The 55,574-nt window shown below is 73.6% G+C and carries 57 protein-coding genes, 2 tRNA genes and 1 pseudogene (2 of these 60 only partly in view); 34 read left to right on the forward strand and 26 right to left on the reverse strand.

What is annotated here, in order from left to right:
- Positions 1-1,185: the 5' portion of a DISARM system SNF2-like helicase DrmD gene (gene drmD, locus BJP25_RS28795; protein WP_075978137.1), read on the reverse strand. The gene continues 1,995 nt to the left of window position 1, outside the view; 1,185 of the gene's 3,180 nt are visible here — the first part of the coding sequence; it begins with the start codon at positions 1,183-1,185; the stop codon falls past the left edge of the window.
- Positions 1,186-1,287: 102 nt separating this feature from the next.
- Between drmD and BJP25_RS28800 the strand changes: the two genes are divergently transcribed.
- Together BJP25_RS28800 and BJP25_RS28805 are read left to right on the forward strand one after the other, a co-directional pair.
- Positions 1,288-2,367: an XRE family transcriptional regulator gene (locus BJP25_RS28800; RefSeq protein WP_075978513.1), complete on the forward strand. Its 1,080-nt coding sequence runs from the start codon at positions 1,288-1,290 to the stop codon at positions 2,365-2,367.
- Entirely contained in the window at positions 2,364-2,573 is a 210-nt protein-coding gene (locus tag BJP25_RS28805; RefSeq protein ID WP_075978138.1) for a hypothetical protein, read from the forward strand. Before BJP25_RS28800 ends, BJP25_RS28805 begins: the two co-directional genes overlap by 4 nt.
- 611 nt (positions 2,574-3,184) lie before the next feature.
- Here BJP25_RS28805 and BJP25_RS28810 read toward each other — a convergent pair.
- Positions 3,185-3,260 (reverse strand) — tRNA-Arg (locus BJP25_RS28810).
- 268 nt (positions 3,261-3,528) lie between these two features.
- Between BJP25_RS28810 and BJP25_RS28815 the strand changes: the two genes are divergently transcribed.
- The 3 genes from BJP25_RS28815 to BJP25_RS28825 all read left to right on the forward strand — a co-directional run bounded on the left by BJP25_RS28815 (position 3,529) and on the right by BJP25_RS28825 (position 6,515).
- The gene (locus BJP25_RS28815; RefSeq protein WP_084794664.1) at positions 3,529-4,371 is read left to right on the forward strand and encodes an ABC transporter ATP-binding protein; all 843 of its coding nucleotides are present in this window, start codon (positions 3,529-3,531) and stop codon (positions 4,369-4,371) included.
- 17 nt (positions 4,372-4,388) lie between these two features.
- Entirely contained in the window at positions 4,389-5,573 is a 1,185-nt protein-coding gene (locus BJP25_RS28820; RefSeq protein ID WP_075978514.1) for an ABC transporter permease, read from the forward strand.
- Between the two features lie 294 nt (positions 5,574-5,867).
- Positions 5,868-6,515 (forward strand): response regulator, encoded by a 648-nt coding sequence (locus BJP25_RS28825; protein WP_075978140.1) that lies wholly within the window; start codon positions 5,868-5,870, stop codon positions 6,513-6,515.
- 169 nt (positions 6,516-6,684) lie between these two features.
- On the opposite strand, the gene BJP25_RS28830 is transcribed toward BJP25_RS28825, so the two are convergent.
- The 6 genes from BJP25_RS28830 to BJP25_RS28855 form a co-directional block, all read right to left on the reverse strand.
- On the reverse strand, positions 6,685-8,217 hold the full coding sequence (locus BJP25_RS28830; protein WP_075978141.1) for a S1C family serine protease: 1,533 nt from the start codon (positions 8,215-8,217) through the stop codon (positions 6,685-6,687).
- Between the two features lie 64 nt (positions 8,218-8,281).
- A complete protein-coding gene (gene galT / locus BJP25_RS28835; protein WP_075978142.1) occupies positions 8,282-9,370 on the reverse strand; it encodes a galactose-1-phosphate uridylyltransferase in 1,089 nt (362 codons plus the stop codon).
- Positions 9,371-9,389: 19 nt separating this feature from the next.
- Positions 9,390-10,805, reverse strand: a complete 1,416-nt coding sequence (locus BJP25_RS28840; RefSeq protein WP_075978143.1) for a sensor histidine kinase — start codon at positions 10,803-10,805, stop codon at positions 9,390-9,392.
- Positions 10,802-11,497, reverse strand: coding sequence for a response regulator transcription factor (locus BJP25_RS28845; RefSeq protein WP_075978144.1), 696 nt, complete (start codon positions 11,495-11,497; stop codon positions 10,802-10,804). Before BJP25_RS28845 ends, BJP25_RS28840 begins: the two co-directional genes overlap by 4 nt.
- Positions 11,498-11,603: 106 nt before the next feature.
- Positions 11,604-12,776: a GNAT family N-acetyltransferase gene (locus BJP25_RS28850; protein WP_233158319.1), complete on the reverse strand. Its 1,173-nt coding sequence runs from the start codon at positions 12,774-12,776 to the stop codon at positions 11,604-11,606.
- Positions 12,770-13,618, reverse strand: a complete 849-nt coding sequence (locus BJP25_RS28855; RefSeq protein ID WP_075978145.1) for a 3-hydroxyacyl-CoA dehydrogenase family protein — start codon at positions 13,616-13,618, stop codon at positions 12,770-12,772. The genes BJP25_RS28850 and BJP25_RS28855 overlap by 7 nt, the downstream gene beginning before the upstream one ends.
- A gap of 73 nt (positions 13,619-13,691) precedes the next feature.
- On the opposite strand from BJP25_RS28855, the gene BJP25_RS28860 reads away from it, so the two are divergent.
- The gene (locus BJP25_RS28860) at positions 13,692-14,333 is read left to right on the forward strand and encodes a histidine phosphatase family protein (RefSeq protein ID WP_075978146.1); all 642 of its coding nucleotides are present in this window, start codon (positions 13,692-13,694) and stop codon (positions 14,331-14,333) included.
- A 190-nt stretch (positions 14,334-14,523) separates the two neighbouring features.
- Here the strand turns inward: BJP25_RS28860 and rpmF are convergent, their stop codons facing one another.
- The 3 genes from rpmF to BJP25_RS28875 are packed head-to-tail and all read right to left on the reverse strand — an operon-like array spanning position 14,524 to position 15,880.
- Positions 14,524-14,685, reverse strand: a complete 162-nt coding sequence (gene rpmF / locus BJP25_RS28865) for a 50S ribosomal protein L32 (protein ID WP_075978147.1) — start codon at positions 14,683-14,685, stop codon at positions 14,524-14,526.
- Positions 14,685-14,930, reverse strand: coding sequence for a type B 50S ribosomal protein L31 (locus tag BJP25_RS28870; RefSeq protein WP_075978148.1), 246 nt, complete (start codon positions 14,928-14,930; stop codon positions 14,685-14,687). The genes rpmF and BJP25_RS28870 overlap by 1 nt, the downstream gene beginning before the upstream one ends.
- A complete protein-coding gene (locus BJP25_RS28875; RefSeq protein ID WP_143219363.1) occupies positions 14,927-15,880 on the reverse strand; it encodes a GTP-binding protein in 954 nt (317 codons plus the stop codon). The genes BJP25_RS28870 and BJP25_RS28875 overlap by 4 nt, the downstream gene beginning before the upstream one ends.
- A gap of 96 nt (positions 15,881-15,976) precedes the next feature.
- Here BJP25_RS28875 and rpmB point away from each other — a divergent pair, with 96 nt between their 5' ends.
- From rpmB to BJP25_RS28890, 3 genes are all read left to right on the forward strand, one after another.
- On the forward strand, positions 15,977-16,213 hold the full coding sequence (rpmB, locus tag BJP25_RS28880; RefSeq protein WP_075978150.1) for a 50S ribosomal protein L28: 237 nt from the start codon (positions 15,977-15,979) through the stop codon (positions 16,211-16,213).
- Positions 16,213-16,377: a 50S ribosomal protein L33 gene (rpmG, locus tag BJP25_RS28885; RefSeq protein ID WP_075978151.1), complete on the forward strand. Its 165-nt coding sequence runs from the start codon at positions 16,213-16,215 to the stop codon at positions 16,375-16,377. Before rpmB ends, rpmG begins: the two co-directional genes overlap by 1 nt.
- A gap of 196 nt (positions 16,378-16,573) precedes the next feature.
- Complete coding sequence (locus BJP25_RS28890; RefSeq protein WP_233158320.1) at positions 16,574-18,079, forward strand: GGDEF domain-containing protein; 1,506 nt, start codon at positions 16,574-16,576, stop codon at positions 18,077-18,079.
- Here BJP25_RS28890 and BJP25_RS28895 read toward each other — a convergent pair.
- From BJP25_RS28895 to BJP25_RS28915, 5 genes are read right to left on the reverse strand one after another with little or no spacing between them, the layout of a single operon-like run.
- A complete protein-coding gene (locus BJP25_RS28895; RefSeq protein WP_233158321.1) occupies positions 18,052-18,480 on the reverse strand; it encodes a hypothetical protein in 429 nt (142 codons plus the stop codon). The genes BJP25_RS28890 and BJP25_RS28895 overlap by 28 nt on opposite strands.
- Complete coding sequence (locus BJP25_RS33825; protein WP_233158322.1) at positions 18,477-19,538, reverse strand: molybdopterin-dependent oxidoreductase; 1,062 nt, start codon at positions 19,536-19,538, stop codon at positions 18,477-18,479. Before BJP25_RS33825 ends, BJP25_RS28895 begins: the two co-directional genes overlap by 4 nt.
- Positions 19,532-20,155 (reverse strand): methyltransferase domain-containing protein, encoded by a 624-nt coding sequence (locus BJP25_RS33830; protein WP_075978153.1) that lies wholly within the window; start codon positions 20,153-20,155, stop codon positions 19,532-19,534. Before BJP25_RS33830 ends, BJP25_RS33825 begins: the two co-directional genes overlap by 7 nt.
- Positions 20,152-20,814, reverse strand: coding sequence for a TIGR04282 family arsenosugar biosynthesis glycosyltransferase (locus tag BJP25_RS28910; protein ID WP_075978154.1), 663 nt, complete (start codon positions 20,812-20,814; stop codon positions 20,152-20,154). The genes BJP25_RS33830 and BJP25_RS28910 overlap by 4 nt, the downstream gene beginning before the upstream one ends.
- Entirely contained in the window at positions 20,811-21,470 is a 660-nt protein-coding gene (locus BJP25_RS28915) for a glycosyltransferase family 2 protein (protein ID WP_075978155.1), read from the reverse strand. Before BJP25_RS28915 ends, BJP25_RS28910 begins: the two co-directional genes overlap by 4 nt.
- Before the next feature lie 158 nt (positions 21,471-21,628).
- Between BJP25_RS28915 and BJP25_RS28920 the strand changes: the two genes are divergently transcribed.
- The 5 genes from BJP25_RS28920 to BJP25_RS28940 all read left to right on the forward strand — a co-directional run bounded on the left by BJP25_RS28920 (position 21,629) and on the right by BJP25_RS28940 (position 26,676).
- On the forward strand, positions 21,629-22,984 hold the full coding sequence (locus BJP25_RS28920) for a hypothetical protein (RefSeq protein ID WP_075978156.1): 1,356 nt from the start codon (positions 21,629-21,631) through the stop codon (positions 22,982-22,984).
- A 56-nt stretch (positions 22,985-23,040) separates the two neighbouring features.
- Complete coding sequence (locus tag BJP25_RS28925; protein WP_233158323.1) at positions 23,041-23,739, forward strand: response regulator transcription factor; 699 nt, start codon at positions 23,041-23,043, stop codon at positions 23,737-23,739.
- Between the two features lie 55 nt (positions 23,740-23,794).
- The gene (locus tag BJP25_RS28930) at positions 23,795-24,835 is read left to right on the forward strand and encodes a sensor histidine kinase (protein WP_075978157.1); all 1,041 of its coding nucleotides are present in this window, start codon (positions 23,795-23,797) and stop codon (positions 24,833-24,835) included.
- A 215-nt stretch (positions 24,836-25,050) separates the two neighbouring features.
- Entirely contained in the window at positions 25,051-26,112 is a 1,062-nt protein-coding gene (locus BJP25_RS28935; protein ID WP_075978158.1) for an NAD-dependent epimerase/dehydratase family protein, read from the forward strand.
- Positions 26,113-26,184: 72 nt separating this feature from the next.
- Entirely contained in the window at positions 26,185-26,676 is a 492-nt protein-coding gene (locus BJP25_RS28940; protein ID WP_075978159.1) for a MogA/MoaB family molybdenum cofactor biosynthesis protein, read from the forward strand.
- 123 nt (positions 26,677-26,799) lie between these two features.
- On the opposite strand, the gene BJP25_RS28945 is transcribed toward BJP25_RS28940, so the two are convergent.
- The 3 genes from BJP25_RS28945 to BJP25_RS28955 all read right to left on the reverse strand — a co-directional run bounded on the left by BJP25_RS28945 (position 26,800) and on the right by BJP25_RS28955 (position 28,232).
- Entirely contained in the window at positions 26,800-26,994 is a 195-nt protein-coding gene (locus BJP25_RS28945) for a hypothetical protein (RefSeq protein WP_075978160.1), read from the reverse strand.
- Positions 26,995-27,172: 178 nt separating this feature from the next.
- Entirely contained in the window at positions 27,173-27,604 is a 432-nt protein-coding gene (mscL, locus tag BJP25_RS28950) for a large conductance mechanosensitive channel protein MscL (RefSeq protein ID WP_075978161.1), read from the reverse strand.
- 31 nt (positions 27,605-27,635) lie between these two features.
- Positions 27,636-28,232, reverse strand: coding sequence for an SAF domain-containing protein (locus tag BJP25_RS28955; RefSeq protein ID WP_233158324.1), 597 nt, complete (start codon positions 28,230-28,232; stop codon positions 27,636-27,638).
- Positions 28,233-28,413: 181 nt separating this feature from the next.
- Here BJP25_RS28955 and BJP25_RS36630 point away from each other — a divergent pair, with 181 nt between their 5' ends.
- On the forward strand, positions 28,414-28,596 hold the full coding sequence (locus tag BJP25_RS36630; protein ID WP_456318650.1) for a hypothetical protein: 183 nt from the start codon (positions 28,414-28,416) through the stop codon (positions 28,594-28,596).
- Between the two features lie 14 nt (positions 28,597-28,610).
- On the opposite strand, the pseudogene BJP25_RS36635 reads toward BJP25_RS36630, so the two are convergent.
- Together BJP25_RS36635 and BJP25_RS28965 are read right to left on the reverse strand one after the other, a co-directional pair.
- Positions 28,611-28,811, reverse strand: a pseudogene (locus BJP25_RS36635) (FmdB family zinc ribbon protein); the annotation flags it as partial.
- Positions 28,812-28,850: 39 nt separating this feature from the next.
- Positions 28,851-29,459: a 5-formyltetrahydrofolate cyclo-ligase gene (locus tag BJP25_RS28965; protein ID WP_075978163.1), complete on the reverse strand. Its 609-nt coding sequence runs from the start codon at positions 29,457-29,459 to the stop codon at positions 28,851-28,853.
- Positions 29,460-29,484: 25 nt separating this feature from the next.
- On the opposite strand from BJP25_RS28965, the gene BJP25_RS28970 reads away from it, so the two are divergent.
- The 5 genes from BJP25_RS28970 (at position 29,485) to BJP25_RS28990 (ending at position 33,339) form a co-directional block, all read left to right on the forward strand.
- The gene (locus BJP25_RS28970) at positions 29,485-30,372 is read left to right on the forward strand and encodes a UTP--glucose-1-phosphate uridylyltransferase (RefSeq protein ID WP_075978164.1); all 888 of its coding nucleotides are present in this window, start codon (positions 29,485-29,487) and stop codon (positions 30,370-30,372) included.
- Positions 30,373-30,402: 30 nt separating this feature from the next.
- Positions 30,403-31,629, forward strand: coding sequence for a molybdotransferase-like divisome protein Glp (gene glp, locus BJP25_RS28975; protein WP_075978165.1), 1,227 nt, complete (start codon positions 30,403-30,405; stop codon positions 31,627-31,629).
- A complete protein-coding gene (locus tag BJP25_RS28980; protein WP_075978166.1) occupies positions 31,622-32,275 on the forward strand; it encodes a GNAT family N-acetyltransferase in 654 nt (217 codons plus the stop codon). Before glp ends, BJP25_RS28980 begins: the two co-directional genes overlap by 8 nt.
- A 170-nt stretch (positions 32,276-32,445) precedes the next feature.
- Positions 32,446-33,210: a divisome protein SepX/GlpR gene (sepX, locus tag BJP25_RS28985; RefSeq protein WP_075978167.1), complete on the forward strand. Its 765-nt coding sequence runs from the start codon at positions 32,446-32,448 to the stop codon at positions 33,208-33,210.
- 56 nt (positions 33,211-33,266) lie between these two features.
- Positions 33,267-33,339, forward strand: a tRNA-Ala gene (locus tag BJP25_RS28990).
- 470 nt (positions 33,340-33,809) lie between these two features.
- Here BJP25_RS28990 and BJP25_RS28995 read toward each other — a convergent pair.
- Positions 33,810-35,249 (reverse strand): helix-turn-helix domain-containing protein, encoded by a 1,440-nt coding sequence (locus BJP25_RS28995; RefSeq protein ID WP_075978168.1) that lies wholly within the window; start codon positions 35,247-35,249, stop codon positions 33,810-33,812.
- Between the two features lie 122 nt (positions 35,250-35,371).
- On the opposite strand from BJP25_RS28995, the gene exaC reads away from it, so the two are divergent.
- The 6 genes from exaC (at position 35,372) to BJP25_RS29025 (ending at position 41,279) form a co-directional block, all read left to right on the forward strand.
- The gene (exaC, locus tag BJP25_RS29000; RefSeq protein ID WP_075978169.1) at positions 35,372-36,895 is read left to right on the forward strand and encodes an acetaldehyde dehydrogenase ExaC; all 1,524 of its coding nucleotides are present in this window, start codon (positions 35,372-35,374) and stop codon (positions 36,893-36,895) included.
- Positions 36,895-37,272, forward strand: a complete 378-nt coding sequence (locus BJP25_RS29005) for a DUF779 domain-containing protein (protein WP_075978170.1) — start codon at positions 36,895-36,897, stop codon at positions 37,270-37,272. The genes exaC and BJP25_RS29005 overlap by 1 nt, the downstream gene beginning before the upstream one ends.
- Before the next feature lie 154 nt (positions 37,273-37,426).
- Complete coding sequence (trxA, locus tag BJP25_RS29010) at positions 37,427-37,807, forward strand: thioredoxin (protein WP_075978171.1); 381 nt, start codon at positions 37,427-37,429, stop codon at positions 37,805-37,807.
- A gap of 101 nt (positions 37,808-37,908) precedes the next feature.
- Positions 37,909-39,087: a glycosyltransferase 87 family protein gene (locus BJP25_RS29015; protein WP_084794670.1), complete on the forward strand. Its 1,179-nt coding sequence runs from the start codon at positions 37,909-37,911 to the stop codon at positions 39,085-39,087.
- 12 nt (positions 39,088-39,099) lie between these two features.
- Entirely contained in the window at positions 39,100-40,473 is a 1,374-nt protein-coding gene (locus tag BJP25_RS29020) for a dihydrolipoyl dehydrogenase family protein (RefSeq protein WP_075978172.1), read from the forward strand.
- The gene (locus BJP25_RS29025) at positions 40,473-41,279 is read left to right on the forward strand and encodes a putative RNA methyltransferase (RefSeq protein WP_075978173.1); all 807 of its coding nucleotides are present in this window, start codon (positions 40,473-40,475) and stop codon (positions 41,277-41,279) included. Before BJP25_RS29020 ends, BJP25_RS29025 begins: the two co-directional genes overlap by 1 nt.
- 211 nt (positions 41,280-41,490) lie before the next feature.
- On the opposite strand, the gene BJP25_RS29030 is transcribed toward BJP25_RS29025, so the two are convergent.
- The gene (locus tag BJP25_RS29030; RefSeq protein ID WP_198943644.1) at positions 41,491-43,341 is read right to left on the reverse strand and encodes a serine/threonine-protein kinase; all 1,851 of its coding nucleotides are present in this window, start codon (positions 43,339-43,341) and stop codon (positions 41,491-41,493) included.
- Positions 43,342-43,679: 338 nt separating this feature from the next.
- On the opposite strand from BJP25_RS29030, the gene BJP25_RS29035 reads away from it, so the two are divergent.
- The 3 genes from BJP25_RS29035 to BJP25_RS29045 all read left to right on the forward strand — a co-directional run bounded on the left by BJP25_RS29035 (position 43,680) and on the right by BJP25_RS29045 (position 46,930).
- Positions 43,680-45,566 carry a propionyl-CoA synthetase gene (locus BJP25_RS29035; protein WP_075978174.1) on the forward strand — a complete coding sequence of 629 codons (1,887 nt, stop codon included), beginning with the start codon at positions 43,680-43,682 and terminating at the stop codon, positions 45,564-45,566.
- A 24-nt stretch (positions 45,567-45,590) separates the two neighbouring features.
- Entirely contained in the window at positions 45,591-45,803 is a 213-nt protein-coding gene (locus BJP25_RS29040) for a KTSC domain-containing protein (protein WP_075978175.1), read from the forward strand.
- A gap of 104 nt (positions 45,804-45,907) precedes the next feature.
- Positions 45,908-46,930 carry a M48 family metalloprotease gene (locus tag BJP25_RS29045; protein ID WP_233158325.1) on the forward strand — a complete coding sequence of 341 codons (1,023 nt, stop codon included), beginning with the start codon at positions 45,908-45,910 and terminating at the stop codon, positions 46,928-46,930.
- A 313-nt stretch (positions 46,931-47,243) separates the two neighbouring features.
- On the opposite strand, the gene BJP25_RS29050 is transcribed toward BJP25_RS29045, so the two are convergent.
- The gene (locus tag BJP25_RS29050) at positions 47,244-48,194 is read right to left on the reverse strand and encodes a helix-turn-helix domain-containing protein (RefSeq protein WP_075978176.1); all 951 of its coding nucleotides are present in this window, start codon (positions 48,192-48,194) and stop codon (positions 47,244-47,246) included.
- A gap of 86 nt (positions 48,195-48,280) precedes the next feature.
- On the opposite strand from BJP25_RS29050, the gene BJP25_RS29055 reads away from it, so the two are divergent.
- Complete coding sequence (locus BJP25_RS29055; RefSeq protein ID WP_075978177.1) at positions 48,281-48,526, forward strand: hypothetical protein; 246 nt, start codon at positions 48,281-48,283, stop codon at positions 48,524-48,526.
- Here the strand turns inward: BJP25_RS29055 and BJP25_RS29060 are convergent.
- Complete coding sequence (locus tag BJP25_RS29060; protein ID WP_075978178.1) at positions 48,477-50,078, reverse strand: dolichyl-phosphate-mannose--protein mannosyltransferase; 1,602 nt, start codon at positions 50,076-50,078, stop codon at positions 48,477-48,479. The genes BJP25_RS29055 and BJP25_RS29060 overlap by 50 nt on opposite strands.
- 147 nt (positions 50,079-50,225) lie before the next feature.
- Between BJP25_RS29060 and BJP25_RS29065 the strand changes: the two genes are divergently transcribed.
- A complete protein-coding gene (locus BJP25_RS29065) occupies positions 50,226-51,077 on the forward strand; it encodes a helix-turn-helix domain-containing protein (protein WP_075978179.1) in 852 nt (283 codons plus the stop codon).
- A 10-nt stretch (positions 51,078-51,087) separates the two neighbouring features.
- Positions 51,088-52,023 (forward strand): DUF4185 domain-containing protein, encoded by a 936-nt coding sequence (locus BJP25_RS29070; protein ID WP_075978180.1) that lies wholly within the window; start codon positions 51,088-51,090, stop codon positions 52,021-52,023.
- Here the strand turns inward: BJP25_RS29070 and BJP25_RS29075 are convergent.
- Positions 52,020-53,123, reverse strand: coding sequence for a YeiH family protein (locus BJP25_RS29075; protein WP_075978181.1), 1,104 nt, complete (start codon positions 53,121-53,123; stop codon positions 52,020-52,022). The two genes, BJP25_RS29070 and BJP25_RS29075, sit on opposite strands and share 4 nt — an antisense overlap.
- A gap of 338 nt (positions 53,124-53,461) precedes the next feature.
- On the opposite strand from BJP25_RS29075, the gene metG reads away from it, so the two are divergent.
- Positions 53,462-55,258, forward strand: coding sequence for a methionine--tRNA ligase (metG, locus tag BJP25_RS29080; protein ID WP_075978182.1), 1,797 nt, complete (start codon positions 53,462-53,464; stop codon positions 55,256-55,258).
- Positions 55,259-55,265: 7 nt separating this feature from the next.
- A protein-coding gene (locus tag BJP25_RS29085; RefSeq protein WP_075978183.1) for a TatD family hydrolase crosses the window boundary here: on the forward strand, positions 55,266-55,574 show its 5' portion. It continues 552 nt past the right edge of the window; only the first 309 of its 861 coding nucleotides appear in the window; its start codon is at positions 55,266-55,268; the stop codon falls past the right edge of the window.

Here is a 55,574-nt window from a genome sequence, read left to right on the forward strand (position 1 = left end):
GATGCGGTCCAGCAGGGCGAAGTGGCGCTCCTCCTGATCGTCGAGCGTGAAGGGGATCTGCTTCAGCTCCCGAGCGCGGAACCCCTTCTCCGGCAGTTCAGACTTCAACCGGCGCACCGCGACCTCCCGCAGCGCACGCTTGTCCAGCATCGCGCCGCGGGTGAACCGACGGCCGTCGATCATCTCCATGAGCGCGGTGAACGACTCTGAGTAGCCGTTGTGCGGGGTCGCGCTGAGGAAGAGGCGGTGCTCGCACTTCTCAGCGAGAGTCTTCGTCGCAATGGTGCGCTGGCTGTCAACGGCGTAACCCCGCCCTCCTGGGGCTGTCGACGGGCTTGCGGGAGCGACGTGGTGCGCTTCGTCGACCACCAGCACGTCGAACGCGAACCGGCGCGCCGACTTGGTGTCCGACACATCGGCGAACACATCACGCAACAGGCGCTGCGCCCTTAGGGCGGGCAACCACGACATGCTGACGATCACCCTGGGGAACAGCCGGAACGGGTTGGCCGCCAGTCCGTGGCTGCGCCGGACCCGCGCCATCAAGGCGCTGTTGACGATGACGAACTCCAGGCCGAACTTCTCCCGCATTTCGTCCTGCCACTTCAGCGCGAGGCTGGGCGGGCAGACGATGACCACGGATCGGGCGCGGTGCCGAAGCAGCAGCTCCTGGATGACGAGCCCGGCCTCGATGGTCTTGCCCAGGCCGACGTCGTCGGCGAGCAGCAGGTTCGTTCGTGACGACTGGAGAGCGCGTCGCAGCGGTTCGAGCTGGTACGCCTCCACGTTCGCGCCACTGCGGAACGGTGCCTGGTAGGAATCCGCGTCTGCCGAGGTCACGGCACCCCAGCGCACGGCGTCCACGAAGGCTGCCAGCGTGGTCGGGTCGTCGAACCCGTCGGGCGTGATGGTCTCCGGCAGACCCTGGTCGGGCGCGACGGTGTGCCCGACCTCCAGCTCCCACACCACGGTGAGCTCCTGCCCCAGGCGGTCCTCCTCCAACGACTGGAGGTTGACGGCGTGGGTGATGCCTGCGACCCCCTCGTCGGCAGGGCTGCGTGGCAGGCCCTGCCGACGGACCGACGCCACCGCCCACGTCGACCCCCGGACGTTGACGACCTGCCCGGGTTCAGGCACTGGCGGCAAGGCTGCCGACCTGGGCGGGTCGTCGGACACGACGGTCACGTGGTTCCCCTCTCCGAAAGTCACTGCCAGTTATCATCATGCTCTCTTGCGATTTTCGCAAGTCCGGTTAGGGTCGGCCGTGTGACAAGCGTTCCGGACCGCGTGCGCGACCTGATCAAAGCGTCGAACCTGACCCGCCGTGCCTTCGCCGCGCGGATCGGTCTCGACGAGTCCAAGCTGTCCAAGTCGTTGAGCGGTACACGACGCTTCTCCTCGGTCGACCTCGCTCGTATCGCCGAAACCTGCGACGTGACCGTGGACTGGCTGCTTACGGGAGACACGCCCGCGGTGAGCATGGCCGCCAGAGCGAGCGGCGGTAGCGCGCGGTCGGCCCTCGAAGCCGCGACGCGCTTCAGCGCTACCCGTGCCGACCTGGCGACGCTCGGCTACTCCCAGCAGTGGCGAACCCCGCCGTCTCGCCGTGTGGCGAACCGGTACGCGGACGAAGGCCGAGACCTGGCGCACTGGGCAACCGAGGTGTGCGGCGAGTCCGGCCCTCCCGCGACCACCAAGGACCTGAGCAGCCTGGTCGAAGCGGTCTTCGGCGCCGATGTGGCCGTAGTGGACCTCGACAGCGACTTCGACGGTCTGGCTGTCTCCTCGGCCAACGTAAAGCTGATAGTGCTCGCCACCAGCCCGCTCCCGTCGAGGCAACGATTCACGCTCGCCCACGAACTCGGGCACCTGCTCGCCGGTGACGACCAGGACATTCACCTCGACCGGGATGTCTTCGACCGCGCGCAGACCAGAGATCCGGGGGAGGCGCGCGCCAACGCTTTTGCTTCCGCGTTCCTCATGCCCGAGGCTGCGCTGCGTAGTGCTGTGCAGGCGGGCATCACGGAAGCGGCTTTCGCCTCGCTCGCGTGCGACCTGGTCGTCAGTCCATCCGCGCTCGCCTACCGCCTGCTTCACCTGAGATTCATCGACGCGGGGACCTGTGACCGTTACAAGACGATCACCGCCGCCAAGGCCGCACACATGGCGGGTCGAGGCGACGAGTTCGCCCGACAAGTCGCTGCGTCGAGCACGACGCGGCTACCCGGCCTTCTAGTACAAGACGCTTACGCCGCCTATGAGGCAGGGAAGACTACGCTCAGGCCGTACGCGAACCTTCTCGGAGTCAATGTCGACGTCCTCCGCGACTCGATCGAGGCCAACACGGTGGTGGACGGCGCTTCGTGAACACGTTCCTGTTCTCGGACAACACGGTGTTATGCAACTTCGCCGCTGTCGATCGCCTCGACCTGCTCGAATCGGCGCTGAACCAGCGCGGCAGATGGACCGAAGCGGTCGCGTACGAGGCGTCGAGGTCCGCATCCTCCCTCCCCGCCAGGCATAACGACCCGGGAGGCGATCAACATCGTCGCCATCGCGGTGGCCCACGGTGACATCGCCGAGACCCAGCGTTCGACCTTATGCACATGATGGTGCAGGCCGGGAGGTCCCCCGTCTTCCACGCACACCAGCGCAGCTTCGCCACTGACACACAGCAAGCGGACCGGTGGGGTGTCGCAGACCACCGATGTGAAGATCGGGCAGTCACGCTTGGGACCGAGTCCAGATGGACTTGTCGGCGTGGCGAACGCCGACGCCCACGACGGGCAGGATGTTGATAATGGAAGTGAGATCGGCTTCGATCAGCGCGACATCGGCTGCCCGGGTGTTCTCCTCGACGCGGCGGGCATTGCGACCGACGGGACGCGCGCCACGAGTGAGCCACGCCCGGGTCCGGGTGCGAGGCCGCTGAGCAAGCCCACGGTCACCTCGACTGAGCCTGGCCGGGCGCCAGTCGTGGAATCACTGTAAGAAGCCATCGAGTTCAGTGCCGAAATCCAACGTGTGCTCACAACCTCAAGCGACGTCGAATTGAACGTTCAGTCTAGGTCGCGCACCCTGTAGGAGACCAACGAGAACAGCATTCACCTAGGCTTGTGTGCTATTACTCTGCACTGAGGCTTGTGAAGAAGCGGTGCTGGTCAACGGACATTCTTGATCATGTTGGTGCCCCCGGCAGGATTCGAACCTGCGACACACGGTTTAGGAAACCGATGCTCTATCCCCTGAGCTACGAGGGCCTGCGGCCACACCCTACCTGGTCCTCCCGCAGGCGGATGCAGGTGGACCCGTGGGTGGATGCCGGGTGCGCCCCGGGGCTGGTCCACTAGGGGCGTTCCCGGATGCCCCGGGTCGCCGGCAGGTGCAAGGTAGAGCCGCGGTGAGGTGCCGCGGCTCGGGTGGGGCTACCCGGGTCAACCAGGAGGGGGACGCGCTGTGGGTGACGGCGATCGGTTGGAGATCGATCAGGTCTCCAAGCGGTACGGGGACGTCGTGGCTTTGGCTGGGATGTCGTTCGACGTGCGGGCGGGGGAGCTGTTCGGGTTCGTGGGGTCCAACGGGGCGGGGAAGACGACCACGATGCGGATCGCGCTCGGGGTGCTCGCCGCGGATTCCGGGGAGGTGCGGTGGGCGGGTGAGCCCATCACGGCCGAGACCCGGAGGTGGATCGGGTACATGCCCGAGGAGCGGGGGCTCTACCCCAAGATGAAGGTGGGGGAGCAGCTGACCTACCTGGCCCGGTTGCACGGACTCTCGGCCGGGGCGGCGGGGAAGGCCGCGCGGGAGTGGACCGAGCGGCTGGGGGTGGGAAAGCGGTGGGACGACGAGGTGCAGAAGCTGTCTTTGGGCAACCAGCAGCGGGTGCAGCTGGCCGCCGCGCTGGTGCACGACCCCCGGATCCTCGTGCTCGATGAGCCGTTCTCCGGGCTGGACCCGGTGGCGGTGGACGTGATGAGCGGGGTGCTCAAGGACAAGGCCGCCGAGGGGGTGCCGGTGGTGTTCTCCAGCCACCAGCTCGACCTGGTGCAGCGGTTGTGCGACCGGGTGGGCATCGTGCGCAGTGGTCGGATGGTCGCCTGCGACACGGTGGACGCGCTGCGGGACACCGGGTCGGTGCAGCTGGTGGTGGACGTCCCGGACGCCGGGCCCGGGTGGGCCGACGGGTTGCCGGGGGTGGCCGTCAAGGAGCAGGTGGGGTCGCAGACGGTGCTGGAGCTGGGGGAGGGCGCTGACGACCAGGTGGTGCTGCGCGCCGCGCTGGCGACCGGTCGGGTGGCTGAGTTCTCCCGGCGACGCTCGTCGCTGACCGAGTTGTTCCGCAACGTCGTGACCGAGGGGGAGGGCGCGTGAGCACGCCGGACATCCAGATGGGGAAGTGGTCGGCGGTCGGGCTGGTGGCGAGCCGGGAGATCGGCACCAGGTTGCGGTCGAAGGCCTACCAGGTCACCACCGCGGTCACCCTGCTGCTGCTGGTCGGGTTCGCGCTGGTCATGAAGTTCACCAGCGGCGGCACCGACGCGACGATCGGCTTCACCGGGCCCAGCGCCGCGCTGGAGGCGCCGCTGAAGGCCACCGCGTCCGCCGTGGGGGAGGACATCGCCACGACGACCGTGGCTGACGAGGCCGAGGGGCGCAAGCAAGTCGCGGACGGCACGCTCGACGCGCTGCTCGTGGGGGACGGCTCGAAGATCGTCGTGGTGGTCCAGCAGGACATCGACGACCCGCTGCGCAACGCGCTCAACGTGCTGGCCCAGCAGGTGGCGCTCAACCAGGAGATCAGCGACCTCGGCGGTGACCCGGCGGCGGTGAACGCGGGCGTGGCCTCGGCCAAGGCGGAGGTGCAGCCGCTGGAGCCGCCGCGCTCCTACGACCCGCAGCAGCTCACGCTGGGCATCATCGCGGGCATCCTGATCTACATGTCGCTGCTGATCAACGGGCAGGCCGTGGCGCAGGGCGTGGTCGAGGAGAAGTCGAGCCGGGTCGTGGAGCTGCTGCTGGCCACCATCCGGCCGTGGCAGCTGATGGCGGGCAAGGTGCTCGGCATCGGGGTGGTCGGGCTCGTGCAGATGGTGATCATCGGCGGCGGTGGTGCCGCGGTCGCGGTGGGGACGGGCGTGCTGACCATCCCGCTGTCGGCGGCGGTGGGCACGGTCGTGTGGCTGGTCGTGTGGTTCCTGCTGGGCTTCCTGGCGTACTCGCTGGTGTTCGCGGCCCTGGGCGCGCTGGTGTCGCGGCAGGAGGACGTCGGCGGGGTGATCACGCCGCCGTTGATGTTCGTGGTCCTCGGCTACGTGCTGGGCATCTCGATCCTGCCCGGCGACCCGGGCAACAAGCTGGTCGAGGTGCTGTCGGTGATCCCGCTGTTCGCCCCGACGCTGATGCCGATGCGCCTGGCGATGGGCGGCGTGCCCGCCTGGGAGGCGGGGCTCGCGGTCGTGCTGATGGTCGCGGTCATCCCGCTGCTGGTGTGGCTGGCGGGGCGCATCTACGGCAACGCGGTCATGCGCAGCGGCGTCAAGGTCAAGCTGGGCGACGCGCTGCGCGCTGCCTGACCCCGGACCGGGGGTCCCACCCGCGGGTGGGACCCCCGGTCCGCTCTGGCAAGGGTGTGAACACATCTCGGGTTTGAGGTCGCTGAGCTGGGGGAAGTGGAGCGGTAGGAGGCTGGGTCGGGTGGCCCCGGCGGCGTGAACGGCCGGGTCGGAGGGGTCGCCGGGGTAGCATCCGACGCGAGCCTGGGCCTCGTCCGCGCACGCCGATCCACCGGACGGCGTACCCCTGGACGGGTGAGGTCCGGGTGCCGACCCGGCCCCACCCGGGGGTCGGAACGCCAGTCGGGAGGCGTTGTGATCAAGGTGTTGATCGCGGACGACGAGGACCTCGTCCGCTCCGGCCTGCGCACCATCCTGTCCTCCGCGGGGGACATCGAGGTCGTGGCCGAGTGCTCGGACGGGTCGCACGTGGCCGACCTGGCCCGCCAGCACCGCCCGCACGTGGTCCTGCTGGACATCCGCATGGGCGCCGCCGACGGCATCGCCGCCCTGCGCAGGCTCCGCGCCCTCCCCGAGCCCCCGGCCGTCTCGATGCTCACCACCTTCGACGTCGACGAGTACGTCCAGGTCGCCCTGCGCGCGGGCGCCTCCGGCTTCCTGCTCAAGGACACCGAACCCGTCCAGCTCATCAAGGCCGTCCGCGACCTCGCCCGCGGCGGCGCCGTCCTGGACCCCAAGGTCGCCGCCCGCGTCGTCTCCGCCGTCGCCGACGGCGAGCGCGCCGCCGAACCCGCCCGCCGCCTCCTGTCCTCCCTCTCCGACCGCGAGCTGGAGGTCGTCGGCCTCATCGGCCAGGGCATGTCCAACGCCGAGATCGGCGCCGCCCTCCACCTCTCCGAGGCCACCGTCAAGGGCTACGTCTCCGCCGTCCTGGGGAAGATCGGCGCCGCCAACCGGGTCCAGGCCGCCCTCGTCGCCTACCGCGGCGGCCTCATCGCCTGACCGAGGACGGGCCCCGCCAGGCCGAGCAACCCAGGAACGCGACAGAGCCGCGAGCGGGGACCCAGGGGTGGAGGTCCGAGCTCGCGGCTCTTGTCTGCTCCGGGGATGGAGCACCGGTCCGGGGGCAGCGGACCGGGGTTGGTCTGGGCCGCCAGGAGCGGCCCAGCGTCTAGTTGGCGTCGACCGGTTGGCCGCCGAGGGTGGCCTCGACCTGGTTGTTGCCGTCGACGGTGAGCGTGACCTTGTCGTTGGGGGCGTGGGAGCGGACGGCGGCGACGAGGGCGTCGGCGTCGTCGATGCGGCGGTCGTCGAGCTGGGTGACGACGTCGCCCTGCTTGAGGCCCGCGGCCTGGCCCGCGCCGCCGCCGACGACCTCGGCGATGAGGGCGCCCTGGCCGTTGGGGTTGTCGCGGACGGAGACGCCCAGGACGGTCTGGGTGGCCTTGCCGGTCTTGACGATCTCGTCGGCGGTGCGGCGGGCCTGGTTGATCGGGATGGCGAAGCCGATGCCGACCGACCCGCCCTGGGTGCTGGCCGAGGAGGTGGGGCTGTAGATGGCGGAGTTGATGCCGATGATCTGGCCCGCCATGTTGACCAGCGGGCCGCCGGAGTTGCCCGGGTTGATGGCCGCATCGGTCTGGATGGCGTCGAGGACGGTGGCCTGGCTGCCGTTCTCCCCGCCCGCCCGGGTGGGCCGGTTGAGCGAGCTGACGATGCCCGAGGTGACCGTGCCCGCCAGCTCGAACGGCGAGCCGATGGCGACGACCTCCTGGCCGACCTTGAGGTCGTCGGAGCGGCCCAGCTCGGCCACGGTCAGGCCGCTGACGCCCTGGGCGCGCACCACGGCGACGTCGGACGTCGGGTCGCGGCCGACGACGGTGGCGGTGGCGGTCTTGCCGTTCTGGAACACCGCCTGGATCTGCCCGCCCTGCGCGGCGGGCTCGACCACGTGGTTGTTGGTGACGATCAGGCCGTCGCTGCTGATGACGAAGCCGGAGCCCTCACCCGCCGCGGTCTGCCCGCGCACCTGGAGCTGCACGACGCTCGGCAACACCTTCTGCGCCACCGACTCGACCGAACCGGCCGGGGCGGACGCGCTCTGCTGGGCGGTGGGCGGGGTGTCCAATGCGGACACCCCGGTGCCGCCGGAGGAGTTGTCGGAGGCCACCAGGTAGCCGCCCGCGGCACCCGCGGCGCCGCCGACGAGCAGCGCCAGCACCGCCATCCCGGCGACCAGGCCGCCCGCGCCCCGGCGCCGCTGCTGCGGCTGCTGGGGGAGCTGGCCCGTGTGCTGCTGCTGGTAGGGGTTGGCGACCGGCTGCCCCGCGTAGCCGGGGTGCGGCGCCGCGGACCCGTAGAGGACCTGCTGGTGCGCGCCGGTGTCGTGCGCGGACCCCGGGGTGGACCCGAAGGCGGCGGTCTGGTCGGCCCCGGTGCCGCTGCCCTGCGCCGACCACGGCGACCAGTGCTGCTGCTCCGGGGCGGAGTAGCCGGCCCCCGGCGCGGTGGGGCCCTGCTCCCCACCGGCCGGGGGGCCGGACTCCAGTCGACCGGGGCCCTGCTCCCCGGTCGAAGCCCGATGCTCGCCTGAGTCCGCCGCCGCCCCGTGCGCGCCCGCGGCCCCTGCCGCCGCTCGCGCCGACCACGGGTCGACGTCGCCGGGTCCCTTGCCGGCTCCGGAATCGGGTTCGTTCTCGGTCATGGCTCCACCTTGAACCTCTCGACTGAGAAGGACCTGAGACGCGCCTGTGCGATCGCTGGGGAGTTCAGCGGCCGTAGCGGGCGGGTGCCGCGCGCAGCCGCGCGGCCAGGTCCTCGGGGGTCACGTCGTTCACCCACACGGCCATGCCGGACTCCGACCCGGCCAGGTACTTGAGCTTGTCCGCGGTCCGCAGGATCGAGAACACCTCCAGGTGCAGCCAGGCCAGGTCCCGCCCGGTGCGCACCGGCGCCTGGTGCCAGGCGGCGATGTAGGGCAGTTGCCGGTCGTATAGCCCGTCCAACCTGCCCAAAACCATGAGGTACAGCTCAGCGAAGTCGTCGCGCTCGGCGGTGCTGAGCGCGGGCAGGTCGGGCACCTGCCGGTTCGGCACCACGTGCACCTCGACCGGCCAGCGCGCCGCGGAGGGCACGAACGCCGTCCAGTGCTCGGACTCGAACAGCACCCGGGTGCCCGCCGAGCGCTCCAGCTCCAGCACGTCGCCCATCACCGGGCGCCCGCGCTCGGCCAGGTAGCGCCCGGCCTCGGCCAGCATGAGCGCGGTGCGCGGGGTGACGAAGGGGTAGCCGTAGATCTGCCCGTGCGGGTGGCTCAGCGTCACGCCGATCTCGTCGCCGCGGTTCTCGAACGGGAACACCTGCTCCACGCCGGGCAGCGCGCCCAGCACCTCGGTGCGGTCGGCCCACGCGTCGACGACGGTGCGCACCCGTGACGGGGGCAGCTCCCCGAAGGAGGTGGTGTGCTGGTCGGTGAAGCACATGACCTCGCACTTGCCGATCCCCGGGCCCACCGGCACCAGGCCGGGCCGCACCTCGCCGGTGGCGTGCTGGGAGAACGAGGGGAACCGGTTCTCGAAGACCACCACGTCGTAGGCGGGCTCGGGGACCTCGGTCGGCTTGCCCGGGGTGGACGGGCACAGCGGGCACAGGCCCGCGGGCGGCTTGTACGTGCGGGTCTGCCGGTGGGCGGCCAGGGCCACCCACTCGCCGGTCAGCGGGTCGCGGCGGACCTGCGACGCGGTGGCGCTCTCCGGCAGGTCCCGGGTGTCGACCGCCTCCCGCGCCGGGGCGTCCGGGGTGTCGTCGAAGTAGGTGATCTCTCGGCCGTCGGCCAGGGTCCGGACTGTGCGCCTCACGTGGGCAGTCTAGGAACGCTCACCCCGGCTCGCCGGGGAGGCGCATGGCCATCAGCGCGCCGCCGTCGGCCGACCGGCTGGCGTACACCGTCCCGCCGTGCCGCTCCGCGGCGCTCTTGACGATGGCCAGGCCCAGCCCGGAGCCGGGCAGGGTGCGCGCCTCCTCCGAGCGGTAGAACCGGTCGAACACGTGCGGCAGGTCGTCGTCGGAGATGCCCGGGCCCGCGTCCGCGACCCGGATGAACGCGTGCCCGTCGCCGCTGGGCTCCAGCGACACCCGCACCACGCCCCCCGGCGGGCTGAACTTCACCGCGTTGTCCAGCAGGTTGAGCACCGCGCGCTCCAGCGAGGCCGCGTGCCCGACCAGGTGGAAGGGCTGCGTGCGCACCTCGAAGGTGACGTCGCCCGCGCGCCGCCGCGCCCGCTCCAGCGCCGCGTCGACGACCTCGGTCAGCTCCACGTGCTCGTGGGCGACCGGGGCGGCGTCCTCGCGGGCCAGCTCCACCAGGTCCCCGATGAGCTGGGTCAGCTCGTCGAGCTGGGCGCCGAGGTCGGCCTGGATCTCGGTCTTGTCCTCCGGGTCCAGCGTCGGCGCGCCGGGCTGCTCGGAGGCGATGAGCAGCTCCAGGTTGGTGCGCAGCGAGGTCAGCGGGGTGCGCAGCTCGTGCCCGGCGTCGGCCACCAGCCGCCGCTGCCGCTCCTGGGACTCGGCCACCGCGCCCAGCATCGAGTTGAAGCTGGAGGTCAACCGGGACAGCTCGTCGTCGCCGAGCACCGGGATGGGCCGCAGGTCGCCGGTGCGGGCCACCCGCTCGGTGGCGGCGGTCAGCCGCTGCACCGGCAGCAGGCCGCCGCGGGCCACCGCGGTGCCCGCCAGCGCGGCGACGATGATCCCGGACCCGCTGATGACGATGAGCACCACGGCCAGCTTGCCCAGCACGGACTTGGTGGAGTCCAGCGGCTGGGCGAGCACCAGCGCGGTGCCGCTGATCAGCGGGTACGGCACGGCCAGGATGCGCGAGTCGCTGGCCTGGTCGGTGCGGAAGGACTGCCCGCGCTGCCCGCGGGCGACCGCCACCTCCTCCGCGGTCACCGGAGGGTGGTCGATGGCCACGTCCTCGAACAGCGAGTCGCCGCTGGTGTTGACCACGTCGAACCGGATGTCGGTCAGCTCCAGGAACACCCCGGGGATCTGCGCGCGGGTGGCGGTGATCGGCTGCGAGCTGCGCAGCACGGTCGCCGCCCGGTCCTGCAGGCTGTCGTCGACCTGCTGGTAGAGGCCCTGGTAGACGGTGATGTAGGCGCCCAGCGACACCAGCGCCACCGCGCCGCCCACGCACAGCGCGGCCAGCAGGGTGATGCGCGAGCGCAGCGAGACCCGCTGGTGGTCGGGCACCCGGTCCGGGCGCCGCTCGGTCCGCCCCAGCAGGCTCACGGGGGCGTCTCGCGCAGCACGTAGCCCACCCCGCGCACGGTGTGGATGAGCCGCGGCTCGCCCTCGGACTCGGTCTTGCGGCGCAGGTAGCCCACGTAGACCTCCAGCGCGTTGCCCGAGGTCGGGAAGTCGTAGCCCCACACCTCCTCCAGGATGCGGCTGCGGGTCAGGACCTGCTTCGGGTGCGAGAGCAACAGCTCCAGCAGCGCGAACTCGGTCCTGGTCAGGCTGATCCCGCGCTCGCCCCGGCGCACCTCGCGGGTGCCCGGGTCCAGCTCCAGGTCCGCGAAGCGCAGCGGCGCCGCCGCGGGCGCCCCGGCCTGCTCGTGGGTGGCCCGCCGCAGCAGCGCCCGCAGCCTGGCCAGCAGCTCCTCCAGGGCGAAGGGCTTGGGCAGGTAGTCGTCGGCGCCGGCGTCGAGCCCGGCCACCCGGTCGGACACCAGGTCGCGCGCGGTCAGCACGAGGATCGGCAGGTCGTCGCCGACCCCCCGGAGCCTGCGGCAGACCTCCAGCCCGTCCAGCCTGGGCATCATGACGTCGAGCACCATGGCGTCGGGCCGGTCGGCGCCCAGCACGGCCTCCAGGGCCTGCTGGCCGTCGCTGGCGAGCTCCACCTGGTACCCGTTGAACTGCAACGACCGCCTCAGCGACTCGCGCACGGCCCGATCGTCGTCGACCACGAGGATGCGCATGGCGGTCAGTCTGTCCTGCGCGGCTGAGACGCGCCTGAGAGGCCCATCAGGACAACCTGGGACATCCGGACCAGCCAGGACGCCGCGGGCACCGGGGACGAGCGGGTCAGAACGCGTCGGCCAGCCTCGGCAACCCCGGCCCCCCGACCAGCCGGTCGAGCGCCCGCGCGGCCTCGGCGTCCCCGTCGAGCAGCCCCGACCTGCGCAGCTGCCCGGACGAGGCGGCCCCGGCGAACCACGGCCCGAGCGCCCGCGCGAGCAGCCGCACCGACCCCTCACCGCCGCGCTCGGCCCGCACCTGCCCGCCCTCGGCGGTCAGCCGCCACCGCCCGGCCTGCCACGGCGCGTGCTCGTCGACGACCTCGACGTCCACCGCCAGGTCCGGCGCGTGCGGCCAGCCCCGGGCGGCCACCGCCGCGGGCAGGTCCACCACCCGCAGCATCCAGGTCTCCACGTGCGCGCCCCGGGTCACCGAGCTGGGCAGCACCAGGTCGAGCAGCGCCGGGTCGAGCACCCGCAGGCCCGCCTCCGGGGTGTACCCGGCCCAGCTCGCCACCTGCCCGAGCAGGGCGTGCGCGGTGTCGACGTCGTCGGCCACCAGGTCGAGCACGTCCACCGTGGACCCGTCCGGCCGCCGGGCCACCAGGTACCCGCGCACCCCGGAGCCGTCGACGGCCACGGTGAACACGTCCTCCGCCAGCGCCCGCTCCACGGTGAACCCCGGCGTCGTCCGGTCGAACATCCCGTCGATGTCGCGCGCGGTGCGCAGGTAGGCGTCCTGCGCCCCGGCCAGGTCGGCGGCGGTGCCCGGGCGCACCTCGACGTCCACCCGGGGCACCCGCAGCTCGGCCAGCGGCACCCGGACGCGCTCCAGCGCCCCGGCGTGCTCCCAGCCGCGCGCCCGGTAGGGCCGCTTGACGTACGGGAACAACGCCGACACGGCCTGCCCGGCCTCGCGCATGCCCACCAGGGCGTCGTCGAGCAGCGCCGAGGCCACCCCGCGCCCCCGCGCGTGCGGCGCCACCGCCACGCTGGCCACGCCGCCGCACGGCACCGCCCGCCCGCCGAAGAACTGCCGGAACGCCCACACCCGGGTGAACCCGACCACGGCACCGCCCAGCTCGGCCACCGCCGCGGTGAACCCGGGGGAGTCCACCCAGGACGGGTCGGCCTCCCGGGGCCCGCCGAAGGCCAGCCCGCGCAGCGCCTGCGCCGCGGCGGCGTCCTCCCGCACGCACGGCCGGACGACCACCGCGCCGCCCGCGGACCCGCTCACCACGCGAAGAACCCCTGCCCGCTCTTGCGGCCCAGCTCCCCGCGGGCCACCTTCTCCCGCAGCAGCGCGGGCGGGGTGAACCGCGGTCCCAGCTCCCGCTCCAGGTGCTCGGCGATCGACAGCCGCACGTCCAGTCCCACCAGGTCGGTCAGCCGCAGCGGACCCATCGGCCACGCGTAGCCCAGCCGCATCCCGGTGTCGATGTCCTCCGGGCTCGCGACGCCCTCCTCGACCATCCGGATCGCCTCCAGCCCCACCGCCACCCCCAGCCGGGAGGTGGCGAAGCCGGGGGAGTCCCGGACCTCGATGACGGTCTTGCCCAGCGCCTCGGCCCACCCGCGCACCGTGGCCAGCACCCCGGCGGGCAGGCCCGCGTGGTGCACCAGCTCGACCAGGGCCTGCACCGGCACCGGGTTGAAGAAGTGCATCCCGACGACGCGCTCCCCGGGCAGCCCCTCGGCGAGGGTGCCGATGGACAGCGACGAGGTGTTCGAGGCCAGTACCGCCTCCGGGCAGGCCCGCGCCACCCGCGACAGCACGCCGCGCTTGAGCGCGATGTCCTCGGGCACCGCCTCGACCGCCAGCTCCGCGTCCGCGGGCAGGTCAGCGAGGTCGGGCACCACCGCCAGCCGCTCCAGCAGCGCCGCCGCGGTCGTGCCGTCGGGCAGCTTGCCCCGGTCCTCGGCCTTGCCGACCGAGGCCGCCACCGCGGCCCGGGCGGCCTCGGCGCGCTCGGCGCCCGCCTCGGCCAGGACCACGGAGCCACCCGCCGCGAGGAACACGTGCGCGATGCCCGCGCCCATCGTCCCCCCGCCGATCACCGCGGTGGTTGCCGGAACGCCCACGCCAGTCCTCCTCCGTTGGTCGGACCCCTTTCTTATCAGCCACCCGGGCGGGGTGGCGTGTGAACATTGCGGCATGCGGATCATCCTGCTGCGCCACGGCGAGAGCCTGGGCAACGTCGACGAGCTGGCCTACTGCCGGACGCCGGACCACGCCCTCCCGCTGACCGACCTCGGGCGGGCCCAAGCGGCGGCGGCGAGCCCCGAGGTGCTCTCGCTCATCGGGGCGGCGCCGGTGGCGGCCTACGTGAGCCCGTACGCGCGGGCTGTGGACACCTACCGGCTCCTGGACCTGCCCGCGGTGGAGCGGTGCGTGTGGGAGCCCCGGCTGCGCGAGCAGGACTGGGGCAACCTCCAGGACCCGGACGAGCAGGAGGAGCAGAAGCGGCTGCGCCACGAGTTCGGGCACTTCTTCTACCGGCTCCCGCACGGGGAGTCGGGGGCGGACGTGGACGACCGCGTCGCGAGCTTCCTGTCCGAACTGGAGCTGCGCATCGCCAAGGACCCGGACCACCCGGACACGGCGCTCGTGGTGTCGCACGGGTTGACGGTGCGCCTGCTGTGCAGGCGGGTGTTCTCGTGGAGCATCGACCTGTTCGAGTCGCTGTCGAACCCGGGGCACTGCGCCGTGCGGGTGCTGGAGCGGACGGGGGACAGGTGGGTGCTCGACCGGCCGTTCGAGCAGTGGCGCGACTCCCCGGACGGGACCGTGCAGTAGCGATCGCTCCGCTTTCCCCTGCCGCACAAGCGTGCAAAGCAGGGGAAAGCGGAGTGGAGGTCAGTGTGGATGGTGAACTGGTGTTCGTCATGGCACCGAGTGTGGACAGCCCCACCGACACTTTTCGCTGCTGCGCGGCGCTTCTCGGCGAATCCGCGCGGACTTCACCCGTGTGGGTGGACGGTGATCCTCAGAGGTAACCGCGCTTGTAGGCGGCCACCAGCCTGCGCGGCACCAGGAGCTTGCGCCCGTCGGGTGTGCTGACCGGCACGAGCTCGGGTGCCGACGCCTTCCACTGCGCGCGGCGGGACCGGGTGTTGGCGCGCGACGTGCGGCGCTTCGGGACGGCCATCAGCGCTTGCCGTAGCGCTGGTAGAAGCGCTCGACCCGGCCCGCGGTGTCCATGACCCGCTGGTTGCCGGTCCAGAACGGGTGCGAGTCGCTGGTGACGTCCACGACGATCAGCGGGTACGTCGCCCCGTCGGACCACTCGACGGTCCGCTCCGAGGTGGCGGTGGACCGGGTCAGGAACTGCTTCCCGGTCGACTGGTCCTGGAAGACGACCGGGTGGTAGTCGGGGTGGATGCCCTTCTTCACAGCGCTGTCCTCTCGTGTTCGACGGCCTCGGTGAAGGCCCGGGTGATGCGGTCGGGGTCCGCGGCGTGGGTGATCACGGCGAGCTCCTGGACCCGGTCGCCCCAGGCGGGGTGCCAGTCCATGGCCGCCCTGGCGCGCCGGTGCGGCGCCGCCGCGCCCCAGTCGTCGGAGGCGGCGAGCCAGGTGTCGACGGGGGACAGCGCGAGGCCGCCGCCCGCGGACTCCAGCAGCAGCACCTCGTCCGGCCTGCTCGCCATCCACAGCCTGCCCCGGGCGCGCACGACGCCGTGCAGCAGCACGTCGAGCGCGTCGTCCAGCCGCCGCGGGTCGAACGGACCGCGGGCGCGGAACGTGACGACCTGCACGCCCGCCTCGGCCGACAGCGGCGGCTGACCGCGCAGCAGCGGGCCGAACACCTCGTCCACGGGCGCGTGGCGCACGCCGTCGAGCAGGTCGGGGGCCACCTGCATGGCGTGCACCCGCCGCACCGGCGCGGCGAGGCGGTCGAGGACGGCCCTGGTGCGCAGGTCGAGCGCGCCGTGCAGGACGAGCAGGTCGGCGGCCTCGGCGTGGCCCACCGCGACCTGGGCGACGGTCCGGTCGCCGTCGACGAGGTCGTCGCCGGTGGCCGCGGCGAGCCAGTCGTCGTCGAGCACCGACACGACGGCGGTCACCGGCAGTTCGCGGGCGATGGGCCCCGGCTCCAGCAGCGGGTCCAGGTGGACCACCAGCCGGTCGAACGCGTCCGCGAGCATGGCCAGGTCGGCGCGCAGGGCGCAGGACGCGCAGTGCCCGCTGAGCAGGTGCGCGCCCGCGGTGCCGTCGACCCGCAGGGTGCGGCGGATGCCGTCGCGCAGGTCGTAGGCCACCAGGGCGGTGCCGGGTCCGACCAGCCGCGCGGCGACCCCGGCCGCCGCCGCCCGGTCGAGTCCGGCCACGAGTGCGAGCACGGCCACCTCCACATGACAACCATTTCCAACTGACTGCCCGAGAGCGTACCCTCGTCGCCGTCCAGTTGAAAACGATTCCCATGTCTGTGAGGTCACATGTCCGCGATCTGCCAGGTCACCGGGCGCAAGCCGGGTTTCGGCAACCGCGTCTCGCACTCGAACCGGCGCACCCGGCGGCGGTTCGACCCCAACGTGCAGACCCGCCGGTACTGGCTGCCGGGTGAGCGCCGCTGGATCACCCTGCGGGTGTCCACCAAGGGCATCCGCACCATCGATCGGCACGGCATCGAGCGGGTCGTCGCCCGCCTGCGCGCCGCGGGAGAGAAGGTCTGATGGCGGGCAACGAGATCCGCCCCATCGTCAAGCTGCGCTCCACGGCGGGCACGGGCTACACCTACGTCACCCGCAAGAACCGCCGCACCACCCCCGACCGGCTCGTGCTGCGCAAGTTCGACCCGGTGGTGCGCAGGCACGTCGACTTCCGCGAGGACCGCTGAGGCGTCGGGGCGCGGCGCGCCCCCGGGCGCCCGTGTCCCGCGCGGACGGCAACGCCGTTCCCGGCCGCGGCGCGGATCGACGGTCCGCGCCGCGGGTGCGCGTTACTCCGAACGGGTCACGCCGGGTCCGCCTGTAGCCTTCGCGGCACCGCGCGGGTGGGCGCGGGCCCTGCCGCCTGGCGTCGGCGAGGCCGAGGTGAGCGTGGGGACGGTGTTGGGTCAGGACGGGCAGTCACAGGGGGCCGCGGCCGCGCTGCGCGCCGACCGCGAGGTCGCCATGCTCATCGACGCCGGTCGCACCGACGCCGCCAACGCCCTGTTCGACCAGCTGCTGTCGAAGGTCCCGCCCAACCTCGCCCCGTGGACCAGGGCCGCGCTGCTCACCCGGCGGGCGGTCTCGGCGTGGCGGCTGCGCCGCATCCCGCTCGCGCTGGAGCTGGCCGCCGAGGGCTGGACCGACATCGACATCGAGCACCCGCGCGGCTCCGACGCCGCCGACACCCTGGGCAGGCTGGGCTACCTGCTGGAGGGCATCGGCCACCGGCACGCCGCGACCGAGGCGCTGCGCGTCGCGGTGTCGGTGGCCAGGGCGGGCGACGACGTCGAGGTGTGCGCGCACGCCCTGCAGAACCTCGGCGGCATGCTGAACTTCCGGGCCTGCGAGCTGCCGCCCGAGCGGGCCCTGCCGGTGTCCGCCGAGGCGAAGGCGCTGCTGGAGGAGGGGCTGGCCCTCGTCGACGGCGGCCGGGTGCACCTGGCGCTGCTCGCCGCGCACGCCGCGTCGCTGGCCGGGGTGGGCGACCTGCCCGCCGCGGAGGAGGCGGCCCGGCGCACGATCGAGCTGGCCGAGGGCAACCGGTGGGCCTGCTCGGTGGGCAACTGGGTGCTCTCCAGGGTGCGCCGCGCGCAGGGGTCCACCGCCGCCGCGGTCGAGCACGCCAAGGCCGCGCTCGCCGACGCCGAGGCGGTCAACGACACCTCGCTGGTGCAGCGCTACTCCACCGACCTCGCCGACACCTGCCGGGAGGCGGGCGACCACGCGGGCGAGGCCGAGGCGCTGCGCCGCACCCTCGCCGCCCGCGCGACCGCCGTGGAGACCCTGCAGGAGGGCCTGGCCCAGGCGCTGGAGCAGCGGCGGGTGGCCATCCGCGCGCAGCGGCTGGCGACCGCGGCGCAGGAGGCCGCCGAGCGCGACCCGCTCACCGGGCTGGCCAACCGGCTCGGCCTGGAGCGCGCCGCGCCGCACATCCTCGCCCACGCCGCGAACGCGGCCCGCACCCCGTGGCTGATCGTGATCGACATCGACTGGTTCAAGTCGGTCAACGACGCCGCCGGGCACGCCGCGGGCGACGCCGCGCTGCGCGAGATCGCGGGCGTGCTGCGCGCCGAGTGCCGGGTGGGCGACCTCATCGCGCGGTGGGCGGGCGACGAGTTCGTCGTGCTGCTCACCCACCCCGGCGACGAGCCGTCCCCGATCGGCCCGGCCGTGGCCGAGCGCATCCGCACCGCCGTCGACCGGCACGACTGGACGACCGTGCTGGGGGCGGTGCAGCGCCCCACCGTCTCGATCGGGGTCGCGGCGGGCCCGGGGCCGTTCGACCGCCTCTTCGCCAACGCCGACGCCGCGCTCTACCAGGCCAAGCGCAAGGGGCGCAACCGCGTCGAGGCGTTCGATCAGGCCTCGGGCGCCGCCCCGGTCTGACGCGACCGGACGAGCGCGCGCACGCCGAGGAACGCCAGCACGCCCACCCACACCACGCCCAGCGCGATCCCCAGGCCCGCCCAGTAGTCGCGGTCGTGCAGCCCGGGGTTGACCGGCACCCCGAACGGCCGCCAGAGCAGCGGGACGGCCAGCAGCGCCAGGACCGCCGACGCCACCACCCCCGCCTTGACCGGCCCGGCCCACCGCGGCACCAGGCGGCCGATCAGCACGGCCACCCCGCCGACCACCGGGGCGATCAGCAGGTCGTGCAGCAGCGGGCCGCCGACGAAGATCGCGAGCCCCTGCCAGGCGTCGCGGAACGACGCCGACCCGAACTCGACCGCCAGCCAGGCACCCCAGGCCAGCATCGCCAGCCCCGCCACGAACAGCGCCGCCCTCACAGCACCTCCAACCGCGTGACCCACTTGGTCTGCAACACCCCTGGCCGGGTCGGGGCGATCACCCGGCACGGGTACCCGTGGTCCGGCGACAGCGGCGCGTCGAACACGCGCAGTGCCAGCAGCGTCCGACGATCACCGGTGTGGGTGCCCGGCAGCACCGACGTGCTGTACAGCCCGCTGCGCTCCAGCGACGACACCCGCAGGTCCACCCCGGGGGTCACGCCGCACCGCCGCAGCAGTTCCGCGATCCGCACCCCGCCCCACGCCGCCGACGCGCTCCAGCCCTCGACGCAGGAGATGGGCAGCTCCTCCGTCGCCTGCGGGAGGGCGTTCAGGTCCTCCAGCGAGAAGCGGGTGACACCACCCGCGACGACCTCCAGCCGCCAGTCCGCGGGGACGGTGATCCCGGCCGCGGACGCCGTGCGGTTGACGGGGAGGTCTGTGGTGCCGCGCCAGGACAGCACTGACACGCGGCGCAGCAGGGGCACGGTCGCACCCGCTGTGGCGACGACCGCCAACCCCGTCGCCAGGCCCGTCGTGCGCAGGAACTGCCTGCGGTCGGCGTCCACCCGCGGTTGAAGCGCGCGCTTGATGATCGGCAGCTTCACCGCCACGTGCACCAGGATCGACCCGATCGCGATCCACGCCACGGCGTAGTGCGCGGTGGGGAAGTAGAAGCCCCACAGGTAGTTCTGCGCGACGTTGAACAAGCCGGTGAACAGCTCGAAGAAGGCGGCACCCGACAGCACCAGGATCGAGCCGCGCTCCACCGCGTGCAGGAACGACTTCACCACGGGGCGCTCGAACAGCTTCGGGTAGACGCTCCACAGCTTCGCCAGCAGCAGCGGGACGCACGCGATGCCGGTGATGACGTGCAGGCCCTGCGTCACCCGGTACAACCACACCGGTGAGCTGGGCCAGGCGAACCACCCGGGCGGGTGCTGGATGAGGTGGCTGAGCAGCCCCGTCACGAAGCACACGGCGAACGCGATGCCCAGCCAGCGGCCGACGCGCGCGGTCACCCGCTCGTCGTGCGCCGGGGCGGCGAACCTCACCACGTCGGCACCAACTCGGCCACCCACCGGCCCGCCTGCTCGCGCACCCAGCGCGCCACCAGCCCGGCCTCGGCCGCCACGGCGGGCACCGCCTCGGCGGACAACCACGCCCAGTCGAACCACGGCCCCGCCGACGCCCCGTCCGCGACCCTGGCCCGCCCGCTGCCGACGCCCGCGCCGGGCGGGTCGACCTCCACCAGCGCGGACCCGTGCGGCGCCAGCAGCTGCCGCACCCGGCGCAGCAGCCGGACCGGGTCGCCGCCGATGCCGACGTTGCCGTCGGCCAGCAGCACGTGCGCCCACCGGCCCTCGCCGGGCAGCGGGTCGTAGACGTCGCGCTCCAGCGCCGCCGCGCCCCGACCCCTGGTCAGGGCCACCGCGACCGGTGAGGTGTCGACGCCGAGGGCGGGCACCCCGCGCCCGGTGAGCGCGGCGGTCAACCTGCCGGGGCCGCAGCCCACGTCGAGGGTCGGCCCGTCGCAGGCGTCGAGCATCGGCGAGTCGCCCACGCACGGCGCGGCGCCCCAGCGCTGCACCTCCAGCGCGATCCGGGAGCCCGCCGAGGTCTCCAGCCAGCACTGCTCGCCGCGCAGGCCCCCGTCGAACAACCCGGCCGTCATCGGACCGCCAAGCAGGCGACGGCCCGCGCGAAGCGACCACCGGGGCAGCCCGCGGCCACCGCCAGCGCGTCCTCCATGGTGTCCACATCGGATAGGGAAGGCAGGTCGGACAGCTCGACCCCGGCCCGCGCCAGCGCCTCCGCCGTGCGGTCGCCGGTGTCGTCGCACGACATCGGCACCGAGCGCAGGACGCCCGCCCAGCTCGGGTCCCGCAGGCCGAGCCCCCACCACCCGCCGTCGAACGCCCTGCCGAGGACGCCGTCCTCCCCCGCCTCCAACGCGGACACCGCGGAGCCCAGCAGGTCCGCGTCCACCTGCGGGGTGTCCATGCCGATCTGGAACACCGGCTCACCGGGGAAGCAGTCGGCCACGTCGGCGTGCGCGCGGGCCAGCCGCTCCGCGAAGCCGTCACCCCGCTGGGCGAACACGACGAACCGCGACAGCACCCCGGCCAGCTCGCTCGAGCGCTGCGCGGCCACGAGGTCACCCGTCATCGCCACCACCGGGCGGACCCCGGGCACCGCCAGCACCGCGTCCAGGGTGTCCAGCAGCGCCGCCGCCGCGATGTCGGCGGCCTCCTCCGGGGTCGCGGGCGGGGTCAACCGCGTCTTCGCCAGCCCGGCCACCGGGGCCTTCGCCACCACCAGCAAGCACGTCATCGCAGGACCCCCGCCATGTCCCGGATGGCGCGGACCGTGCCGCGCACCGAACCAGAGACCTTGGACCTGGTCCCCGCCGCGCGCGGCCGGTAGGCCACAGGTGCTTCCCACACCGACCACCGCGCCTCCGCGGCGCGGATGAGGAGTTCCAGGGGATACCCGAACGCGCGGTCCTGCACACCGAGCTCCAGGAGGTCCTCCCTGCCCACCGCGCGCGCGGGCGCGATGTCGGTGACGGGGAGACCGCGCCTGCGCAACATCGCCGCAAGGACGGCGTTACCCGCGCGCGCGTGCCACGGCCACACCCCGCGCTGCGCGGGCACCCGCTTGCCGACGGCCATCCGCGCCTCGCCGCCCGCGACGGCGGCGACGAGCTTGGGCAGCTCACCGGGGTCGAGCGACCCGTCGGCGTCGAGGAAGCACACGACGTCGGACGTCGCGTGCTCCAGTCCGGTGTGCACGGCGGCGCCGTACCCCTTCCGGGGCTCGTGCACCACCTTCGCGCCCAGCGCCGCCGCGACCTCGGGCGACCCGTCGGTGGACCCGTTGTCCACCACGATCGCCCGGTACCCCGCGGGCAGCGCGCCGAGCACCCCGGGCAGCGCGGCCGCCTCGTCCAGGCAGGGCAGCACCACGTCGACCTCTCGCACGTCCATGGCGCCAACCGTAGGACCGGCGGTCGCGCTCGGACACTCGAACGCCCCCCGGCGGGGTGACCGCAATGATCTCGTCAGCGCCATTACGGGAATCTGACGCCCGGTCCGAATCCCCTGCGCGGTCGGAGGGTGTCGGCCCCGCGCGGTAGGTTCCCCGCATGGCCACCCGAACCCCCACCCGCACCAGCGGTCTGCGCGCGGACCTGATCGCCGCGGGCGCCGCGCTCGCGCTGGTCGCCGCCGCGATCGCGGTGGGCTTCGGCGCGGGCGTGCGGCTCTTCGGCAGCACCCACTTCCCCGGCGCCCCGGACTCCTTCGGCGAGTGGCCGGTGCTGGCGCAGTGGTTGCCGCACGTCGGGCCCGGCACGCCCCTGGCGGTCGTGGTGGCCGTCGCCGGCATCACCTGGGGGCCCACGCTGGCCCAGCGGCTGAGCTGGCGGCGGGCGCTGGCCGCCACCTACGGCCTCGGGATCGCGTGGACGTTCTCGCTGGCGCTGGTCGACGGGTGGACCCGGGGCATCGCCAACCAGCTCACCTCGCAGGACGAGTACCTGGCCGCCGTCCCCGGCATCACCGACATCCCGCGCATGCTGGAGACGTTCGCCGGCCGCATCCTCGACTACCAGCCCGACTCGTGGATCACCCACGTCGCGGGCCACCCGCCGGGCATCACCCTGCTGTTCGTCTGGCTGGACCGGATCGGGCTCGGCGGGGGCGCGTGGGCCGCGGTCGTCTGCGTCCTCGTCGGCGGGCTGGTCACCGTCGCCGTCCCCACGACCATCGCCGCCCTGGGCGACCCGGACCGCGCGCGGCTGGCGCTGCCGTTCCTGGCGCTGTTCCCCGGCGCGGTGTGGATGGGCGTCTCGGCCGACGCGCTGTTCGCCGGGGTGACGGCGTGCGGGGTGGCGCTGCTGGCGGTGGGCGCGGTGCGGCAGCGGTGGGCGCTGTGCTTCGCGGGCGGGGTGCTGCTCGGGTGCGGGATCTTCCTGTCCTACGGGCTGATGCTCATGGGCGTCATCGCGCTGTCGGCCGTGCTCGTCGCGGGCAGCTGGAAGGCGCTGGCGTGGGCGGTCCCGGGGGCGTTGGTGGTGGTCGCCGCGTTCCTGGTGGCGGGCTTCTGGTGGGTCGACGGCTACCACCTGGTCGTGGAGCGGTACTACCAGGGGATCGCCAACTTCCGGCCGTACGGCTACTGGGTCTGGGCGGACCTGGCGAGCCTGGTGTTCGTGCTGGGCCCGGCGACGGCGGCCGGCCTGCGCCGCTCGGCCGTCGACGGGTTCCTCCGGCTGCGGCCCTCGGCCACGGTCGCGATGACCAGGGGGGCGCTGCTGGCGGTCCTGGCCGCCGACCTGTCCGGGTTGTCGAAGTCCGAGGTCGAGCGGATCTGGCTGCCGTTCGCGGTGTGGCTGGTGGCCGCCTGCGCCCTGCTCCCGCGGCGCACCCACCGCTGGTGGCTGGCCGGGCAGGCGGTGCTCGCCCTGGCGGTCAACCACCTGCTGCTCACCAACTGGTGATCGGGGGGCATCCTGGGCTGATTACCCTTCCCGCGTCCCCACCTCCGGAGGCGCCCGTGCCCGAGCCGTCCACCGTGCTCGTCGTCGACGACGACACCACCGTCGCCGACGTCGTCCGCCGCTACCTCGAACGCGGCGGCCACCGCGTCGTGCTCGTCGAGAACGGCGAGGACGCCCTGCGCAGCGCCGCGGCGGACCCGCCCGACCTGGTCGTGCTCGACCTGATGCTGCCCGGCATCGACGGGCTGGAGGTGTGCAGGCGGCTGCGGCGCGACAGCGCGGTCCCGGTCATCATGCTCACCGCCCTGGGGGAGGAGGAGAACCGCATCGCGGGGTTGCAGCTCGGCGCGGACGACTACGTCACCAAGCCGTTCAGCCCCCGCGAGCTGGCGCTGCGCGTCGACGGGGTGCTGCGCCGCTCCCGGGCCGCCGCGGCCACCCCCGCCGCGCGCACCGTCGACGACGGGGACCTGCTGCTCGACGCGGGCGCCCGCAAGGCGTCGCTGCGCGGGGTCGAGCTGCCGCTGACCACGCGGGAGTTCGACCTGCTGGAGTTCTTCCTGACCCACCCCGGCCAGGCGTTCACCCGCGACCAGCTGCTCGAACGGGTGTGGGGGTGGACCTTCGGCGACCAGTCGACGGTCACCGTCCACGTCCGGCGGCTGCGCGAGAAGGTCGAGGCCACCCCCGCCCGCCCCACCCGCATCACGACGGTGTGGGGCGTGGGCTACCGGTACGACCCCGCGCGGCAGTGACAGCGCCCGGCCGCAACACCGCCCCAGCCCGCCCCGAACCCCACCGGTGGTCGCCGTGATCAGCGCTGACGAGTCGTTCCAGCAACTGCTGGCGCACCTGCTGCACATCCTGCCGGTCGCGGCGGCGCTGGTGCTGCCGGTCGTCCTCGCGGGCGGGCTGCTGCTGCGGGTGCTGCGCGGCGGCTCGCTCACCACGACGATGACCGTGCTGGTGCTCGTGCCGGTCGCCGGGCTGGTGGCGGGCATCCTCGGCGTCGCCGGGTTCATGTTCACCGACACCCTCACCACCACCCTGCTCGTGTGCCTGCTGGTGACCCTGGTGACGGTGCCGGTCGCGGTCGTCTACGGCAGGCACGTCGGCCGCCGCAGCGTGTGGGAGCGGGAGGCGCGCGAGCGCGAGCGCGCCGCCGAGGCCGCCCGCCGCGAACTCGTCGCGTGGATCAGCCACGACCTGCGCACCCCGCTGGCGGGCATCCGCGCCATGGCCGAGGCCCTGGCCGACGGCGTGGTGGCCGACCACCGCGGCGTCACCGGGTACGCCACCCGGATCGGCAGCGAGACCCGGCGGCTGTCGGGCATGGTCGACGACCTGTTCGAGCTGTCCAGGATCACCGCGGGCGCGCTGCGGCTCGACACCGGCGAGGTGCCGCTGCAGGAGGTCGTCTCCGACGCCGTGGCCACCCAGGAGCACCTCGCCCACCGCAAGCGGGTGCGGGTCCTGGCGACGACCGCCGCGCCCGCGGTCGTCCTGGGCTCCGACCCCGAGCTGGGCCGGGTCGTGCGCAACCTGCTCTCCAACGCCATCCGGCACACCCCGCCCGAGGGCACCGTGCACGTCCGCATCGGCGCGGACGGCGCGGACGCCACCCTCACCGTCTCCGACGCCTGCGGCGGCATCCCCGAGCACGAGCTGCCCCGGGTGTTCGAGGTCGCCTTCCGCGGCACCTCCGCCCGCACCCCCGGCACCGAGACCCGCGGCGGGCTGGGGCTGGCCATCGCGAAGGGGCTCGTGGAGGCCCACCGCGGGCGCATCTCCGCCCGCAACCACGACGACGGCTGCTGCTTCGAGGTGCGGCTGCCGCTGGCCCACGCCTGAACCACCCACAGCCCGCCCACACCCTGTGGACAACCCGGTGGACCGCTGGTGCGCGCGCACGCGGGGGCGCCCGGAACCTTTTTGCCGGTGGGGATTGCCCGGCGCGCCCGGCCCGAGCCCCCACAGCCGCAGAAATGCCGGCGAGTCATGACCGATCGGTGACGTCGGGCAGGCGCGGTGAGCGGCAGGCGCGGCGGGGACCTACGGTCAGCGGCATGCGAGTGCTGATCACCGGTGGTGCGGGCTTCGTCGGTTCGCACGTGGCGGACCTGGCGGCCGAGCGCGGCCACGAGGTCCTGCTGCTGGACAACCTGCTGCCCAAGGCGCACGGGACGAGCGAGCCGCCCGCCTGGACCCGCGGGCACGAGCTGGTCGTGGGCGACGTCCGCGACCACGACCTGCTGGCGTCGCTGCTGCCGCGGGTGGACCTGGTGTGCCACCAGGCCGCCGTGGTCGGCCACGGGCTCGACCCCTCGGACGCCCCGGAGTACGCCAGCCACAACGACTACGGCACCGCGGTGCTGCTCGCCGCCATGCACGGGGTGGGCCTGCGGCGGCTGGTGCTGGCGTCGTCCATGGTGGTCTACGGCGAGGGCCGGTACAGCTGCGCCGAGCACGGGGTCGTCCGGCCGGGACCGCGCCGCCAGTCCGACATCGACGCGGGCGACTACGAGCCGCCCTGCCCGGTGTGCGGGGCCGCGCTGGAACCGCAGCTGGTCCCCGAGGACGCCCCGATCGACCCGCGCAGCACCTACGCGGCCACCAAGGCCGCCCAGGAGTACCTGGCCTCGGCGTGGGCCCGGCAGACCGGCGGGCACGTGTGGGCGTTGCGGTACCACAACATCTACGGCCCGCGGATGCCCCGCGACACCCCGTACGCCGGTGTGGCGAGCCTGTTCCGCTCGGCCCTCGAACGCGGCGAGGCCCCGACGGTGCTTGAGGACGGCAACCAACGGCGCGACTTCGTGCACGTCTCCGACATCGCACTCGCCAACGTGCTCGCCTGCGAGCGGGCGGGGGAGGAAGGCGCGCTGACGCCGGTGAACGTGTGCTCGGGGACGCCGCACACCGTGGGGGACCTGGCCCGCGAGCTGGCCGCCGCCTGCGGTGGGCCGGAGCCCCGGGTCGTCGGCGGGGCCAGGGCGGCCGACGTGCGGCACGTGGTAGCGGACCCGCGGGCGGCCCGGGACGTGCTGGGCTTCGCCGCGGCGGTGGGGTTCGCCGAGGGCGTGCGGGAGTTCGCCACCGCGCCGCTGCGCGACCCCGTCCGCGCCTGAGCCCGGCCCGGCGGTGAGGGGACGGCCTCACCTCCTGGGACGGGATGGCCCGGGACGGCTACGGTTGGCGGCATGGAACGGAGCGCGCAGCGGCTTGGCCGGGCACTCGTGGTGATCGTGGACGACCGGGTGGCCCACAAGGAGCACGAGGACACCGTGGGACCGCTGGTCACCGAGTTGCTGGAGGAGGCGGGCTTCATCGTCGACGGCGTGGTCGTCGTCGAGGGCGAGACCGTCGCCATCCGCAACGCGCTGAACACCGCGGTGATCGGCGGCGCCGACCTCGTCGTCACCGTCGGCGGCACCGGTGTTTCCCCCCGCGACGTCACCCCCGACGCCACCCAGGGCGTGCTGGACCGCCCGATCCCCGGCATCGCCGAGGCCCTGCGCTCCTCCGGCATCGCCGCGGGTGCCGTCGACGCGGGCATCTCCCGGGGCCTCGTCGGCGTCTCCGGCAGCACCCTCGTGGTCAACCTGGCGGGCTCCCGCAGCGCCGTCCGCGACGGCATGGCCACCCTGTCGTCCCTGGTGCCCTACGTCATCGGGGAACTGTCCGGCCTCTGAGGCGCGGTGGGCCGGGCCCGGGCCCGGCCACCCGTCCCAGCGACTCGCACACGCCTGGCGCACCCCGTTGTGCGCCTGGCGTCTGCTCCCGGTCCCGCGTCCGCGCGACCCGCGGTCACCCGATCAGGTGCCGTGGTGCGGCGGGCGGTTGCGCTCGTACCAGTCGTCCGCCTCCGGCGGCGCCGGGTCGCGCTCGTCGGAGGTGGTGTCGGGCAGGACGTCGCCGAAGATCTCCGCCAGTGACGGCTTGCGCCGCGCCCGCGGCGCAGCCCCGCCCGTCGCCGCGGACGGACGCCCCCCGGCGCCTTCCGGTGTCACCGCGCCGCTCGACCCGGCCGCACCGCTCGGCTCGGCTGTCCTACCCGGCTCGACTGCACTGCTCGACTCGACTGCACCGCTCGACTCGGCCGTCCCGCCCGGATGTGCCGCGCTGCCCGGCTCGGCAGCACCGTCCGGCTCCGATCGACGGCCGGGCTCGCGGGGGTCGTCGGGCACGTCAGCGGGCGTCCGGCTTGGGGGCCGGGGCGGCGCTGGGGGCGGTCTGCTGGCGGAGCAGGTCGCGGATCTCGATGAGCAGCTCGATGTCGGTCGGCCGGGCGGGGCCGGGCTCCTCACCGCGCTTGCGGCGGTCCTGGATCTTCTTGATCGGCATGACGATCACGAAGTAGACGACCGCGGCCACCAGCAGGAAGTTGATCGCGGCGTTGATGATCGACGCCACGTCCACGTAGGTGGACTCCTTGCTGCCGACGATGCGGAAGCCCAGGCCCTCGGCCATCTTCGTGCCGCCCACCGAGTTGATCAGCGGCTTCATGATCCCGTCGGTGAACGAGGTGACCACGGAGGTGAACGCGGCCCCGATGATCACCGCCACCGACAGCTCGATGACGTTGCCGCGCATCAGGAAGTCCTTGAAGCCCTTCAGCACGCTGCTCTCCGTTCTCTTCTGCGGTGCGGACCTATCGGAGGGTAACCGTGACCGGACCGCGCAACGACACCGCGGCGACCTCGTGCGCGGCGGTGCGGGGCAGGCCGAGCAGCAGCAGCGGACCGGTGTCCGGTTCATCCGGCCGGACGGCCAGCACCACCGCGTCGTCGGCCACCACCCGGGCGGCCGACGACGCGTCCGCCGGGGCCACGACGTCCACACGGGACCCCGGGCGCAGCAGCGCGGACAGGGCGGGGTCGGCGGGGCGCACCGGCACCGCGGCGGCACCGGGCCCGGCGGCCAGCGCCGTGCCCTCCGGGCCGACGAGCCGCACCCGGGTCAGGGGTTCCCCCGCCGCCGCGGCACCCGCGAGCACCTGGCCCGCGACTTCGGCGGGCTCGGCGAGGGCGCCCTCCGGCCGCAGGTCCGGGGGCGCGCGGACGACCCGCACGTCTTGTGGTGACAGCGCCGCGCCCGCCGCCAGGGCGTGCGCGGCCACCAGCACCGGCACGGTCTCCGGGGCGGAGCGCGGCCACAGCGCGGTGACGGCGGCGGCGATGGCGAGCAGGGCGGCCAGCGCGCGGCGGGCGGTCAGCGGCAGGCGCGGGAGTGCGGTGGGCAGGCGCATCGGGGCTCCCCGGGCGTCGGAGGTGTGGTGCCTTCGACGCTAGGGAGGCCCGGGGGCGCGGCCAAGGAGGGCCGCCGGGCTGTGGACAACTCCGGGGTCACCCGGATGGGCGACCTGTGGACACAGCCCGGGCAGCCGGGGTCAGGAGGCCTTCGCCGCGCTCGACGAGGACGACGAGCCGGTGCTCGACGAGCTGGAGGAGCTGGTGGAGGACGTGCCTGCCGACGAGCCCGACGTGCTCGACGACCCGGACGTGGTCGACTCCGACTTCGACGACCCCGAGCCCGCGGAGTCCGAGGAGCCCGAGTCGGACTTGCCCGCGGGGGTGCTGCTCGACGAGGACGACCGGCTGTCGTTGCGGTAGAAGCCGCTGCCCTTGAAGACCACGCCCACCGAGCCGTAGAGCTTGCGCAGCTTGCCGCCGCACTGCGGGCACTCGGTCAGCGAGGCGTCCGAGAACGACTGCACCGCCTCGAAGCGGTGGTCGCAGGCCGTACAGGCGTACTGGTACGTGGGCACGGGTCCCTTCCTCCCAAACTGGCACTCGACGCTGGAGAGTGCTAACGAATTGTGCGCCACCTCGCACGCCGAGCGCAAACCCCCCGGCGGCAGGTCACATCAGCGCAACCTGAGCAGCCCGCGCCCCGGGGTCAGCACCGCGGTCATCCGCACGTCGTGCTCCTCGGCGGGCAGCACGTCGAACAGCTCGGGGTCGCGCACCACCGCCACCAGCGGGGTGTCCGGGGAGATCGCCGCCAGCGACCGGTCGTAGTACCCGGCGCCGCGGCCGAGCCGGTTGCCCGCCCGGTCCACCGCCAGCGCGGGCACCAGCACCACGTCGGCGATCCGCAGCGCGAACTCGCCCAACCGCTCCCCGATCGGCTCGCGCAACCCGTAGGGCCCCGGCCGCAGGTACTCCCGCCCGTCGTACCAGCCCCAGTCCAGCGGACCCCGCCCGCTCACGATCGGCAGCAGCACCCGCACCCCGGCCTCGGCCACCTCGTCGAGCATCTGCACCGACCCCGGCTCCGACCCGATCGGCACGTAGGCGCACAGCGTCTGCCCCCCGCGCACCACCCTGCCGCTGGTCAGCTGGGCGGTGAGCTGCATGGCCTCGGTGAAGCGGGTCGTGGCGGGCACCCGGCGGCGGTTGGCCAGCAGGGCGCGGCGCCACTGGTCCTTCGACCACGCTCGCGTCGCTTCGAGATCGTTGCCCGGGCCTGCCACGCCCCTGAGGTTAGGCTCTGAGTCCATGAGCGCGTCCACCGCATTCTCCACCGCCATCGTGCCCGCAGCCGGGCTGGGCACCCGATTCCTGCCCACCACGAAGGCGGTGCCGAAGGAACTGCTCCCGGTCGTGGACACCCCCGGGATCGAGCACGTGGCCGCCGAGGCCGCGGAGGCGGGCGCGTCGCGCCTGGTCATCGTGACCTCGCCGGGCAAGGAGGCGGTCGCCGACTACTTCGCGCCGCAGCCGGAGCTGGAGGCGACGCTGGCCGAGCGGGGCAAGGACGCGCTGCTGGCCAAGGTGCGCCGGGCGCCCGCGCTGCTGGCCGTGGAGACCGCCACCCAGGCCGAGGCGCTGGGTCTGGGCCACGCCGTCGGCTGCGCCGAGCCGAACCTGCGCCCCGAGGACGAGGCCGTCGCCGTGCTGCTGCCCGACGACCTGGTGCTGCCCACCGGCGTGCTGGCCAGGATGGCGCAGGTGCGCGCGGAGAAGGGCGGCACCGTGCTATGCGCCTTCGACATCCCCAAGGAGCAGATCTCCGCCTACGGCGTGTTCGATGTCGAGGACACCGGCGACGAGGACGTCAAGAAGGTCAACGGCATGGTGGAGAAGCCGCCCGCCGACCAGGCCCCGTCCACCTACGCCGCCGCGGGTCGCTACCTGCTCGACCGGGCGATCTTCGACGCGCTCAAGCGGATCACCCCCGGCGCGGGCGGCGAGCTCCAGCTGACCGACGCGATCGCCCTGCTGATCACCGAGGGCCACCCGGTGCACGTGGTGGTGCACCGCGGCGGGCGCCACGACCTGGGCAACCCCGGCGGGTTCCTGCGCGCCGCCGTGGACTTCGCCCTCGACGACCCGGACTATGGCCCCAGCCTGCTGGAGTGGTTGCGGGCGCGGATCAGCCGGTAGGGGCACCGAGGACAGTACGGGGACGAGCGGATGAGGTCAGTCGACGAGCAACTCGCCAGGGCGCTGGCGGCCGCGGTGCGACCCGCGCCGGTGCGGGTCGCCATCGCGGAGGCGCAGGGCCTGCTGTGCGCGGAGGAGGTCGTGGCCGAGCGCTCGCTGCCCGGCTTCGACCAGGCGGCGGTGGACGGGTACGCGGTGCGCAGCATCGACACCCAGCCCGCGGCCGACGGCGCCGAGGTGCAGCTGCCCGTGGTCGGTGAGATCGCCTCCGGGTCCCGCCAGCCGCGCAGGTTGCAGCCCGGGCAGGCCGTCCGGGTCGCCACCGGCGCCCCGCTGCCCACCCTGGCCGACGCCGTCCTGCCGCTGGGCTTCACCGACGGCCACCACGCGAAGGTCACCGTGCACACCCCGGTGCCGTCGGCGGGCTACGTCCGGCGCACCGGCGAGGACGTGCAGACCGGCGACGTGGCCGTGCGCCGCGGCGCGGTGATCGGCTCCGCGCAGGTGGGCCTGCTCGCCGCGGTGGGCCGGTCGAAGGTGCTGGTCTACCCCAGGCCGCGGGTGTCGGTGATCTCCGTGGGCGACGAGCTGGTCGACGTCGACCGCAGCCCCGGCCAGGGGCAGGTCTACGACGTCAACTCCTACGCGCTGGCCGCCGCGGCCAGGGACGCGGGCGCCGAGGTGAACCGGGTCGGCATCGTCAGCACCGACGTCAAGCGCTTGCGCGAGGTGGTCGAGGGCAGGCTGGCCCAGTCCGAGGTCGTGGTGATCGCGGGCGGGGTCGGCGGCGAGGTGGCCGAGGAGATCCGGTCGGCCATCTCCGAGCTGGGCGACGTCGACATGACCAGGGTGGCCATGCACCCCGGGTCGGTGCAGGGCTTCGGGCGGCTGGGCCCGGACGCGGTGCCGACCTTCCTGCTGCCGGGCAACCCGGTGAGCGCGCTGGTGGTGTTCGAGGTCGTGGTGCGGCCGCTGATCCGGGCCGCCCAGGGCAAGCGCAACCCGCACCGGCGGGTGGTCAGCGCGCGGCTGCTGTCGCCGCTGACCTCCACCAAGGCCCGCCGCGGCTTCCTGCGCGGGCAGCTGCTGCGCGACGAGGCCACCGGCGAGTACCTGGTGCAGCCGCTGGGGATGTCCGGCACGCACCTGCTGACCTCGCTGGCCGAGGCGAACTGCCTGATCCTGGTCGACGAGGACACCGTGGAGGTCGCCGTCGGGCACGAGGTGCAGGTCAGCTTCCTGGCGCAGCGTGGATAACCAGCACCCCCTCGGCCGCCACCCCGGCTGGCCCGCCAAGCTCGGCCCGCTGCGGGTCAAGGCCGGTCAGGTCGCCCTCCGCCCGCCCCGGCTGCTCGACGGCGGGGCGTGGAGCCGGGCCCGCCTGCGCGACCAGGCGCACCTGGAGAACTGGGAGCCCACGGCGCCGGGCACCTGGGCCGACCGCAACGCGCCCTTCGCCTGGCCGGGCCAGTGGTCGGCGCTGCGCTCGCTGGCCCGGCGCGGCATGTCCCTGCCGTTCGTGATCACCGTCGACGGCGAGCTGGCGGGGCAGCTGACCGTGGGCAACGTCGTGCGCGGGTCGCTGTGCTCGGCGTGGGTGGGCTACTGGGTGGCGAGCACCGCGGTGTCGGGCGGCGTGGCGACGGCGGCGGTGGCCCTCGCGGTCGACCACTGCTTCAGCCGCGCGGGCCTGCACCGGCTGGAGGCCACCGTCCGCCCGGAGAACGGCCCCAGCCTGCGGGTCCTGGCCAAGCTCGGCTTCCGCGAGGAGGGGTTGTTCCGGCGCTACCTCGACGTCGCCGGGGATTGGCGCGACCACGCCTGCCTGGCGCTGACCACCGAGGACGTGCCGAACGGCCTGGTCAACCGGCTGGTCGCGGACGGCGGCGCCGCCTGGGCGTGAGCCGGGCCACTGGCGAAAGTTAATTGTTTGTCCAGAACCGTTACGGGGAATGGTCCACCTCCGACAACCCGAACGGGTGAGTAGCTCCGGCGCGCCTCCGCCACGCGTGTGACTGTTGTGACTAACGTGGCTCACGAAGTCCTCGGAGCGGTTCAGGGGAGGTGCCGGGCATGCCGAGTTCTCTGATCGTGGTCGCCCTCGTGGTCGCGTGGCTCGTCGTGCTCGTCCCGATGGTCGTGCGCAAGCGCCAGGAGATCGCCAGGACGGCGGACTCCGCGCTCGCGGCGCGCGTCGTGCGCAGCGGCGCGGCGGCCCCCGACCACCCCGCGGCGGAGGAGGGCAGGCCCGTGACCGCGCTGGAACCCGAGGACGACGGCTTCACCTACACCGACGACTTCTCCGACGACCCGGCCGAGGACGAGCCCCCCGCGCACCCGCGCAGGCACCGCCCCGGCCGCGGCGGCTTCGACCCGGAGGCGGCCGCCCGCGCCGCGAAGGCCAAGTACGCCTTCCGCCAGCGCGTCGTGCTGCTGATGATCCTCGCCGCCGTGCTGACCCTCGTCGGCGCCATCGCCCTCACCGGCCTGCTGTGGTGGGCCCACGGCCTGCTCGACGCCGCCCTGGTCGGCTACCTGAGCTACCTGCGCCGCCAGGTCCGCATCGAGGAGGACATCCGCCAGCGCCGCCAGGCCAGGATGACCGCCGCCCTCGCCGCCCGCCGCTCGCACGCCCACCCCGTCGAACCCGAGGACACCGACGACGAGGCCGACGACCCCGACTCCGAGTACGAGGAACCCCGCCGCACCCCCGTCCAAGCCGTCCCCCGAGCCGTCCACCCCGGCGCCACCGCCGTCGACCTCGACGACGAAGACCCCTGGTTCGACGACCTCGACGACGCCCCGTCCCTCCCCTACCGCCGCGCCGTCGGCGAGTAGGACCCCCGGTTTCACCCCGGTGCTCGCCCCCTGATACTCTTTGCGAGCACCACCAAGGGGCTGTAGCGCAGTTGGTAGCGCGTCTCGTTCGCATCGAGAAGGTCAGGGGTTCGATTCCCCTCAGCTCCACGCACGACGGGCGATCCGTGTCCACGGAAAACGTGGACCTGGGTCGTCCGTTTTTCGTTCTGGGGGGCGACCCCCCAGACCCCCACGGTGCGGTGGGTGCGGAACCAGCGTGAAGGCCAGGGGAGTGGGTGCGGCTGCGCCGCGACAGGTGGTGCGGCTGCGCCGCGACAAGTGGGTGCGGCGTTGGGTGGGATGAGTGGGCGAGGTGGGGTGGGGTTGTTCTGGAGGTAAGGGGCTACGGGAGTGGCGGCCCGGCTACCCAGGTGCTCGATGGGGTGGTTGTGCTTGGTCGGGGGAGGCGATCATGTGCTACCCAAACGGGACGGGCGGGCGTCTTTTCAGCCCGCCTTTTCCCGCCCGACAGCACATGATCGCCGCAGGGGCCCCGACCAAGCGCAACCACCGCATCGAGCCGCACCAAGAAATCGCGGGCTTTTCCGATCGGCTGGAGGTCGATGAGCCGACCGGACTCAGGGTGTGCGTAGGCGGTTTCGGTGGGCTGTGGCTTGGGGGCGGCGGGGGTCGTAGCGGGGGAGGGTGTCGAGGAGGGTTTCCCAGACTTCCAGGTCTTCCGCGGCCGCGGGGTTGTGGGCGTAGGTCCACAGGTCCTCGGCGTCGCCCGCGGTGAGGAGGGTTTGGCGGAGGGCTGCTTCCAGTTCGTTGCGGTGGTCCCGGATCAGGGGGGCGTCGGAGCGGGGGAGCAGGGGGCCCGCTGCGGCGGCTGTGCGGAGGTCTGTCCGAAGCAGGTTCGGCAGGTCCAGGAAGTCGGCGTGCACCTCGGCGGCCAGGCGGTACGGGCGGGTCTTGATGACGTCGTTGCCCAGGGCGGTGCGGAGGCGGTGGACCTCGGCCCGCGCGGTGACGGGGTTCCCGGTCTCGCCGTGCAGGGCCAGGGTCAGCTGTTCGGCGGTCATGCCCGCCGGGTTCAGGGCCAGGGCGGTCAGGATCTCGGCGTGGCGGGGGGACAGCGGCTGTTCGCGTCCGTCCACTGTGACCACCGGGTGGGTGGCGCCGAGGAAGCGCAGGCGGAGGGCGGGCTTGCGGGGGGCCACCCGGGTGCCGCCGGAGAGGCGGAACAGGTAGCCCTCCTCCAGCTCCTCCAGCACCCCCTCGCGGCCGTCCGGCAGGGACAGGGCGCCGGGGCGGGTGGTGAGGCGCTCGGGGAGGCGGTCGCAGGACTCCATGGCGATGACGCGGCCGGTGGGGGAGAGCAGGGCGGCGCCGCGCAGGCCGAGCAGGTGGGGGAGGTTGCGCCTGCGCAGCTGCTCGTCGCGCGCGGTCATCCGGACGCGCAGCTGGCCCTCGGCGAGCTGGGCGGCCGCGGTGACCAGGGCGAGGGTGGCCGGGTGGCGGGTGCGCAGCGGGCCGGTGACGTCGATGGCGCCGAGCACCGCGCCGGTGTCGGGGTCGTGCACCGGGGCGGCGGCGCAGGTCCAGGCGTGGATGGTGCGCACGAGGTGCTCGGCGGAGTGGATCTGCACCGGGCGGTCGACGGCCAGGGTGGTGCCCATGGCGTTGGTGCCCATGGCGTCCTCGCTCCAGCTGGTGCCCTCGGCCAGGCCCACGCTGTCGGCGAGGCGGCAGACGTCGGCCTGGCCCTCGCGCCAGAGGATGCCGCCGTCGGCGTCGGTGACGATCATCAGGTGCATGGCCTCGTCGGCGATGCTGACCAGGGTGGAGCGCAGGACCGGCAGCACCTCGGCCAGCGGGTGCGCCGCGCGCCGCTCGCGCAGCTCGTCGGCGGCGTAGACCAGCGGCGGGACGTGGCCGTCGGGGTCCACCCCGCCCGCCAGCGACCGGCGCCAGGAGTCCGACACGACCGCGCGCGGCTGCGCGGGGGCTGGTCCCCCGCTGAGCACGGCGTCGTGCACGCGCGCCATCAAGCGCGCGTACTCCTCGGGATCTGTCATCCCCTCGATGATGCGTCCCCCCTGGTCGGTCCGGCAACCGCGGGTCCGCTGCAACGTGGCTGCAACGTTGCCGACCATAACGTGTCCGGCATCACTCTCCACCACTGATGCGGGAGGCTTGGATGAGCACCTTCGCGGTCCCCGGGGCGGACGGCAGCGTCGTCAGCTTCGAGGCGAGGTACGACCACTACATCGGCGGGGAGTACGTGCCGCCCGCGAAGGGGCAGTACTTCGAGAACCCGTCCCCGGTCACCGGCCAGGTGTTCTGCGAGGTCGCCCGGGGCACCGCCGAGGACGTCGAGAAGGCGCTCGACGCCGCGCACGGCGCCGCGGCGGCGTGGGGCCGGACCTCGGCGGCGGAGCGGGCGAACATCCTCAACAAGATCGCCGACCGGATGGAGGAGAACCTCGAGGCCCTCGCGGTGGCCGAGACCTGGGACAACGGCAAGGCCGTGCGCGAGACGTTGGCCGCCGACATCCCGCTGGCCATCGACCACTTCCGCTACTTCGCCGGTGCCGTGCGCGGGCAGGAGGGCGGGATCTCCGAGATCGAGGACGGGCTGATCGCCTACCACTTCCACGAGCCGCTGGGCGTGGTCGGGCAGATCATCCCGTGGAACTTCCCCATCCTCATGGCGGTGTGGAAGCTCGCCCCGGCGCTGGCCGCGGGCAACGCGGTGGTGCTCAAGCCCGCCGAGCAGACCCCGGCCTCGATCCACGTGCTGCTGTCGTTCATCGGCGACCTGCTGCCCGCGGGCGTGCTCAACGTCGTCAACGGCTTCGGCGTGGAGGCGGGCAAGCCGCTGGCGTCCTCGCCGCGGATCCGCAAAATCGCCTTCACGGGGGAGACGACGACCGGGCGGCTGATCATGCAGTACGCCTCGGAGAACATCATCCCGGTGACCCTGGAGCTCGGCGGCAAGAGCCCCAACATCTTCTTCGACGACGTGGCGGCCGCCAACGACGCCTTCTACGACAAGGCGCAGGAGGGCTTCACGATGTTCGCCCTCAACCAGGGCGAGGTCTGCACCTGCCCGTCGCGGGCGCTCATCCAGTCCGGCATCTACGACCAGTTCCTCGCCGACGTCACCAAGCGCACCGAGGCGATCAAGCAGGGCAACCCGCTCGACACCGCCACCACGATGGGCGCGCAGGCCTCCAACGACCAGCTGGAGAAGATCCTGTCCTACATCGACATCGGCAAGCAGGAGGGCGCCAAGGTGCTCACCGGCGGCGCGCGGGCCGAGCTCGACGGCGACCTCGCGGGGGGCTACTACGTCCAGCCCACCATCTTCGAGGGCGACAACAAGATGCGGATCTTCCAGGAGGAGATCTTCGGCCCGGTCGTCTCGGTCACCCGGTTCGACGACTACGCCGACGCCATCAAGATCGCCAACGACACCCTCTACGGCCTCGGCGCCGGGGTGTGGTCGCGCAACGGCAACACCGCGTACAAGGCGGGCCGGGAGATCCAGGCGGGCCGGGTGTGGGTGAACAACTACCACGCCTACCCCGCGCACGCGGCCTTCGGCGGCTACAAGCAGTCCGGCATCGGCCGGGAGAACCACAAGATGATGCTCGACCACTACCAGCAGACCAAGAACCTGCTGGTCAGCTACTCGGACAACGCCCTCGGGTTCTTCTGATGGTCGACCGGGTCACCTACACCCCGGAGGCGGCTGAGCTGCTCCGCCGCCTCCGGGAGTCCCACGGGCCGCTGATGTTCCACCAGTCCGGCGGGTGCTGCGACGGCAGCGCGCCGATGTGCTACCCGGCGGGGGAGTTCCGCACGGGCGGCTCGGACGTGCTGCTGGGCGAGCTGGCGGTGGAGGGCGTGGCGGAGAAGGTGCCCTTCTGGATGTCGGCGTCGCAGTTCGAGTACTGGAAGCACACCGCGCTCACCGTCGACGTGGTGAAGGGGCGGGGCTCCGGCTTCTCCCTGGAGGCACCCGAGGGCGTGCGGTTCCTGATCAGGTCGCGGCTGCTCACCGAGGACGAGATGCGGGAGCTGTCGCTGCTGTGAGACCGCCCCGGTGCGGCTCGGTTGGGGCGCACCGACCACCGCACCGGGGCACCCGCGCGGGCGCGTGCGGCGCTGGTGGGAACGCGGGCCGGGGAATTACCCGGCGGGCACGTTCGTTGAGGTGGGTGCAAGGCACCGACACGAGGAGGCCCCAGTGGCAACGGTCGAGCTGACCACCGAGAACTTCGACGAGGTCGTGGGCGGTGGCGACACCGTGCTCGTGGACTTCTGGGCGTCCTGGTGCGGCCCGTGCCGCCAGTTCGCCCCGGTCTTCGACGCCGCCTCGGACAAGCACGCCGACGTGGTGTTCGCCAAGGTCGACACCGAGGCCCAGCAGGCGCTGGCCCAGGCCTTCGGCATCTCCTCGATCCCGACGGTGATGGCCGTGCGCGAGGGCGTGGTGCTCTACCAGCAGCCGGGCGCGCTGCCCGCGCCCGCGCTGGAGGACCTGATCACCCAGGTCAAGGCCGTCGACATGGCCGAGGTCAAGGCCAAGGTCGCGGAGGCGCAGGCCGCCGCCGAGCAGGCCGAGTAGCCCCCGCGGACCACCGCTCCCACCACGCGGCAGCCCCCGACCGGCCGGTCGGGGGCTGCTCCGCGTCCGGGGTGCGCCCGGCAGGTCCTAGGGTGGGCGGCATGGGGGACGCCATCGGTCGACGGCTGCTCCGGCCGGGCGTCGTCGCCGTCGTGGCGGTGGCCCTCGTCGGGTTCGCCACGCACGCGTGGCTGACCGGCCGCGGGCTCGGCGTGGACAGCTCGATCTACCGGGCGGGCGCGCTGACCTACCTGCGCGGCCAACCGCTGTACGCGCCGCTGACCACCGGTGAGCCGTGGGCGCCCGCGCTGCCGTTCACCTACCCGCCCATCGCGGCGATCCTGTTCACCCCGCTGACCCTCGTGCCCGCGCAGCTCGGCTGGGCGCTGCTGGCCGGGCTGTCGCTGGCCTCCCTGGCGGTGCTGCTGCTGGTGAGCCTGCCGCGCGGCACCGCCGCGTGGCAGGTGGCGCTGGTCGCCGCCGTCGCCGTGGTGCTGGAGCCGGTGTGGCGCTCGCTCGCGCTGGGCCAGGTCAACCTGCCGCTGGCCGCGCTGGTGGCCGTCGACGTGCTCGTGCTGCGCGGCAGGCCCGCCGCCGGGGTGCTCACCGGGGTGGCCGCGGCGGTCAAGCTCACCCCGCTGATCTTCGTCGCGCACCTGGCGCTGACCCGGCGGTGGGCGGACGCCGGCCGGGCGCTGGCCACCTTCGCCGGGCTCAACCTGCTCGCCGCGCTCGCGCTGCCCGGCGACACCTGGTCGTTCTGGACCGACGCGCTCGTCGACGGCAACGACGCCACCACCAACTCCTGGATCGGCAACCAGTCGGTGAACGGGCTGCTCCAGCGGCTCACCGGCGAGGGCGGCCCGGCCCTGCCGGTGTGGCTGGCCGTCAGCGCGGTCGTGCTGGCGCTCGCCGCGGCGGCGGTGCGCGTGCTGGAGCGCGGTGGGGACGCCCTCGGCGCGCTGCTGGTGACCGCGTTCGCCGGGCTGCTGGTGAGCCCGGTCAGCTGGACCCACCACTGGGTGTGGCTGGTCCCGCTGGCCGGGTGGCTCGTGCGGCGCGGGCACCCGCTGCTGCTGGCACCGCTCGCGGCCCTGTTCACCGGGTGGGAGTACGCGCTCACCCCCAGCGGGGCGAAGGTGGAGCTGACCTGGCACGGGTGGCAGCTGCTGCTCGGCAACGCCTATGTCCTGATCGGACTCGCGCTGGTGCCCGCGGTGGCCACCCTGGTGCTGTGCCGCCGGTCCCGGCGTGGTGAGGTGGGGGCCGACACCGGGTGAAGGAGTGGGCGCATGGCCGAGCTGACCGTGGACGTGGCAGTCGTGGGACTCGGGCCGGGCGGCGAGGCGCTCGCGGCGCGGCTGGCGGAGGCGGGGCTGTCCGTCGTCGGCGTCGAGGAGCGGCTGGTCGGCGGGGAGTGCCCGTACTACGCCTGCGTGCCCACCAAGATCATGATCCGGGCGGCGGACGCGCTGGCCGAGGCGCGCCGGGCCGGGCAGCTGGCGGGCACCGTGAGCGTCAGCCCGGACTGGGCGCCGGTCGCCGGGCGCATCCGCGACGAGGCCACCGCCGACTGGGACGACCAGGCCGCGGTCGACCGGCTCGTCGGCTCGGGGGCGCGGTTCCTGCGCGGCACGGGAAAGATCACCGGAACGGGTGAGCTGACCGTCACCGGCCCCGACGGCACCACCGTCGTCACCGCCACCAAGGGCATCGTGCTCAACACCGGCACCGCCCCGGCCGTGCCGCCCATCCCGGGCCTAGCCGACGGGCCCGTGTGGACCAACCGGGAGGCCGTGCAGGCCCTGGCGGTGCCCGAGTCGCTGGTCGTCATCGGCGGCGGGCCGGTCGGCTGCGAGTTCGCCCAGGTCTTCGCCCGCTTCGGCGCCCAGGTCACCCTGTTGCAGTCCAACGCCCGGCTGCTGCCGCAGGACGAGCCGGAGGCGGGCGAGCTGCTCGCGGAGCGCCTGCGCGCCGACGGCGTCGACGTCCGCACCGGGGTCAAGATCACCCGCGCGACCCACCACGACGGTTCGGTGACCCTCGACATCGACGGTGGCGAGCCCGTCACCGCCGCCACGGTCCTGGTCGCCGCGGGCCGCAAGACCGACATGGCCGCCCTGGGCCTGGGCGTGTACGGCCTGGACGAGTCGGCCAAGGGCCCGACCGTCGACGACCGCATGCGCGCCGCCGAGGGCCTGTGGGCCATCGGGGACATCGCGGGCAAGGGCGCCTTCACCCACATGTCGATGTACCAGGCCGCCATCGCGGGCGACGACATCCTGGGGCAGGACACCAAGGCCGACTACCGCGCCGTCCCCCGCGTCACCTTCACCGACCCCGAGGTCGGCGCGGTCGGGCTCACCGAGGCCCAGGCGCGCGAGGCGGGCCTGACCGTGCGCACCGGCACCACGCAGATCCCGGCGTCCTCGCGCGGCTTCATCCACAAGCTCGGCAACGAGGGCCTGATCAAGCTCGTCGAGGACGCCGACCGCGGCGTGCTCGTCGGCGCCACCGCGATGGGCCCCGGCGGCGGCGAGGTCCTGGGCGCGCTGGCCGTGGCCGTCCACGGCGAGGTCCCGGTGGACACCCTGCGCGGCATGATCTTCGCCTACCCCACCTTCCACCGCGCCATCGAATCGGCCTTGGCGGACCTGCGCTCCTGATGCTCGCCGCCGCCGTCCCCCTCCTCACCTGCCCCCACTGCGGCGCGGACCTCACCCTCACCGACCGCACCCTGCGCTGCCCCGCCCACCACTCCTTCGACATCGCCCGCCAGGGCTACGTCAGCCTCCTGCGCGGCGCGGCCCCCTTCACCGGTGACACCCCGGAGATGGTGGCCGCCCGCGTCGACTTCCTCGGCGCGGGCCACTACGCCCCGATCGCCTCGGCGCTCACCCGGGTGACCCCCGGCGAGGGGTGCGTGGTCGACCTGGGGGCGGGGACGGGCTACTACCTGTCCACGGTGCTGGAGTCCTTGCCCGACCGGGTGGGGTTGGCGCTGGACGTGTCCAAGCACGCCCTCCGCCGGGCGGCCCGCGCCCACCCGCGCGTGGGCGCGGTGGTGTGCGACGCGTGGCAGCCGCTGCCCGTGCGGAGCGGGTGCGCGGGGCTGGCGCTGAACGTGTTCGCGCCGCGCAACGCCCCGGAACTGCACCGGGTGCTGGGGGCGGACGGGGTGCTGGCGGTGGTGGCGCCCACGCCGCGGCACCTCGGGGAGCTGGTGGGGGCGTTGGGGCTGCTGAAGGTGGGGGAGGGCAAGCGGGAGGGGATCGACGCGAAGCTGGCTGGGTTGTTCGAGGTGGTGGGGGAGGAGTTGGTGGAGTTCCCGATGCGGTTGACGGCGGGGGAGGTGGGGGCGTTGGTGGGGATGGGGCCCAGCGCGTTCCACGGGGTGGAGGTGGGGGCGGTGGGGGACGAGGTGGCGGTGACCGCGTCGGTGGGTGTGACGGTGTATCGGAAGGCGGGGTAGCTGGCGCTGGGGCGCTACTGCCGAGGGGTCTCTGCTTGTGCAGAGGGTCCAGTGCAGAGCAGAAGATTCGGGATTTTGGGGCTGGTTGCGTCGTGCTCCGGTTCTTTGGGGAGCGAGTTGGCGGGGTGGCCGGGTGCTCGGGAGGAGTGGCTGTTGGGTGGGGGAAGAGCCGCGGGGTGGGAAGCGCGGCTGGGTGGGGGTGACCCTGGGGTCAGCGCATGGGCTTGGTGCGGTCGGCCTCGTCGATGTCCTTGCGGCGGACTATCTGGGTGACGGGGCCAGTTTCGGTGTGGCCTTCCCGGGCGAGCCAGTCGCTGAGGTCTCGGGCGACGGCCTTGAGGGTGGGGCGGTGGGCGGGGTCGGCGTCGAGGGAGGCGGTGAGGAGGCGGCGGTGGGCGCTGCCGAGGGGGAGTTGGGTGAGGGGGTCGCCCTTGGCGGCGGCCATGAGGGCTTGCATGGCGTTCTCGCGGGTGCCCCGCGGGGGGTGGCCGGTGAGGGCGTAGCTGACGGTGGCGGCCAGCTGCCAGGCGTCGGAGGAGGGGGTGGCGTTGGCGCCCGCGGCGGTCTCGGAGGCGAGGAAGTCGGGGGTGCCGACCATCATGCCGGTGGCGGTGAGGGTGGAGTCGCCCTTGGAGCGGGCGATGCCGAAGTCGATCAGGTGGGCGTTGCCCTCCGGGTCGATGATGACGTTGGAGGGCTTCACGTCGCGGTGCAGGACGCCCTTGGCGTGGGCGGCGGACAGGGCGCCCGCCATGGTGATCCAGAGGCGGGCGGCGGCGACGTCGTCGAGCGGGCCGCCCTTGGTGACGCGGTCGGCCAGGGGCTGGCCCTCGATGTACTCCATGACCAGGCCGAGGCCGTCGTGCTCGGAGACGATGTCGTACACGCGCACGCAGTTGGGGTGGTGCACCGCGGCCAGCGCGCGGGCCTCGCGCAGCATCCGCTCCTCGGTCTCGGCGTCGGGGGCGTGCGCCATCTTCACCGCGACCGTGCGGTCGAGCTGGGTGTCCACGCACAGCCACACCGTGCCGAAGCCGCCCGCGCCCAGCTGGCGGACGCGGCGGAACCGACCGCCGGAGGGCTTGATCGGCGGGGGTGGGGGCTGCTGGCCGCGCGGGGTGAACGGCAGCGGGCCCGGGTCGGCGGCCAACCGGGCCAGGGCGGCGCGGTCGGGCTGCGGCTCGGCCCTGGTCGGGGGCACCGGCGGGCGCGGGGGCTGACCGGTGGGGGGCTGGTAGGGCGGGGGGCGGCGCACCGACTGCTGCGGCGGCGGCACGTACTTCTGCACCGGCTGCTGCTGGCGCGGCGGCTGGTAGGGCGGCTGGCCCGACTGCCTGCCGGAGCGCTCCGGGGAGTCCTGCCCGGCCGCCTTGTACTGCTGCTCGATGGTCGACCAGCTGGGCGCGCCGATGACGTAGACCGGGATCAGGCCCAGCACGCTGATCGGCAGGAACCCGCCCCACAGGTAGGCCAGGGTGTTGGCCTCCACCGGCAGGCTGGCGACCACGAGCAGCGCGAACGGGATCCACACGAACCGGCTCGGCCACATCGGGCCGCGGCGGAACGCGGCCCGGGCCTGGAGCCAGACGAACAGCGCGCAGAGCACCGGCAGGGCGACCAGCACGGCCAGCCGCAGCAGGTACATCGGCAGCGCCTCGTGCGGGTAGAACAGCACCTCGTAGGCGTTGGCGCGGCCGCCGAGGTACTCCGCCTGCGAGCCGATGCACTGCTCCTCGCCGAACGAGGCCAGCTCGGCCTGCGTCAGCGGCACCGGCTCACCCCGGTGGATGGCGCCGAACACGGCGTTGACGCCGTTGAACAGCAGCCACGGGAACAGGAAGACCACCACGAACCCGATGCCGCCGAACACGCCGAGGGTCACCGGGTTGTAGGTGTTGCCGGTGCCCTTGCGGACCAGCGCGATCGCCAGCGAGGCGAGCACCGGCAGCAGCGCCACCAGCGCACCGGCCGTCGCGGTCGCCCACACCCAGTCGCCCGGGCACAGCCCGGGGCCGAAGATGCTGTGCGCGAGGGACAGCAGCGAAGCCGCTAGTTCCAGCACCGCGTCCACCAGCTCCTCTCTCGTGCGGTCGTCCCGCCCATCCGAGCAGGGCGCCGTGGTCCACGTCCCAGGGTATGTCGACCTGTGACCGGATCGCGCCGTTCGGCACCCCGTTGTCCACAGGACGCCGGACGGCCCACCCGGGTTCCGCCGACTTGTCCACAGGCCCGCGCCGGGGGTGGGCGCGCGGCCCGCGCCGGTGGCAGGGTCGGTACCAGCGAGGTCGACCCCGGTCACGGGGTTGATCCCGGTGGCAAGGTATCGAACAGGCCCCGGTGCGGAGCCCGCGGGCGCCCGGTCCCCGGACCGGGTCACGACGGCGTGAGCGGGAGGTCCCCATGGGCGGGTACGCGGAAGCGCACCGGCGGAGCCTGGCCGACCCCGAGGGGTTCTGGCTGGAGGCGGCGCGGGCGGTCGACTGGGACCGGCCGCCCACCACGGCGCTCGACGCCTCGGCCGCGCCCTTCTACCGCTGGTTCCCCGACGGGGTGCTCAACACCTGCCACAACGCCCTGGACCGGCACGTCGCCGCCGGTCGCGGCGACCAGGTGGCGCTGGTCTACGACTCGCCCGTGACCGGCGCCAAAGCCCGGTTCACCTACGCCGAGCTGCTGGACCAGGTCGCGCGGTTCGCCGGGGTGCTGCAGGGCCTGGGCGTGGTCAAGGGCGACCGGGTCGTGGTCTACATGCCGATGGTGCCGCAGGCCGTGGTCGCCATGCTGGCCTGCGCGCGGCTGGGCGCGGTGCACTCGGTGGTCTTCGGCGGGTTCGCCCCGCGCGAGCTGGCCGGGCGCGTCGAGGACGCCAAGCCCAAGGTCGTCGTGGCCGCGACCTGCGGGGTCGAGCCCACCAGGGTCGTGGAGTACCGGCCGATCATCACCGCGGCGCTGGAGCTCACCGAGCACCAGCCCGAGCGGGTGGTGCTGCTCCAGCGCGAGCAGGCCAGGACCGAGCCGCTGCCCGGCGACCTGGACTGGGACGAGGCGATGGCGAGGGCCACCCCGGTCGGCTGCGTCCCGGTCGCGGCCACCGACCCGCTCTACGTCCTCTACACCTCCGGGACCACCGGCAAGCCCAAGGGCGTCGTGCGCGACAACGGCGGGCACGCGGTCGCGCTGGCCTGGTCGATGGCCAACGTCTACGACGTCGGGGCCGGTGAGGTGATGTGGACGGCCTCCGACGTGGGCTGGGTCGTCGGCCACTCCTACATCGTCTACGGCCCGCTGCTGGCCGGGGCGACGACGGTGCTCTACGAGGGCAAGCCGGTCGGCACCCCGGACGCGGGCGCCTTCTGGCGGGTGATCTCCGAGACCGGCGCCAAGGTGCTGTTCACCGCCCCCACCGCGTTCCGGGCCATCAAGCGGGTCGACCCGGAGGCCGCCGAACTGGGCAACCACGACCTGGGCGGGTTCCAGGCGCTGTTCCTCGCCGGGGAGCGGCTGGACCCGGAGACCTACCACTGGGCCTCGGAGAAGCTGGGGGTGCCGGTGGTCGACCACTGGTGGCAGACCGAGACGGGGTGGCCGATCTGCGCGAACCCGCGCGGGCTGGAGCCGCTGCCGCTCAAGCCGGGGTCGCCGAGCGTGCCGGTGCCCGGCTACGACGTGCGGGTGCTCGACGCGTCCGGCGCCGAGCTGCCCGCGGGCGAGGAGGGCGCCATCGTCGTCACGCTGCCCCTGCCGCCGGGCGCGCTGCCGACGCTGTGGGGCGACGACCAGCGCTTCCGCGAGTCGTACCTCAGCGCGTTCGACGGGTACTACCTCACCGGCGACGGCGGGTTCATCGACGAGGACGGGTACGTCTTCGTCATGGGCCGCACCGACGACGTGATCAACGTCGCGGGCCACCGGCTGTCCACCGGGTCGATGGAGGCCGTGCTGGCCGCGCACCCCGCGGTGGCCGAGTGCGCGGTGATCGGCGTGCACGACCAGCTCAAGGGGCAGCTGCCGCGCGGGTTCGTGGTGCTCAAGGCCGGGGTGGAGGTCGACCGGGAGCAGCTGCGCGCGGAGCTGGTGGCCGCGGTGCGGCGGGAGATCGGGGCGGTGGCCGCGTTCCGGGACGTCTCCGTCGTCGACGGGCTGCCCAAGACCAGGTCGGGCAAGATCCTGCGCAAGACGATGCGCTCGATCGCCGACGGCCGCGACGAGCCGGTGCCCTCCACCATCGAGGACCCGGCCGTGCTCGACGCGCTGCGCGGCGTGCTGCGCGGCGGCCCCACGCCGTGACGCCGACCCGGACGGAGGTGCCCGGTGCACCGCAGGCAGGTCGACTCGACGGTGATCGCCTCGATCGCCTACGACGCGACGACCGGCACGCTGGAGGTGGAGTTCCACAGCGGGCGGGTCTACCGCTACCTCGACGTGCCCAAGCAGCTGTACTGGCGGTTCGCCTCCGCGGACAGCTGCGGCACCTTCTTCAACGAGGAGGTCCGCGACCGGTTCACCGAGGAGAAGGTGCGCTGAGCCCACCCCCGGACCCGGCTCGGTGGACAGCCGGGCCGTTCCCCGGGCACCCTGGGGTGGACGGCGACCCGACGAGCAGTGAAGGGCCGAGGCGAGGACCCGAGGTGGACACGCGACCCCCGCAGGACGGACGAGACCCCCGCGCACCGCGCCCCCGCCCGCCGCGCGGGCCGTTCGACGCGCCCGACCCCGAGGCCCCCACCCAGCTCGGCATCGACCCCGACGCCGTCCCGCGCATCCGCAGGCCGCGCACCAAGGTGCTCCCGGTCGAGCAGCGCCGCGGCCCCGACCTGGCCGCCTACCTCGGGTTGGCGCTGATGGTCCCGGCGTCGATCAGCAGCCTGGTGGTGATGGCGCTCATCGGATCGATCGCCTGGCCCGCGCAGGCCTGGGTCATCCCGGTGCTGTGGGTGGTGTCGGGCGCGGTCGTCCTCATCCCCGCGTTCGACTCGCTGCTCGCGCGCAGGCTGTTCTCGATGCGCGAGCCCTCCGCCCGCGACCTGCAGCGGCTGGAGCCCGCGTGGCAGTCGGTGTGCCGGACCGCCGGGGTCAACCCGGACCGCTACCGGCTGTGGATCGAGGGCTCGCAGGGGCTGAACGCCTTCGCCGCGGGCGGGCGGACCGTGGCCGTCACCCGCCGGGCGCTGGAGCTGCCGCCGCCGATGCTGGAGGCCGTGCTGGCGCACGAGCTGGGCCACCACGTGCACGGGCACGCGCGGGTGTCGCTGCTGGGCTGGTGGTACTCGCTGCCCGCCCGCGGCGCGATCCTGCTGGTGGGGCTGGTGGCCAAGGGCATCCTGGCCGTGGGGCGGTCGTTCTCCCGGCACGGCGGGGCGGCCGTGGCGCTCGCCTCGGTGCTGCTGGTGCTGCTGCTGGCCGCGGCCGTGGTGTTCCTCAACCCGTGGCTGCTGCTGATCCCGGTCATGGCGCCGGTGATGGCGGCCGTGGCGCGGGCGGGGGAGTACCGGGCTGACCAGGCCGCCGCGTCGCTGGGGTACGGGGTGGCGTTGCAGGACTTGTTGAAGGGGTGGGTCGCGGGGTCCGGCGGGGAGAAGCGGACCTGGCGGGCGCGCGTGTTGGCGTCGCACCCCGCGGCGGTGGACCGGGTTCGTCGTCTGCGGGGGTGACGAGGGGTCGGCTCGCCTTCGGCTTCGGTGTTGAGCATCGGGCTTCGCCCGATCTTCCCGGGATTCGGGGGGCGGGCTCGATGCGGTGGTTGCGCTTGGTCGGGGCCCCTACGGCGATCATGTGCTGCGGGCGGGGAAAAGGCGGGCTGGAAAGACGCCCGCCCGTCCCGTTGGGTAGCACATGATCGCCTCCCCCGACCAAGCACAACCACCCCATCGAGCAGGGGCTTGGCCGGGCTTCCTGCTGCGTGGGGTTTGCGTTGGGGGAAAGGCCGAGGGGTGGGATTGGGGAGCGGGCTGTTGGTGATGGGGGTTAGCGGAGGGCGAAGGTGCGGCGGTATTCCTGGGGGGCCACGCCGACGTGCTTCTGGAAGTGGTGGCGCATGAGGGCGGCGGTGCCGAAGCCGGTGTGGTCGGCGACCTCGTCGAGTGTGAGGGCGGTGTCCTCCAGGAGGCGGCGGGCGTGGAGGACGCGTTGGGTGGTGAGCCACTTGAGGGGGGTGGTGCCGGTCTCGGCGACGAAGCGGCGGGCGAAGGTGCGTTCGGACATGGTGGCGCGCTTGGCGAGGTCGGCGACGGTGTGGGGAGTGCGCAGGTTCTGCTGGAGCCACGTGAGGACGGGGGCGAGGCTCTCGGCGTGGCACTCCGGGACGGGGAGGTCGATGAACTGGCGCTGGCCGCCGTCGCGCTGCGGGGGGACGACCATGCGGCGGGCGATGGTGGTGGCGGCCGCGGAGCCGATCTCGCGGCGGACCAGGTGCAGGCAGGCGTCGATGCCCGCGGCGGTGCCCGCGCTGGTGATGATGCTGCCCGCGTCGACGAACAGGACGTCCGGGTCGATGGCGGCGGCGGGGAAGCGGTCGGCCAGTTCGGCGGCGTGGCGCCAGTGGGTCGTGCAGGCCAGGCCGTCGAGCAGGCCCGCGGCGCCGAGGACGAAGGCGCCGCTGCACACCGACAGCAGGGTGGCGCCCCGGGCGTGCGCGCGGCGCAGGGCGTCGAGGACCGCGGGTGGGTACTCGTCGCGGACGGTGGCGGCGGGCACGCCGATCAGGTCGACGTCCGCCAGCGCGTCCAGCCCCAGGTCCGGGACCACCCGCAGGCCGCCGGTGGTGCGCAGGGGGGCGCCCGGGACCTCCCCGACCACGCGGAAGTCGACCAGCGGGACGCCCTCGTCGCGGCGGTCGATGCCGAAGACCTCGCAGAGCACGCCGAACTCGAACGCGGCGAAGTCGTCGATGAGCAGGGCGGCGGCGGAGCGGAGCATGCCGACAGCGTAGGTGGCAGGATTTTGCGGGGCAAGGTCGGTCCTGCCACTGGTGGCAGTATTTGATTCAGCGGAGCATTGCTGCCATGACTCCGGTACTGCTCTCCCTCGCCCTGTTCGCCCTGGTCCTGTGGCTGCTCAGCCGCGCGGACACCGACCTCACCCGCGCGCCGCTGGCGGGCCCGACCCACCTGGAGGACCGCGACACCGCCCGCGTGGTGGCCGAGCTGCGCAGCCGCGAGCCCCGGCCCGCGCCGCCCGCGCCCGCCCACCGCCGCCCGGTCAGCGCCAGGACGGCAGCCACAGCTCGGCCTGCCACCGGCTCTCGGTGATCGGGTCGCCGTTGAGCACCGGCCACAGCCAGGCGAAGTTGGCCACCACGGCCCCGACGTACAGCGCCACCAGCAGCAGCCCGGTGCCGCGCCGCTCCACCCCGGCGCGCGCGGCGCCGAGCACCTGCCCCAGGCACAGCGTGATGCCCAGGACCAGGAACGCCGCCATCGGCGTGGCGTAGAAGAAGTACATCTGCCGGTCGAGGTTGAGGAACCACGGCAGCAGGCCCGCCAGGTACGCCACCGCCACCGCGGCGAAGCGCCAGTCCAGCCGGAACACCGCCCGCCACAGGCTCCACCCGAGCATCGGCAGCGACAGCCACCACAGCGCCGGGGTGCCGATGAGCATCGTCGCGGACACGCAGCGGGTCTCCCCGCAGCCGGTGGTGCTGCCCTCGTAGTAGTAGAGCATCGGCCGCAGCCCCATCGGCCACGTCCACGGCTTCGACTCCCACGGGTGCTGCTGGCCGGGCTTGGTCTTGAGGTCCTCGTGGAAGGCGAGCACGTGGTCGTGGTACTGCAGCAGCGACCCGAAGGCGCCCTTGACCACCGCCAGCGGGCTCGACCCGTAGGTCTCCACCAGGTGCCGGTCGACGCCGGTCTCCGAGCCGAACCACGCCCACCAGGTCGACAGGTACGCCAGCGCGGCCACCGCGACCAGCGCCCACAGGCCGGGCAGGGTGTCGCGGACCAGCCCGCCCTTCCACGGCTTGCGCACCCCGGCCGAGCGCCGGGCCAGCACGTCCCAGAGCACCGTGAGCAGGCCGAACGCGGCGATGAAGTACATGCCCGACCACTTGACCCCGCAGGCCAGGCCGAGCAGGACCCCCGCGGCCAGCCGCCACCAGCGGATGCCCAGCCGGGGCCCGGTGCCCGCCAGCAGCCACCCGCGCACCCCGGTGGTCCACCGGTCCTCGGTGGCCCAGCCCTGCTCGACCGCGGTGGCCAGCCGCGCCCGCACCTGGTCGCGGTCGACCAGCACGCAGGCGAAGGCGGCGAGCACGAAGAAGGCCAGGAAGATGTCGAGCATCCCCATCCTGGACTGGAGGTGGGACACCCCGTCGGAGATCAGCAGCACGCCCGCGACCGCGCCGAGCAGCGTCGAGCGGGTCAGCCGCCGGGCGATGCGCACCACCAGCACGACCATCAGCGCCCCGCACAGCGCCGCGGTGAACCGCCAGCCCCAGCCGGAGTAGCCGAACAGCTGCTCGCCGAAGGCGATCATGGTCTTGCCCAGCGGCGGGTGGACGGTCAGCTCGTAGCCGGGGTTGTCCTCGAACCCGCCGTTGCGCAGCATCTGCCACGCCTGCGGGGTGTAGTGCTTCTCGTCGAAGACCGGCGTGCCGTTGTCCGTCGGTGACCCCAGGTTCTGGAACCGCACGATGGCGCCGATGACGCCCAGCACGGCGGTCACCAGCCACCCGCGCAGCCGGTCGGCGGGCATCGGCCTGCCCAGCAGCCGCTCCCGCGGCCCCTCGGTGCCGCCGGGGGACTGCGCCGGGTCCGGCGGGGGGACCCGACCGGCGGTGTCCTCGACTAGGAGCGCGCTCACGCCCGGGATGGTAGGCGCCGCGGTGTGCGGTTGGTGTCGGACCGGCGCGAGCGGCCCGGAATCCACTGATCGTGTAGTTGTTCGCCCTGCTCAGAGGCGGTAGCAAGGAGTGCGGCGGTAGTAGGCGCGACGAAGACGGGGTGCGGGGTGCCTCCTGGACGTCCCACGATCAGGTCGCGGCAGGTCGCGGGCGAGCTGCGCAGGCTGCGCAAGCAGGCGGGCCTGACCACCGGGGAGGTGGGGGCCCGGCTGGGCCTGTCGCAGGCCAAGGTGAGCCGGGTGGAGACCGGCAGCTCCGGCCTGCGCATCCCGGACGTGGAGGCGATGCTCGGGCTCTACCGGGTGCCCGCCCCGCGCCGGGTGGAGATCCTGGAGCTGGTGCGCCAGGCGGCCGAACCGGGGTGGGCGCAGGTGCACGGACGGGGGCTGCCCGAGCAGTGGCAGGCGCTGGTGGACTGGGAGTCCCGGGCGAGCGGGCTGCGCAACTTCCAACCGCTGATCGTCCCCGGCCTGCTCCAGACCGCCGACTTCGCCCGCGCGGTGGTGCGCGGCACCGCCCCCGGCCCGCTTTCGCCCGCCGAGCTCGACGGCAAGGTCGCCGCGCGGCTGGCCCGGCAGGCGGTGCTCAGCCGCGAGCACCCGCCCCTGCTGCACGCCGTGCTCGGGGAGTGGGCGCTGCGGGTGCCGGTCGGCGGGCCCGCGGTGCACCTCGGGCAGCTGCGGCACCTGCTGGAGGTGGCCCGCCGCCCGCGCGTGGTGCTCCAGGTGGTGCCCGCGGCCACCGAGGCGCACCCGGGCCTGGAGGGCTCGTTCGTGCTGATGGACTTCCCCGCCGACCCCACGGTGGCCTACACCGAGCACCGGGCGCGCAGCGTGTTCCTGGACGAGCCCGAGGACGTGGAGGTGTTCCGGCTGGCCTGGCAGCGCATCGTCGCGCACGCCTGGACCCCGGAGCGGTCGACGGCGTTCATCGCGGAGCTGGCGGGGGTTCCCGGGTAGGGTCCCGGGCGTGCGCAGCGAACGGGTCGCCACCATCACCGGCCACGGGTCCCGCAACGGCTGCGCGGGCCGGGTGCACGCGACCGACCTGGGCATCTGCTGGGCGTCGCGGGACCGGGTGTTCATCGTCTTCGGCGACACCTACGGCCCGGCCTGGGGCGGCAGCGGCGCGGGCCCGCGCACGGACCCGGACTGGCGGTGCAACGTCCTCGCGGTGGCCGACGGCGACCTGGCCTTCAGCCGCGTCATCGCCGACGGCGGGCAGGTGCTCGCGCGCGACGCCGACTCCGAGGAGGAGACGGTGATCCCGTGCTCGGGCATCGAGATCGGCGGCGTGCACTACCTGCACTACATGTCCGTGCGGAACTGGGGCGCGCGCGGCAAGTGGTTCACCAACTACGCGGGCATCGCCCACTCCACCGACGACGGCGAGACGTGGCACAAGCCGCGCCGCGCGTGGTGGGTCAACCGCGCCGAGCACGACCACCCGTTCCAGATGGGGGCCTTCGCGCTCGCGGGCGACTGGCTCCACCTGCTGGGCACGCCCAACGGCCGCTGGGGCGACGCCTGCCTGGCCCGGGTCGACCCGGCGTACCTGCTGGAACCGGCCGCCTACCAGTACTGGACCGGGTCGTCGTGGGCCGAGCGCGACCCGTTCCTGGCCCGGCCGGTGCTCCCGGGCCCGGTGGCGGAGCTGTCCGTGCGCTACAGCCCCCGCGCGGGCCGGTGGCTGGCGATGCACCTCGACGAGGCCCGGTCGGTGATCGTGCTGCGCACCGCCCCCGAGCTGACCGGCCCGTGGTCGCCCGGCGAGGTCGTGGCCACCGGCGCGGAGTACCCGGGCCTCTACGGCGGGTTCCTGCTCCCCGACGACGGCCCGGACATCCGCTGGACGATGTCGCAGTGGGAGTCCTACAACGTCTCCCTGATGCGCACCCCGCTCTAGAAGTCCGCGAACAGCACGGCGGCCAGGCCCAGGGCGACCAGGACGTTCACCGCGGTCGACGCGGCGAACACGCCCACCGGCCGCCACCCGGCCTCCTTCAGCGGCGCCGCCCGGAACTCCAGGCCGATCGAGACGAACGCCAGGATCAGGAACCACGTGCGCAGGTCGTTGACCACCGCGATCGTCTCCTTGCCCTCGGCGGCGGGCACCGAGTTGAGGTAGACGGTCGCGAGCACCGAGGTCAGCAGGAACCCGAGGACGAACTTGGGGAACCGCTCCCACAGCTGGCGCGGCACCGACCGCTTCGGCACCCCGGCCTCGTCCGCGTCCTTGTTGACGCGCAGCGCGAAGTAGGCGGTCAGGGCCACCGCCACCACGCCGAGCAGCGCGTTCTGCGTGGACTTGACGATCGCGGCCAGCTGCAGCGACTCCTCGCCCGCCAGCGACCCGGCCGCGGTGACCGCGGCGGTGGTGTCGATGTTGCCGCCGATCCACGCCCCGGTGACCGCGGGGGAGAGCCCCAGCACCCCGGCCAGCCAGGGCAGCAGGAAGATCGACGGCAGGGCGAACACGATCACCAGGCTGGCGCTGTAGGCCAGTTGCTCCTTCTTCGCCTGCACCGCGCCCGCCGCCGCGATCGCCGCGCTGACCCCGCAGATCGCCACCGCCGCCGACAGCAGCGCCCGCAGCTTCTCGTCCAGGCCCAGCCGCCCGCCGAGCCACCAGGAGAAGCCGAACACGATGGTGATCAGCAGCAGCGACTGGGCGATCGCGGGACCGGCGGCCTTGACGATCACGGTGAGGTTGATCGACGCGCCGAGCAGCACCAGCCCGGTCTTGATGAAGAACTCGGTGCGGAACCCGCCCGCGAGCCGGTCGCGCAGCCCGGTGGCGCCCAGCGCGGCGTTGCCCAGCAGCCCGAGCAGGATCGCGTACACGGGGAACTCGACCGCCGCGCCGACCCCCTCGGCGGCGGTGCCCTTCGTCCACCCCGGCACCCCGACCGACAGCCACCGGGCCACCGCCGACAGCGCCACGACCGCGACCACCCCGCCGACGGCCCACAGCACGGGCCGCCGCACCTGCCGCACCTCGGTCACGGGACCAGCCCCGGGGTGATCACGCCCGCGATGGTCAGCCCGAACAGCACCAGGCCCACCACCACCGCCAACCAGTCCTCGTTCAACCGCCGACCTGGCTCGTCGCTCATCGTTCGCTCCGGGGGACGAAGGGGAGCACCGACCGTAAAACGGGCGCTGCTCCCGGGTCACCGGCTTCCAGCCCGTGGGATCGGGGGGTGCCGGGACTGCCCGCCGCGGCCCCGGGGCCGACCGCCGCGCGCCGCCGGGACCGCCGCACCCATCCACAGGGGGCCGGGTTGTCCACAGGCCGCGAAACCCGGCGGCGGCGGCGCGACCGGCCCCTCTACGCTTCCGGTATGAGTGCCTCCGTGCTGACCGCAGTGGCCTGGCCCTACGCCAACGGGCCCCGCCACATCGGTCACGTCTCCGGGTTCGGTGTTCCCTCGGACGTGTTCTCCCGCTACATGCGCATGTCCGGCCACCAGGTCCTCATGGTCAGCGGCACCGACGAGCACGGCACCCCCATCTCGGTCCAGGCCGAGAAGGAGGGGATGAGCGTCCGCGAGCTCGCCGACAAGTACAACCGCGTCATCGTCGAGGACCTGCACGGGCTCGGCCTGGGCTACGACCTGTTCACCCGCACCACCACCGGCAACCACTACCAGGTCACGCAGGACCTGTTCCTGGCGCTGTGGAAGAACGGCTACGTCACGCCCAAGACCCAGATGGGCGCGATCGACCCGAACACCGGCCGCACCCTGCCCGACCGCTACATCGAGGGCACCTGCCCGATCTGCGGCTACGACGGCGCCCGCGGCGACCAGTGCGACAACTGCGGCAACCAGCTCGACCCGGTGGACCTGAAGAACCCGCGCTCGCGCATCGACGGCGCCACGCCCAAGTTCGTCGAGACCGAGCACCTGTTCCTCGACCTGCCCGCCTTCGCCGAGACCCTGGGCTCGTGGCTGTCCACCCGCACCGAGTGGCGGCCCAACGTGCTCAAGTTCGCCCAGAACCTCGTGCGGGACATGCGGCCCAGGGCCATCACCCGCGACCTGGACTGGGGCGTCCCGGTGCCGCTGGACGGCTGGCGCGACGCGCCGATGAAGCGCTTTTACGTCTGGTTCGACGCGGTGATCGGGTACCTGTCCGCCTCGGTGGAGTGGGCCAGGCGCAGCGGCGACGCCGACGCCTGGAAGCGGTGGTGGACCGACCCGAGCGCCCAAGGCTACTACTTCATGGGCAAGGACAACATCGTCTTCCACTCGCTGATCTGGCCGTCGCTGCTGCTCGGGCAGAACGGCGCGGGCGACCGCGGCGGCGAGCCGGGCCGCTTCGGCGCGCTCAACCTGCCCACCGAGGTCGTCTCCAGCGAGTTCCTGACGATGAGCGGGTCGAAGTTCTCCACCTCGCGCGGCACGGTGATCTACGTCCGCGACTTCCTGGAGCAGTTCGGCCCGGACACCCTGCGCTACTTCATCTCCGTCGCGGGCCCGGAGAACCAGGACGCCGACTTCACCTGGGAGGAGTTCGTCCGGCGGACGAACTTCGAGCTGGCCAACGAGTGGGGCAACCTGGTCAACCGGTCGGTGTCGATGGCGCACAAGAACGTGGGCGCCATCCCGCGCCCGACCGCCCCCACCGCCGCCGACGAGCAGCTCAAGGCGCTGTCGCGGGCGGCGTTCGACACCGTCGGGGCGAACCTGCGCCGGTCGCGGTTCAAGGCGGCGATCACCGAGGCCATGCGGGTGGTCGGCGCGGCGAACAAGTACCTCTCCGACGAGGAGCCCTGGAAGCGCAAGGACGACCCGGAGCGCCGCGACACCATCCTGCACACCGCGCTGCAGGTGGTCTCCGACGCCAACACCCTGCTCACCCCGTTCCTGCCGCACTCGGCGCAGAAGGTGCACGAGGCGCTGGGCGGCACCGGGGTGTGGGCGGCGCAGCCGGAGATCCACGAGGTCGACGACCTCGACGTGCCCGACCGCAAGCCCTACCCGGTGCTCACCGGCGACTACGCCGCCGAGGCGGCCCGCTGGGAGCCGCGCGAGGTGGAGGTGGGCAAGCCCCTGGCCAAGCCCACCCCGCTGTTCGCCAAGCTGGACCCCGAACTCGGGGAGACGGGCCCCGAGTGGGCGCCGGTGCAGCGGTGACCGGGCGATGACCCCGCGACGCGGTGAGCGGCCACCGGTGCCGGAGCGCCTCCCGGCGCCGGTGGTCGACGCGCACACCCACCTCGACGCCTGCGGCGCCGAGAACGCCACCGACGTGGCGGTGCTCCTCGACCGCGCGCAGGCCGCCGGGGTGACCAGGGTGGTCACCGTCGCCGACGACCTGCCCTCGGCGCGGTGGGCCGCCGACGCGAGCGAGTGGGACGAGCGGGTGTGGGCCGCGGTCGCCCTGCACCCCACCCGCACGTCCACCTTCACCGACGCCGACAAGGCCGAGCTGGAGGCGCTGGCCGCCCGC

Origin of the sequence: Actinokineospora bangkokensis, assembly GCF_001940455.1 — a bacterium.
GTDB classification, from domain to species: domain Bacteria; phylum Actinomycetota; class Actinomycetes; order Mycobacteriales; family Pseudonocardiaceae; genus Actinokineospora; species Actinokineospora bangkokensis.

What these genes read in the sequence shown, in the direction of transcription:
- BJP25_RS28815 (WP_084794664.1), top strand. Translation starts at nt 3,529, where the DNA reads ATGTCGTTCGACGTGCGGGCGGGGGAGCTGTTCGGGTTCGTGGGGTCC.
- BJP25_RS28820 (WP_075978514.1), top strand. Translation starts at nt 4,389, where the DNA reads ATGGGGAAGTGGTCGGCGGTCGGGCTGGTGGCGAGCCGGGAGATCGGC.
- BJP25_RS28830 (WP_075978141.1), bottom strand. Translation starts at nt 8,217, where the DNA reads ATGACCGAGAACGAACCCGATTCCGGAGCCGGCAAGGGACCCGGCGAC.
- BJP25_RS28845 (WP_075978144.1), bottom strand. Translation starts at nt 11,497, where the DNA reads ATGCGCATCCTCGTGGTCGACGACGATCGGGCCGTGCGCGAGTCGCTG.
- BJP25_RS28860 (WP_075978146.1), top strand. Translation starts at nt 13,692, where the DNA reads ATGCGGATCATCCTGCTGCGCCACGGCGAGAGCCTGGGCAACGTCGAC.
- rpmF (WP_075978147.1), bottom strand. Translation starts at nt 14,685, where the DNA reads ATGGCCGTCCCGAAGCGCCGCACGTCGCGCGCCAACACCCGGTCCCGC.
- rpmB (WP_075978150.1), top strand. Translation starts at nt 15,977, where the DNA reads ATGTCCGCGATCTGCCAGGTCACCGGGCGCAAGCCGGGTTTCGGCAAC.
- rpmG (WP_075978151.1), top strand. Translation starts at nt 16,213, where the DNA reads ATGGCGGGCAACGAGATCCGCCCCATCGTCAAGCTGCGCTCCACGGCG.
- BJP25_RS33830 (WP_075978153.1), bottom strand. Translation starts at nt 20,155, where the DNA reads ATGACGGCCGGGTTGTTCGACGGGGGCCTGCGCGGCGAGCAGTGCTGG.
- BJP25_RS28910 (WP_075978154.1), bottom strand. Translation starts at nt 20,814, where the DNA reads ATGACGTGCTTGCTGGTGGTGGCGAAGGCCCCGGTGGCCGGGCTGGCG.
- BJP25_RS28915 (WP_075978155.1), bottom strand. Translation starts at nt 21,470, where the DNA reads ATGGACGTGCGAGAGGTCGACGTGGTGCTGCCCTGCCTGGACGAGGCG.
- BJP25_RS28920 (WP_075978156.1), top strand. Translation starts at nt 21,629, where the DNA reads ATGGCCACCCGAACCCCCACCCGCACCAGCGGTCTGCGCGCGGACCTG.
- BJP25_RS28935 (WP_075978158.1), top strand. Translation starts at nt 25,051, where the DNA reads ATGCGAGTGCTGATCACCGGTGGTGCGGGCTTCGTCGGTTCGCACGTG.
- BJP25_RS28940 (WP_075978159.1), top strand. Translation starts at nt 26,185, where the DNA reads ATGGAACGGAGCGCGCAGCGGCTTGGCCGGGCACTCGTGGTGATCGTG.
- BJP25_RS28955 (WP_233158324.1), bottom strand. Translation starts at nt 28,232, where the DNA reads ATGCGCCTGCCCACCGCACTCCCGCGCCTGCCGCTGACCGCCCGCCGC.
- BJP25_RS28970 (WP_075978164.1), top strand. Translation starts at nt 29,485, where the DNA reads ATGAGCGCGTCCACCGCATTCTCCACCGCCATCGTGCCCGCAGCCGGG.
- glp (WP_075978165.1), top strand. Translation starts at nt 30,403, where the DNA reads ATGAGGTCAGTCGACGAGCAACTCGCCAGGGCGCTGGCGGCCGCGGTG.
- sepX (WP_075978167.1), top strand. Translation starts at nt 32,446, where the DNA reads ATGCCGAGTTCTCTGATCGTGGTCGCCCTCGTGGTCGCGTGGCTCGTC.
- BJP25_RS28995 (WP_075978168.1), bottom strand. Translation starts at nt 35,249, where the DNA reads ATGACAGATCCCGAGGAGTACGCGCGCTTGATGGCGCGCGTGCACGAC.
- exaC (WP_075978169.1), top strand. Translation starts at nt 35,372, where the DNA reads ATGAGCACCTTCGCGGTCCCCGGGGCGGACGGCAGCGTCGTCAGCTTC.
- BJP25_RS29005 (WP_075978170.1), top strand. Translation starts at nt 36,895, where the DNA reads ATGGTCGACCGGGTCACCTACACCCCGGAGGCGGCTGAGCTGCTCCGC.
- BJP25_RS29015 (WP_084794670.1), top strand. Translation starts at nt 37,909, where the DNA reads ATGGGGGACGCCATCGGTCGACGGCTGCTCCGGCCGGGCGTCGTCGCC.
- BJP25_RS29020 (WP_075978172.1), top strand. Translation starts at nt 39,100, where the DNA reads ATGGCCGAGCTGACCGTGGACGTGGCAGTCGTGGGACTCGGGCCGGGC.
- BJP25_RS29025 (WP_075978173.1), top strand. Translation starts at nt 40,473, where the DNA reads ATGCTCGCCGCCGCCGTCCCCCTCCTCACCTGCCCCCACTGCGGCGCG.
- BJP25_RS29035 (WP_075978174.1), top strand. Translation starts at nt 43,680, where the DNA reads ATGGGCGGGTACGCGGAAGCGCACCGGCGGAGCCTGGCCGACCCCGAG.
- BJP25_RS29050 (WP_075978176.1), bottom strand. Translation starts at nt 48,194, where the DNA reads ATGCTCCGCTCCGCCGCCGCCCTGCTCATCGACGACTTCGCCGCGTTC.
- BJP25_RS29055 (WP_075978177.1), top strand. Translation starts at nt 48,281, where the DNA reads ATGACTCCGGTACTGCTCTCCCTCGCCCTGTTCGCCCTGGTCCTGTGG.
- metG (WP_075978182.1), top strand. Translation starts at nt 53,462, where the DNA reads ATGAGTGCCTCCGTGCTGACCGCAGTGGCCTGGCCCTACGCCAACGGG.